Origin of the sequence: Desulfohalovibrio reitneri, assembly GCF_000711295.1 — a bacterium.
GTDB lineage: Bacteria > Desulfobacterota > Desulfovibrionia > Desulfovibrionales > Desulfovibrionaceae > Desulfohalovibrio > Desulfohalovibrio reitneri.
Genome location: NZ_JOMJ01000004.1, coordinates 172283 through 228095 on the forward strand (window position 1 = coordinate 172283; position 55813 = coordinate 228095).

Annotated in this window: 53 protein-coding genes, 2 tRNA genes and 1 pseudogene (2 of these 56 cut by a window edge); 31 read left to right on the forward strand and 25 right to left on the reverse strand. The window is 67.0% G+C overall.

Annotation, left to right across the window (positions count from 1 at the left end; translation table 11 throughout):
• Nucleotides 1-1055: the 3' portion of a DUF2325 domain-containing protein gene (locus tag N911_RS0113285; RefSeq protein WP_029897964.1), read on the forward strand. 178 nt of this gene lie to the left of the window's left edge; 1055 of the gene's 1233 nt are visible here — the last part of the coding sequence; the start codon falls outside the window, past its left edge; it ends in the stop codon at nt 1053-1055.
• Nucleotides 1056-1066: 11 nt separating this feature from the next.
• Here the strand turns inward: N911_RS0113285 and N911_RS0113290 are convergent, their stop codons facing one another.
• Genes N911_RS0113290 through N911_RS0113300 form a run of 3 tightly spaced genes read right to left on the reverse strand, consistent with a single transcriptional unit; the run spans nt 1067 to nt 3475 of the window.
• A complete protein-coding gene (locus N911_RS0113290) occupies nt 1067-1855 on the reverse strand; it encodes an alpha/beta fold hydrolase (RefSeq protein WP_029897966.1) in 789 nt (262 codons plus the stop codon).
• A gap of 11 nt (nt 1856-1866) precedes the next feature.
• Nucleotides 1867-2901 carry a type I glyceraldehyde-3-phosphate dehydrogenase gene (gap, locus tag N911_RS0113295; RefSeq protein ID WP_029897968.1) on the reverse strand — a complete coding sequence of 345 codons (1035 nt, stop codon included), beginning with the start codon at nt 2899-2901 and terminating at the stop codon, nt 1867-1869.
• 13 nt (nt 2902-2914) lie between these two features.
• On the reverse strand, nt 2915-3475 hold the full coding sequence (locus N911_RS0113300; protein WP_029897970.1) for a GAF domain-containing protein: 561 nt from the start codon (nt 3473-3475) through the stop codon (nt 2915-2917).
• Between the two features lie 423 nt (nt 3476-3898).
• Here N911_RS0113300 and N911_RS18520 point away from each other — a divergent pair, with 423 nt between their 5' ends.
• Nucleotides 3899-4042: a hypothetical protein gene (locus tag N911_RS18520; protein ID WP_161781636.1), complete on the forward strand. Its 144-nt coding sequence runs from the start codon at nt 3899-3901 to the stop codon at nt 4040-4042.
• Between the two features lie 434 nt (nt 4043-4476).
• Here N911_RS18520 and N911_RS0113305 read toward each other — a convergent pair.
• A tRNA-Pro gene (locus N911_RS0113305) sits at nt 4477-4553 on the reverse strand.
• A gap of 196 nt (nt 4554-4749) precedes the next feature.
• Here N911_RS0113305 and N911_RS0113310 point away from each other — a divergent pair.
• A complete protein-coding gene (locus tag N911_RS0113310) occupies nt 4750-6426 on the forward strand; it encodes an SDR family oxidoreductase (RefSeq protein ID WP_081859255.1) in 1677 nt (558 codons plus the stop codon).
• Between the two features lie 104 nt (nt 6427-6530).
• On the forward strand, nt 6531-7157 hold the full coding sequence (locus N911_RS0113315) for an HPF/RaiA family ribosome-associated protein (RefSeq protein WP_081859256.1): 627 nt from the start codon (nt 6531-6533) through the stop codon (nt 7155-7157).
• A gap of 65 nt (nt 7158-7222) precedes the next feature.
• On the opposite strand, the gene N911_RS0113320 is transcribed toward N911_RS0113315, so the two are convergent.
• Nucleotides 7223-7462 (reverse strand): hypothetical protein, encoded by a 240-nt coding sequence (locus N911_RS0113320; protein ID WP_029897976.1) that lies wholly within the window; start codon nt 7460-7462, stop codon nt 7223-7225.
• 117 nt (nt 7463-7579) lie between these two features.
• Between N911_RS0113320 and N911_RS0113325 the strand changes: the two genes are divergently transcribed.
• Both N911_RS0113325 and N911_RS0113330 read left to right on the forward strand, forming a co-directional pair.
• Entirely contained in the window at nt 7580-8593 is a 1014-nt protein-coding gene (locus tag N911_RS0113325; protein ID WP_029897978.1) for an ADP-ribosylglycohydrolase family protein, read from the forward strand.
• Nucleotides 8594-10705, forward strand: coding sequence for a SpoIIE family protein phosphatase (locus tag N911_RS0113330; protein ID WP_029897980.1), 2112 nt, complete (start codon nt 8594-8596; stop codon nt 10703-10705).
• Between the two features lie 16 nt (nt 10706-10721).
• Here the strand turns inward: N911_RS0113330 and N911_RS0113335 are convergent, their stop codons facing one another.
• Both N911_RS0113335 and N911_RS0113340 read right to left on the reverse strand, forming a co-directional pair.
• Nucleotides 10722-11180 carry a hypothetical protein gene (locus N911_RS0113335; RefSeq protein WP_029897982.1) on the reverse strand — a complete coding sequence of 153 codons (459 nt, stop codon included), beginning with the start codon at nt 11178-11180 and terminating at the stop codon, nt 10722-10724.
• A gap of 20 nt (nt 11181-11200) precedes the next feature.
• Complete coding sequence (locus tag N911_RS0113340) at nt 11201-13585, reverse strand: PAS domain-containing protein (RefSeq protein ID WP_051694419.1); 2385 nt, start codon at nt 13583-13585, stop codon at nt 11201-11203.
• A gap of 172 nt (nt 13586-13757) precedes the next feature.
• Between N911_RS0113340 and N911_RS0113345 the strand changes: the two genes are divergently transcribed.
• The gene (locus tag N911_RS0113345) at nt 13758-14450 is read left to right on the forward strand and encodes a superoxide dismutase (RefSeq protein ID WP_237559979.1); all 693 of its coding nucleotides are present in this window, start codon (nt 13758-13760) and stop codon (nt 14448-14450) included.
• Nucleotides 14451-14643: 193 nt separating this feature from the next.
• Complete coding sequence (locus N911_RS0113350; RefSeq protein ID WP_051694422.1) at nt 14644-15618, forward strand: HD-GYP domain-containing protein; 975 nt, start codon at nt 14644-14646, stop codon at nt 15616-15618.
• A gap of 6 nt (nt 15619-15624) precedes the next feature.
• Here N911_RS0113350 and N911_RS0113355 read toward each other — a convergent pair whose 3' ends face one another.
• The 3 genes from N911_RS0113355 to N911_RS0113365 all read right to left on the reverse strand — a co-directional run bounded on the left by N911_RS0113355 (nt 15625) and on the right by N911_RS0113365 (nt 17490).
• A complete protein-coding gene (locus N911_RS0113355) occupies nt 15625-16578 on the reverse strand; it encodes a cyclic nucleotide-binding domain-containing protein (protein ID WP_029897990.1) in 954 nt (317 codons plus the stop codon).
• Complete coding sequence (locus N911_RS0113360; protein WP_029897991.1) at nt 16575-16928, reverse strand: hypothetical protein; 354 nt, start codon at nt 16926-16928, stop codon at nt 16575-16577. The genes N911_RS0113355 and N911_RS0113360 overlap by 4 nt, the downstream gene beginning before the upstream one ends.
• Nucleotides 16929-16989: 61 nt before the next feature.
• Entirely contained in the window at nt 16990-17490 is a 501-nt protein-coding gene (locus tag N911_RS0113365; protein WP_029897993.1) for a DUF2867 domain-containing protein, read from the reverse strand.
• 36 nt (nt 17491-17526) lie between these two features.
• Here N911_RS0113365 and N911_RS17695 point away from each other — a divergent pair, with 36 nt between their 5' ends.
• The gene (locus N911_RS17695) at nt 17527-18114 is read left to right on the forward strand and encodes a FliG C-terminal domain-containing protein (protein WP_051694423.1); all 588 of its coding nucleotides are present in this window, start codon (nt 17527-17529) and stop codon (nt 18112-18114) included.
• On the opposite strand, the gene N911_RS0113375 is transcribed toward N911_RS17695, so the two are convergent.
• Nucleotides 18013-18783: a hypothetical protein gene (locus N911_RS0113375; RefSeq protein ID WP_029897997.1), complete on the reverse strand. Its 771-nt coding sequence runs from the start codon at nt 18781-18783 to the stop codon at nt 18013-18015. The genes N911_RS17695 and N911_RS0113375 overlap by 102 nt on opposite strands.
• A gap of 235 nt (nt 18784-19018) precedes the next feature.
• On the opposite strand from N911_RS0113375, the gene N911_RS0113380 reads away from it, so the two are divergent.
• The 3 genes from N911_RS0113380 to N911_RS17080 all read left to right on the forward strand — a co-directional run bounded on the left by N911_RS0113380 (nt 19019) and on the right by N911_RS17080 (nt 21533).
• A tRNA-Sec gene (locus tag N911_RS0113380) sits at nt 19019-19112 on the forward strand.
• A 61-nt stretch (nt 19113-19173) separates the two neighbouring features.
• Nucleotides 19174-19602, forward strand: a complete 429-nt coding sequence (locus N911_RS0113385; RefSeq protein ID WP_029897999.1) for an iron-sulfur cluster assembly scaffold protein — start codon at nt 19174-19176, stop codon at nt 19600-19602.
• 8 nt (nt 19603-19610) lie between these two features.
• On the forward strand, nt 19611-21533 hold the full coding sequence (locus N911_RS17080) for a PAS domain S-box protein (protein WP_051694425.1): 1923 nt from the start codon (nt 19611-19613) through the stop codon (nt 21531-21533).
• Between the two features lie 79 nt (nt 21534-21612).
• Here N911_RS17080 and N911_RS0113395 read toward each other — a convergent pair whose 3' ends face one another.
• Nucleotides 21613-21945: a P-II family nitrogen regulator gene (locus tag N911_RS0113395; RefSeq protein WP_029898002.1), complete on the reverse strand. Its 333-nt coding sequence runs from the start codon at nt 21943-21945 to the stop codon at nt 21613-21615.
• A gap of 26 nt (nt 21946-21971) precedes the next feature.
• A complete protein-coding gene (locus tag N911_RS0113400) occupies nt 21972-23357 on the reverse strand; it encodes an ammonium transporter (protein ID WP_029898004.1) in 1386 nt (461 codons plus the stop codon).
• 574 nt (nt 23358-23931) lie between these two features.
• Between N911_RS0113400 and N911_RS0113410 the strand changes: the two genes are divergently transcribed.
• From N911_RS0113410 to N911_RS18125, 14 genes and pseudogenes are all read left to right on the forward strand, one after another.
• Nucleotides 23932-24753 carry a 2-amino-3,7-dideoxy-D-threo-hept-6-ulosonate synthase gene (locus tag N911_RS0113410; protein WP_138774430.1) on the forward strand — a complete coding sequence of 274 codons (822 nt, stop codon included), beginning with the start codon at nt 23932-23934 and terminating at the stop codon, nt 24751-24753.
• 2 nt (nt 24754-24755) lie between these two features.
• Nucleotides 24756-25742 carry a 3-dehydroquinate synthase II domain-containing protein gene (locus N911_RS0113415; RefSeq protein ID WP_029898010.1) on the forward strand — a complete coding sequence of 329 codons (987 nt, stop codon included), beginning with the start codon at nt 24756-24758 and terminating at the stop codon, nt 25740-25742.
• 1 nt (nt 25743) lies between these two features.
• Complete coding sequence (pheA, locus tag N911_RS0113420; RefSeq protein ID WP_035105548.1) at nt 25744-26865, forward strand: prephenate dehydratase; 1122 nt, start codon at nt 25744-25746, stop codon at nt 26863-26865.
• Nucleotides 26862-28199, forward strand: coding sequence for a 3-phosphoshikimate 1-carboxyvinyltransferase (locus tag N911_RS0113425; RefSeq protein WP_029898014.1), 1338 nt, complete (start codon nt 26862-26864; stop codon nt 28197-28199). The genes pheA and N911_RS0113425 overlap by 4 nt, the downstream gene beginning before the upstream one ends.
• Nucleotides 28196-28978 carry a prephenate dehydrogenase gene (locus N911_RS0113430; protein ID WP_035105549.1) on the forward strand — a complete coding sequence of 261 codons (783 nt, stop codon included), beginning with the start codon at nt 28196-28198 and terminating at the stop codon, nt 28976-28978. Before N911_RS0113425 ends, N911_RS0113430 begins: the two co-directional genes overlap by 4 nt.
• Complete coding sequence (locus tag N911_RS0113435; RefSeq protein WP_029898019.1) at nt 28959-30371, forward strand: anthranilate synthase component I family protein; 1413 nt, start codon at nt 28959-28961, stop codon at nt 30369-30371. Before N911_RS0113430 ends, N911_RS0113435 begins: the two co-directional genes overlap by 20 nt.
• Nucleotides 30355-30948: an anthranilate synthase component II gene (locus N911_RS0113440; RefSeq protein WP_029898020.1), complete on the forward strand. Its 594-nt coding sequence runs from the start codon at nt 30355-30357 to the stop codon at nt 30946-30948. The genes N911_RS0113435 and N911_RS0113440 overlap by 17 nt, the downstream gene beginning before the upstream one ends.
• A complete protein-coding gene (trpD, locus tag N911_RS0113445; RefSeq protein WP_029898023.1) occupies nt 30945-31943 on the forward strand; it encodes an anthranilate phosphoribosyltransferase in 999 nt (332 codons plus the stop codon). The genes N911_RS0113440 and trpD overlap by 4 nt, the downstream gene beginning before the upstream one ends.
• Complete coding sequence (locus N911_RS0113450; protein ID WP_341860310.1) at nt 31940-32755, forward strand: indole-3-glycerol-phosphate synthase; 816 nt, start codon at nt 31940-31942, stop codon at nt 32753-32755. The genes trpD and N911_RS0113450 overlap by 4 nt, the downstream gene beginning before the upstream one ends.
• Nucleotides 32752-33366 carry a phosphoribosylanthranilate isomerase gene (locus N911_RS0113455; RefSeq protein ID WP_029898027.1) on the forward strand — a complete coding sequence of 205 codons (615 nt, stop codon included), beginning with the start codon at nt 32752-32754 and terminating at the stop codon, nt 33364-33366. The genes N911_RS0113450 and N911_RS0113455 overlap by 4 nt, the downstream gene beginning before the upstream one ends.
• 17 nt (nt 33367-33383) lie before the next feature.
• Nucleotides 33384-34580: a tryptophan synthase subunit beta gene (trpB, locus tag N911_RS0113460; RefSeq protein WP_029898028.1), complete on the forward strand. Its 1197-nt coding sequence runs from the start codon at nt 33384-33386 to the stop codon at nt 34578-34580.
• On the forward strand, nt 34580-35344 hold the full coding sequence (gene trpA / locus N911_RS0113465; protein WP_029898031.1) for a tryptophan synthase subunit alpha: 765 nt from the start codon (nt 34580-34582) through the stop codon (nt 35342-35344). Before trpB ends, trpA begins: the two co-directional genes overlap by 1 nt.
• Before the next feature lie 57 nt (nt 35345-35401).
• Nucleotides 35402-36685, forward strand: coding sequence for a phenylacetate--CoA ligase family protein (locus tag N911_RS0113470; RefSeq protein WP_029898033.1), 1284 nt, complete (start codon nt 35402-35404; stop codon nt 36683-36685).
• Between the two features lie 151 nt (nt 36686-36836).
• Nucleotides 36837-37684: pseudogene (locus tag N911_RS18125) on the forward strand (IS5 family transposase).
• Nucleotides 37685-38019: 335 nt separating this feature from the next.
• Here the strand turns inward: N911_RS18125 and N911_RS0113480 are convergent.
• Nucleotides 38020-39288 carry a deoxyguanosinetriphosphate triphosphohydrolase gene (locus N911_RS0113480; RefSeq protein ID WP_029898035.1) on the reverse strand — a complete coding sequence of 423 codons (1269 nt, stop codon included), beginning with the start codon at nt 39286-39288 and terminating at the stop codon, nt 38020-38022.
• Between the two features lie 85 nt (nt 39289-39373).
• On the opposite strand from N911_RS0113480, the gene N911_RS0113485 reads away from it, so the two are divergent.
• The gene (locus N911_RS0113485; RefSeq protein ID WP_202593877.1) at nt 39374-40435 is read left to right on the forward strand and encodes an SO_0444 family Cu/Zn efflux transporter; all 1062 of its coding nucleotides are present in this window, start codon (nt 39374-39376) and stop codon (nt 40433-40435) included.
• A 95-nt stretch (nt 40436-40530) separates the two neighbouring features.
• On the opposite strand, the gene N911_RS0113490 is transcribed toward N911_RS0113485, so the two are convergent.
• The 4 genes from N911_RS0113490 to N911_RS0113505 are packed head-to-tail and all read right to left on the reverse strand — an operon-like array spanning nt 40531 to nt 45859.
• Nucleotides 40531-41553, reverse strand: coding sequence for a histone deacetylase family protein (locus N911_RS0113490; RefSeq protein WP_029898039.1), 1023 nt, complete (start codon nt 41551-41553; stop codon nt 40531-40533).
• Between the two features lie 40 nt (nt 41554-41593).
• Nucleotides 41594-42439 (reverse strand): hypothetical protein, encoded by an 846-nt coding sequence (locus N911_RS0113495; protein ID WP_029898041.1) that lies wholly within the window; start codon nt 42437-42439, stop codon nt 41594-41596.
• Entirely contained in the window at nt 42436-43644 is a 1209-nt protein-coding gene (locus N911_RS0113500) for a hypothetical protein (protein WP_029898042.1), read from the reverse strand. Before N911_RS0113500 ends, N911_RS0113495 begins: the two co-directional genes overlap by 4 nt.
• Nucleotides 43637-45859 (reverse strand): hypothetical protein, encoded by a 2223-nt coding sequence (locus N911_RS0113505; RefSeq protein WP_029898044.1) that lies wholly within the window; start codon nt 45857-45859, stop codon nt 43637-43639. The genes N911_RS0113500 and N911_RS0113505 overlap by 8 nt, the downstream gene beginning before the upstream one ends.
• 198 nt (nt 45860-46057) lie before the next feature.
• On the opposite strand from N911_RS0113505, the gene N911_RS0113510 reads away from it, so the two are divergent.
• The 3 genes from N911_RS0113510 (at nt 46058) to N911_RS0113520 (ending at nt 48830) form a co-directional block, all read left to right on the forward strand.
• On the forward strand, nt 46058-46336 hold the full coding sequence (locus N911_RS0113510) for a DUF1844 domain-containing protein (protein ID WP_029898045.1): 279 nt from the start codon (nt 46058-46060) through the stop codon (nt 46334-46336).
• 9 nt (nt 46337-46345) lie between these two features.
• A complete protein-coding gene (argC, locus tag N911_RS0113515) occupies nt 46346-47401 on the forward strand; it encodes an N-acetyl-gamma-glutamyl-phosphate reductase (protein ID WP_029898047.1) in 1056 nt (351 codons plus the stop codon).
• Nucleotides 47402-47483: 82 nt separating this feature from the next.
• Nucleotides 47484-48830, forward strand: a complete 1347-nt coding sequence (locus N911_RS0113520; RefSeq protein WP_029898049.1) for a tetratricopeptide repeat protein — start codon at nt 47484-47486, stop codon at nt 48828-48830.
• Nucleotides 48831-48845: 15 nt separating this feature from the next.
• On the opposite strand, the gene N911_RS0113525 is transcribed toward N911_RS0113520, so the two are convergent.
• From N911_RS0113525 to cbiR, 6 genes are all read right to left on the reverse strand, one after another.
• On the reverse strand, nt 48846-49274 hold the full coding sequence (locus N911_RS0113525) for an arsenate reductase ArsC (protein ID WP_029898051.1): 429 nt from the start codon (nt 49272-49274) through the stop codon (nt 48846-48848).
• A gap of 120 nt (nt 49275-49394) precedes the next feature.
• Nucleotides 49395-51998 carry a DNA polymerase I gene (gene polA / locus N911_RS0113530; protein WP_029898053.1) on the reverse strand — a complete coding sequence of 868 codons (2604 nt, stop codon included), beginning with the start codon at nt 51996-51998 and terminating at the stop codon, nt 49395-49397.
• A 3-nt stretch (nt 51999-52001) separates the two neighbouring features.
• Nucleotides 52002-53030: a DHH family phosphoesterase gene (locus N911_RS0113535; RefSeq protein WP_029898056.1), complete on the reverse strand. Its 1029-nt coding sequence runs from the start codon at nt 53028-53030 to the stop codon at nt 52002-52004.
• Nucleotides 53031-53039: 9 nt separating this feature from the next.
• Nucleotides 53040-53162, reverse strand: a complete 123-nt coding sequence (locus N911_RS19045; RefSeq protein ID WP_272913358.1) for a bifunctional adenosylcobinamide kinase/adenosylcobinamide-phosphate guanylyltransferase — start codon at nt 53160-53162, stop codon at nt 53040-53042.
• Nucleotides 53111-53554: a bifunctional adenosylcobinamide kinase/adenosylcobinamide-phosphate guanylyltransferase gene (locus tag N911_RS17085; protein ID WP_272913359.1), complete on the reverse strand. Its 444-nt coding sequence runs from the start codon at nt 53552-53554 to the stop codon at nt 53111-53113. Before N911_RS17085 ends, N911_RS19045 begins: the two co-directional genes overlap by 52 nt.
• Nucleotides 53551-54318, reverse strand: a complete 768-nt coding sequence (cbiR, locus tag N911_RS0113545) for a cobamide remodeling phosphodiesterase CbiR (protein ID WP_051694429.1) — start codon at nt 54316-54318, stop codon at nt 53551-53553. The genes N911_RS17085 and cbiR overlap by 4 nt, the downstream gene beginning before the upstream one ends.
• A 156-nt stretch (nt 54319-54474) precedes the next feature.
• Between cbiR and N911_RS18645 the strand changes: the two genes are divergently transcribed.
• The gene (locus tag N911_RS18645) at nt 54475-54618 is read left to right on the forward strand and encodes a hypothetical protein (RefSeq protein WP_202593878.1); all 144 of its coding nucleotides are present in this window, start codon (nt 54475-54477) and stop codon (nt 54616-54618) included.
• A 17-nt stretch (nt 54619-54635) separates the two neighbouring features.
• Here N911_RS18645 and N911_RS0113555 read toward each other — a convergent pair whose 3' ends face one another.
• A protein-coding gene (locus N911_RS0113555) for a UvrD-helicase domain-containing protein (protein ID WP_029898059.1) crosses the window boundary here: on the reverse strand, nt 54636-55813 show its final stretch. Its footprint extends 1936 nt past the window's final position; 1178 of the gene's 3114 nt are visible here — the last part of the coding sequence; its start codon lies off the right edge, out of view; the stop codon is at nt 54636-54638.

A 55813-nucleotide genomic window follows, 5' to 3' on the forward strand; every position in this document is an offset into this window, starting at 1 on the left:
TGATGGTGTCCGTCTGCAAGCGGCGCGACCATGCCTCCCGCCTTGTGAGCAAGCACCTGGACCGCAAGTACGCCGCCGCGGTCCGCCGCTACGGCAAGTGCAAGGACACCGGGGCCGTGCGCGAACAGTGGCGCGCGGACAAGGAGGCCGGGGACATTCCCGGTCCCTTCTGGGCCGTGGCCACCCATCCGGCCACCGGCCCGGAGCTGCTTGGCGAGGTGTTCGGCGAGGTGCACATGCTTTCCCACCTGGTTGGCGCGGCAAACCGCGCGGACATCCGCAAGCTGACCGACCTGGAGCGCGAGAACGAGCGGCTGCGGCTGGAGTTGCGCGGGGTCAAGCGGACCATGGCCGACCGCGTGCGGTCCCTGCGCGATGAAAAGAACCGGCTTGCCCGGCGGGTGGGGGAATTGACCCGCGAATTGCGCTGGGAGCGGTGCAAGACCGCCCGGTACGAGACATCGGGCGGTGGCGGGGGAGCGCTGGTGCACGAAATGGAGGCCGAGGCCTTGCGCAGGGAGCTGGATTCCCTGCGGTCCGAATTCGAATCCCTGTCCGGCAGGCTGGACGCGGAAACGCGTCGCACGGAACTGCTGCGGGCGGAAAAGCGCGAACTGGAGAGCGAGAAGCAGGTGCTGGAAGGGGAGGTCGCCAGGCTGCTGGCCCCGGCCGATTGCCCCGCCGGGCGGGACGCGCCGTGCCCGGCGCTGTGCGGGCGGCGCATCCTCTACGTGGGCGGACGCACCGGGTTGCTGCCGCAGTACCGCTCCCTGGTGGAGTCCTACGGGGGCAGCCTCATCCACCACGACGGCGGCCAGGAGGATTCGTCCGGCAAGCTGGAAGGCTGCCTGGCCCGGGCCGATGCCGTGGTCTGCCCTGTGGACTGCGTGAGCCACGAGGCCTGCCAGGCGGTGAAGGCCTTCTGCAAGCGCACCCTCAAGCCGTGCTACATGATGCGCACTTCCGGCGTTTCCTCCCTGGCCAAGACCCTGACCAGCCTGCCGGAGCAAACAGATGGGGAGGGATCCACGTCTGGAGTTGTTCGGGGCGGCTGAGGGGAGGCTGTTCACTCCGCCAGGAAGGCGTCCACCTCGTCGCGGAAGTGGTCGGGGCGTTCCCAGACGCAGAGGTGTCCGCCATCCTCCATCAAGGAAAACCGCGCGTGGGGGAGGGCTTGGGCCAGTTCCCGGCCCAGGCGCGGGCGCAGCAGGATGTCCTCTCCGCCGTGCAGGACCAGGGCGGGGCAGGCGATGCCGCCGAGGCGGTCCAGGGTGTCGTGGTCCAGGCAGGCTTGCGCCTGGTAGGCGAACACCCCGGCGGGCAGTGGATCGCGGAGGAAGGCCTCGCGGGCGTCGTCCAGCGCGTTCAGATTCTTATCGTAGAACGTTGGCCCGAAGGCCAGCCAGTAGATCATGTCCAGGCTGGCCTTGAGCCCGCAGGTGCCGATGAGCCGGGCGCAGCCCTCGATGCCCCGCGCGGCGCGGGCGTCCAGCCGGGCGAAGGTGCCGCACAGCACCAGCCTGTCAACCAAGTCCGGCCGCATGAGGGCCAGCTCCTGGGCCACGGCCCCGCCCATGGACAGACCGGCCACGGCCGCCGACCCGATGCCCAGCCCGTCCAGCAGCCGGGCGATGCGTCCGGCCATGTCGCGGGTGGAGAAGGGCCCGTCCGGCAAGGGCTGCCCCGCCACCCCGGGATGCTCCGGTGCAAGGCAGCGCATGAAGCGGCCGAAATACTCCATGTCCCCCCGCCACTCCGCAGCCGCGCCGCCCCATCCGGAGATGAATACCAGCGGCGGCCCGCTGCCGATCTCCTCGTAAGCGATCCGCTCGCCCTGAACGTCGAGATACTTCACGCGGACCGTCCTTACCCCTTCTCCTTCATCAGCTTGGCCAGGTCGGCCACGCGGCAGGAGTAGCCCCACTCGTTGTCGTACCAGGCCACCAGTTTGGCCAGCTTGCCGCCCTTCACCAGGGTGTGTTCCTCCTCGATGATGGAGGAGCGTGGGTCGCCCTTGAAGTCCATGGAGACGAGCGGCTCGTCACTGTAGCCCAGGATGCCGTGCAGCGGCCCTTCGGACGCCTCGCGCAGCGCCCGGCGCAGCCCTTGGGTGTCGGTCTCGCGGGACAGGGTCAGGGCGCAGTCCACCACGGACACGGTGGGCGTGGGCACGCGCATGGAGTAGCCGTCGATGCGCCCTTCCATCTCCGGAATGACCAGGGCCACGGCCTTGGCCGCGCCGGTAGAGGTGGGGATGATGTTCTGTCCGGCGGCGCGGGCGCGGCGCAGATCCTTGTGGGGCAGGTCCAGGATGCGCTGGTCGTTGGTGTAGGAGTGGATGGTGCACATGAGGCCGTGCTCCACCCCAAAGGCCTGGTGCACCACTTGTATCACCGGGGCCAGGCAGTTGGTGGTGCAGGAGGCGTTGGAAACGATGTGGTGGGAGGCCGGGTCGTAGTCCGCGTCGTTGACGCCGAGCACCACGGTCAGATCCTCCTCCTTGGCCGGGGCGGTGATGATGACCTTGGACGCGCCCGCCTCCAGGTGGGCGGAGGCGGCCGGGCCGGTGCGGAAGATGCCGGTGGCCTCGATGACCACGTCCACGCCCATATCGTCCCAGGGAATCTCCCTGGGGTCGCGGATGGCGTAGCTCTGCACCCGCCAGTCGCCGTAGCGGATGACGCCGGTGGACAGGCTGTCTGTGGTTTCCTCGCTGCCCACTTCCACCCCTGCGGGACCGTAGTTGGTGTCGTGGCGCAGCAGGTGCGCGTTTGTGTTCACGTCGAAGAGGTCGTTGACGGCCACCACTTCCAGTTCATCCGGCCAGCGCTCGTGCATGGCCTTGAGAACTTGGCGGCCGATGCGGCCGAATCCGTTGATGCCGATTTTCCATTTGCTCATGGCGAAGGCTCCGTCAGTCCTCGAAGATTCGGTATTCAAAGGAGGTCAGGGTTTCGTAGTCGCGCTTGAGGGCCTGGTGCAGCCGGGCGTTTTCCAGGGCCACGGTGGAGAGGGCGGCCACGCTTTGGGCGAACTCCACCTCTTCCTCGTCGAACTCGCGGCGGGTGGAGGCGTAGAAGCGCAGCACGCCGATGGCCTCGCTTTCCGCCACCAAGGGGACCACCAGCAGGGAGACGATGCCCTCCTCCTTGGCCTCGCGCTTGTACTGGAACCGTTCGTCCACGGTGACGTCCTCGATGAATACGGTCTTGCCGGAAAGCACCTCGCGATCCACGCCGCTTTTTTCCACCTCCACCGCGCCCTTGCGCATGTAGGTTCCGGAGAGGCCGTGGCTGGTGCCGGGCAGCAGCTGCTTGCCGGTGCGGTCCAATAGCCGGATGGAGCACCCCTTGACGTCCAGGGCCTCGGACGCCTGCCGGGCCACGGTGCGCAGCACCTCGGCGAACTCCAGGCTGGAGTTGATGGCCATGGCCGCGGCGAAGAGCGACCTGTAGTACCGCTTGTATCGTTCCATGCTGTCCTCCCTAGGGCGTTGGCGATTGGCTCCGAATTGGGGATTTGGAACGCATCCTAGCAAGCATGCGACGGGGATGGAACAGGAAAGGGAGTCGAAACAGGGCGGGAAGGGAGGGTGCATCACCCTTTCGCGGCGTGATTCACGAGCAACCACGCCGCCCAGGGGATCGGAATGATAAAATCGCGGAGAGGAAAAGAAACCCCGCCGCCGAAGCGAGAACACCAAAACCATCCCCGCGCGGGCGGGGAACACAACCGTTTTTCGTGACTGCCTTATGTGATCGCTTGTAATGCTCACTTACCCCGTAGCTGGGGTTGCCCTACGCAAAAACAAATAATATACTTAACTATAAAAAATTTTTCATCTCACGCTTGGCTGACGGAGCAGGGCGACCGTTTGAAAGCGAGCAGGGAGGACGACATGGCAGGATTCATGAATCCACTCGGTGGTGGAGCAGGAGGAAGCACCGAATACAACGCTACGCAGGATTTTTTCGCCGGGCGACGGGAAGCGAAACTCAGGAATACGATCGAGGAGCTTAAATCTGAACTGGCAGTGGAGTAGCTTACTTCTCAAGCGAGAGGGCAGATCATTAGAGATCTAATTGACGAAGGCAAGATTTCGAGAGAAGAAGCAAATCTCCTTCAGAATAAATACTTCGACAGGTTCAAAAAAGAGATGCAGAAGTGACTGTTTTGATTCTTCGTCAGAAGCGCACTTTTACAAATCCCTTGGCCTTTTTCCCCAGTAGCTCCACCACCGCTATCCCCTCCCTGCGCAAAGGCGCTCTGCACTCCCTGCGCTCCGAGGGACTCGGTTTTGTGTCCGACCTTTTCGTACATGCCGCTGATCTGCCGCTCCTCGTCCTTTATCGGCCAAGATATTCTGTAGCGGGTATTGCCAACCGCACTATGGTCACTCTGTTGGAGCGGTTTACGGGGTGCAAAAGAATACGGCCGGCCAGCTTTTCGCTGACCGGCCGTTTCGGGAAATTTTCCTGGTCGGGATGGAGTGATTTGAACACTCGACCCCCTGAACCCCATTCAGGTGCGCTCCCAAACTGCGCTACATCCCGACGCAGGGAGGGATTACCTATGCTTTTCGGTATGTGATGTCAACACCGTTTTTCGGTCCCGCATCCATGCCTGGGAGGGGAGGGGGCGGGAAAGGGCGTGGGGAATGCTGCGCGAAGCGGCGTTCCGCCTCGGCCAATGCGGGAAGCGGTGTTACCCGGGGTGGCGGGCGGCAGCGGCGGAAACCCTGGAATGTGAATGAAAATCCCCCAAAGACGACCCGGGGCGTGGTACGCTGCTTCCCGGCCGGGAGATGGAACCGGCCGGAATGCGCGAACACCAAACCAGGAGGAACAGCCCGTGCAGGACAAGGCTCCCGTGCTTCTCACCGGCGGAACCGGCTACGTGGGCGGCCGTTTGGCCCCCATGCTGCTGGAGCGAGGCCATCGCGTGCGGGCGGTGGGCCGCTCGGCGGACAAGCTGCGCTGCCGTGCCTTCGCCTCCCACCCCGGCTGCGAGGTCGCGGAGGCGGACCTCCACGATCCCGAGTCGATCAAGCGGGCGTTGGAAGGCTGCTCCACGGCCTATTACCTGGTGCATTCCATGCATTCCAGACATCACGACTTCGCCTACGCCGACCGGCAGGCCGCCTACAACTTCGTGGAGGCCGCCAACCACACCGGCCTGAAGCGCATCATCTATCTCGGTGGACTGGGGGATGACGACGAGAATCTCTCCGAGCACCTGCGCTCCCGCGCTGAGACCGGGCGTATCCTGCAGCTGGCCAACGCCGATGTCACCATTCTGCGCGCGGCCATGGTCATGGGCTCGGGCAGCGCCTCCTTCGAGATGCTGCGCTACCTCACCGAGAACCTGCCCGCGATGCTGGCCCCGCGCTGGGTGCGCACCAAGAATCAGCCCATCGCCGTGTCCAACGTTCTGGAATATCTCGCTGGCTGCCTGGAGCATCCCGAGACGGCCGGGCGCACGTTCGACATCGGCGGCCCGGAGGTGACCACCTATGCGGACCTGGTGCAGACCTACGCCAAGGAGGCCGGGCTGCGCCGCCGCCTGATCATTCCCGTGCCGTTGCTTTCTCCCTGGCTGTCCTCCTACTGGCTGGGGCTGGTCACGCCGGTGCCCATGGCGCTGGCGCGGCCCCTGGTGGAGGGGCTGCGCAACGAGGTGATCTGCCGCGAGAACGCCATCCGTGAGATCATCCCCCAACGGCTGCTCACGCCCGCGGAGACCTTCTACCGAGCCCTGGAGAAGGTCAGCCAGGAGGCGGTGGACACCTGCTGGTCCGACGCGGGGCGGACCCTGCCCGCAGAGTGGACCCGTTGCGGCGACCCTTCCTACGCCGGGGGGCGCGAGTTGCAGTGCGGCTACCGCTGCCTGCTGTCCGGCCGTCCGGAGGACATCTGGCCCACGGTGGCGGCCATCGGCGGGGAGACCGGCTGGTATGGCGCGGACAGGCTGTGGCGGATGCGCGGCGTCATGGACGACCTCGCGGGCGGGCCGGGGCTTCGGCGCGGACGCCGCCATCCGCGTGAAATCCTCGAGGGCGACGCCCTGGACTTCTTCCGGGTCATCAAGGCGGAGGAAAACGAGCGATTGCTGCTGCTCTCGGAGATGAAGACCCCGGGCGAGGCGCTTCTGGAAATCCACCTGGAGCGGTTCGGCACGGAGAAGACCGAGCTGACCCTGCTGGCCCGTTTCCTGCCGCGCGGGGTGCCCGGGCTTCTCTACTGGTACTCCGTCTACCCCCTGCATCACCTGGTGTTTTCCAAAATGCTGCGCGGCATGGCCGCCGCTTGCGGCGCGGAGGTGCTGGAAGGGCCGTCGCGCTACACACCGGTGTGGCGCAACTCCTGCGCCATGTTCCTGCCCGGCAAGGGCGGCTCCGGCGACGAGGCGGGCAAAGGGGCGGACTAGGCGTCGCGTTTTCCCTGGGCATCCATACCTTCGCGGGGGGCTTGCCATGGCCCCCGCTCTGGGGCATGGTGGAAGCTAGGAAAAAAGCCAAAGGAGAGCGATGCATGCAGATTCCATTGGAAATCACCTTCCGTAACATGGAGACCGACTGGACCACCGAGAACCTCATCAGGGAAAAAGTGGCCAAGTTGGAGAAGGTGGCTCCCCACATGATCGGCTGCCGGGTGGCCGTGGAGAAGGATAACGCCTCCCACGACAGGGGCAGCCCCTACCGGGTGCGGCTGGACATCACCGTGCCTCCTCGCAAGGAGGTGGCCGTCACGCGCGAGACCACCCAGGGACATCTGCACGAAGACCTGACCCAGGTGGTGCGGGACGCCTTCGAGGCCGCCCGCAAGCAGCTTAAGAAGATAACCGAGAAGCAGCAGAAGAAGGTCAAGAGCCATCCCCAGCAGGAGGTCAACGGAATCGTGGTCCGCCTCTTCCCCGAAGAGGACTACGGCTTCATCAAGACCCCGCAGGGGCAGGAGGTCTACTTCCACCGCAACGCCGTGGCCGAGGACGAATACGACCGCATCGTGGAGGGCACGGGGGTCAACTTCACGGCCACCATGGGCACCCAGGGACTGCAGGCCACAACCGTCTCCATCGAGGAGAAGCTGGGCGGCGGCGGTCCGGAAGGCGAGCCCCCGGACGAGGCCACCCCCACCGAGGGATGGCAGCGGACCTGACGAAATGACCGGCCCATCGCATGCACAGGGGCGGCGCGCCTTCGGGCGCGCCGCCCTTTTTCCGTCTAGCCGCCCGGGCGCCGGGCTTTCTTCTCGGCCACCCGCTGGCGGATGTCCTCCTCCACGTCTATGTACTCCCTGCCCCGCGAGAGGGCCCGTTCGGCCGTGTCCCCGGCCAGGGGGACGTTCTTTTCCTCGCCCTCGGGGCCGCGCAGGGTCATGGCGTACTCGGAGCAGAGCCTCCCCTGTCCGGGCCGCAGTTCGATGGTCCAGCCCCTGTACTCCTCGGTGCGCGTCTCGCTCATGATTTCCTCCCTCGGATTATAATGCACCAAGCGGCCTCGGGTGGGAACCGCCTTGAAGCGAGGGGACGGCTGTGCCATTCTATTCCAATGGGAAAAAGCAACCTTGCGGAGGCGGACATGCAAGCCACCGATCACGCCGACAGGGCGGCGGGCGCCGTCATGGGCGCGCTCATCGGCGACGCCCTGGCCGTTGGGCCGCACTGGTACTACGACCTGGACCAGCTGCGGCGGGATTATGGCCCCTGGATCGACGACTACCAGCCGCCCAGGCCGGGCCGCTATCACGAGGGGCTCTCCGCCGGGGACCACTCCCAGACCGGGCAGGTGGCGGCCATGCTGCTGGAGTCCGTGGCTAAGCTGGGAGGGTACGACCGGGACGATTTCACTCGCCGTCTGGACGACTTGCTGGACACCCTGGACGGCACCCCCGAGGGCGGCCGCTACACGGACGAGGCCATGCGCGAGGTCTGGACCGCCCGCAAGGAGCGGGGGGAGCCGTGGTCAAACGCGGGCAGCCTGTCTGACACGGCCGAGGCGGCCATCCGGGCCCCGGTGCTGGCCGCCCGCTACGCGGACGACCTTTCCGCCCTGCGCGAGGCCCTCATCGACAACGTCCGCCTGACCCATGCCGGGGCGGAGACCGCCGGGCAGTCGATGGCCTTCGGCCTGGTCACGGCCGGGCTCATCCGGGGCATGGATCCGGAGGAAGTGTCCGGCTGGCTGCGGGAGGAACTCGCGGACTACGGCCTGCCCGGCCCGTGCGGCGATCCCAGGCGCGGGCAGCTCATCGACGCCGTGCTCCTGCCCGCCTGGACCTGTCGGTCGGCGCGCGGCCCGGCGGGCTGCATCGAGCCCGCCATCGAGGCCTGCCGCCTCTTTGGCCTGGCTTGTTCCATGCGCTACAGCTACCCGGCAGCCCTCTACCTGGCGGCGCGGTTCGAGGGGGATTTCGAGAAGGCGGTGCTCACGGCGGTTAACGGCGGGGGGAACAACATGTCCCGGGCCGCCCTCACCGGCGCGCTGTGCGGGGCCATGACCGGCTTGTCGAACATACCGGAGCGGTTCATCGTCGGCTTGGAGGACGGCGAGCGTCTGCGGGGGCTGGCCCTGGACGTGTCCGGGAGGGAATGAATGTCAATCCGCTGGAAGCTTTTGGCCCTGCTCCTGGCCGTTTCCCTGGTTCCGGTGCTGCTTTTGCGCGTCAACGGCCAGCGCACCATGCGCAAACTGGGCGATGAATTGTCCACACGCGTCTCCGCCGTGCTGGTGGAGCGCGCCCGCTCGGAGCTGAAGCGACTGGTGGAGGACCACGCCCGGGTTCTGGACCGCGAGCGGCAGCTTTTGCGCCTTTCCCTGCTGGCCCAGGCGGGCCGCATGGAATGGGTCCTGTCGGGCGGCGACCCTGTTGACGCGCCGCGATGGGGCATGGGCATGGGGCACATGCGCGGCCAGGGCATGGGCATGATGCGTGAACACATGCGCGACGGCGGCCGGGAATCCGGCGAATGGCGTGACGGCGGCGAGGACGAGTGGATGATGGGCCACATGCGCCTGCCGCCCGGGGCCAGCCAGGAGGAGAGGGAGAGCGCCAGCCGGGCTTTGTCCGAGGTGCAGCCGGAGTTGGCGGCCCTGCGCGAACGGCTGCCCGATCTGGTGGCCTGGCAGTGGACCGTGCTTGGCAGCGGGGCCATGGCCGTCCATCCCGCCCCGGAAAAGGCTCCCTCCGGCTTCCTCCCCCGCCAAAGCCCCTGGTACCGCCGGGCGCTGGAGTCCGAAGGACCGGTCTGGTCCGGCCCGCTGATGGACCCGATCACCGGCAAGGGGCTGGTTTTCGTCATTTCCTCCAGGCTGTCGGAGGGGGACGAGAACGGGGTAACGGCCCTCTCCGTCCCGGCCGAGGCTCTGTTCCACCTGCAGGTGCATCTGGGCGAGATGTCGGAGGACCTGCGCCCTTACCTGGTTGAGCCGGGAGAGGCAGAAGGGGAGGTGCGGGTCATCGCCACGCCGGACGGCGGCGGGGATGGCAGGGACTGGCGGGGGCGCTGGCGTCCGGCCGAGGGCACGCGGAACCTGCGGGCCGGGGAGCGGGGCGCGCTGGAGGCCATGCGGGCGGACCTGCTGGCTGGTCGCTCCGGCGTGGGCCAGGCGGACGTGCCGCGCGGCGCGGTTATCTGGGCCTACGCCCCGGCTGGCGGCACGTCCCTGCTGCTGGAGGTTCCCCGGGAGGACGTCACCCGGGCGGCCGAGTCCCTCTCAGCCACGGTCACCGCCCTGGTGGGCGAGCAGATCCGCTCCACCGGCGTCATTGTGGCCGGTGTGCTGGCGCTCATCATTCTGCTCTCGGTCTTTCTCTCCAGGCGCATGACAGCGGACGTCTCCAGGCTGGACCGTGCGGCCCGCAGGTTGGCCGAAGGCGACTTCGAGGCCCGTTCCGGGGTTTCCGGCGGGGACGAGGTCGGCCGGCTGGGCGAGACCTTCGACCGCATGGTGCCCGCCCTGGAGGAGCGGGTGCGCATCAAGGAGTCCCTGGACGTGGCCCGGGAGGTGCAGGCCAACCTGTTGCCCCACGCCCCGCCCGAGGCCCCGGGCTGGCAGCTGGCCGGTCGCTCCCTGTACTGCGAGGAGACCGGCGGCGACTTTTACGACTACCTGGGGTTCCCGGGCGGACGACGGCTGGCCGTGGTTGGGGACGTGTCCGGCCATGGCCTGTCCGCGGCCCTGCTCATGGCCACCTCCCGCGCCTTCCTGCGCGGCCGCGCCCACACTCCGGACCCCCTGGACACGGTCACGGCCGAGGTCAACCGGCTGCTGGTGGAGGACGCCTTCGAGACGGGGCAGTTCGTGACCATGCTGGCCGTGGAGCTTGGCGGGGAAGGGGAGTTGTACGTGGTGCGGGCCGGGCACGAACCGTGCTGGCTGCTGGACCCGGAGTCGGGCGAGGCGGCCGAGGCGGGGGAGGCGGGGCCCGCCCTGGGCATCATGGAGGACGCCTCCTTCACCCTGGCGCGGGCGCGGCTACAGCCCGGCATGACCGCCGTGGCGGCCACGGACGGAGCCTGGGAGTGCCGTTCTCCGGACGGGGAAATGTACGGCAAGGAGCGGTTCCTGGCCTGCCTGCGGCGCAGCGCCGGCCTCTCCCCGGAGGAACTGGTGGAAGCGGTCATGGCCGAGCTGGAGTCGTTCAGGGGCGGCAAGCCCCCGGAGGACGACATTACCCTGCTGGCGGTGCGGCGGACCGGCTAAGGGAGCGTCCGGCCCGCTAGGGCATGGCGGCGCGGATAAGTCCGGCCATGGGGTCCACGCCGAGTTGCAGGCCGGAGCACCCCTCGCGTTCGCCAATCTCGATGGTTTCCGCGGCCCGCCAGCGCTCGGCCGGGTCGTCCATGGACTCGCCCAGCCCCACGGGCATGCCCCGCACCGGGGTGTCGAAGCGGACCCGGCAGGACTCGCCCAGACGCAGGGTCCAGCGCCTGGGCGTGGCCCCGCCGTCCGGAGCGTACTCCGGCGCGGCCAGGGGCACGGGGATGACGGCCTCCTCGCCGGGCCGCACCTCCCGGCTCTCCTCGTTCGCCAGGCCGGGGCCTTCAAGGGTGGCGGTCATGCCGGAGCCGGATGACACGTTCACCTGCCAGAAGGCGGAGACCGTGTCGGCCGCATGAGCCGGTGCGGAAAGAAGCAGACAGGCCAGCAAGGCTGGGAAAACGATGACGCGCGGCATGGCACCTCCCTCCCGCGGTGTCAGGATAGTCCGAGCACCGAGCGGATGGCCCGGGCCAGGTCGGCGAAGTCCACGGGTTTGGCCACGTAGTCGTCCAGCCCGTGGGAGAGGATGCGCTCGCGGTCGCCGTCCATGGCGTAGGCTGTCAGGGCGATGATGGGCGTGCCGGAGAGGCCCCCGGGCATCTCCCGGATGGCCTTGGCCGCTTCCCGGCCGTTCATGCGCGGCATCTGCACGTCCATGAGCACCACGTCCACGCCGCCCCGGCTTACCGCCTCCACCGCCTCCAAACCGTCCAGGGCTTCCACCACCACGTGTCCCGCGTCCTCCAGGAAGGAGCGCAGGAACATGCGGTTGACGGTGTTGTCCTCGGCCACCAGCACGGTCAGCGGGGGCAGTTGGGCTAGGGCGTCGGCCGGGTGGCCCTCGCCCTTCGCGAAAGTGGATTCCTCGGATTTCTCGACCGGGGGCAGGGGGAGCAGCACGTGGAAGACCGTTCCCTCCCCCTCGGCGGTCTCGAACCAGATGGCGCCGTCCATGAGGGAGGTCAGCTTCTTGCAGATGGCCAGTCCGAGCCCGGTGCCCTGGGTGGACTTGCTGAGGACGTTCTCCACCTGGAAGAACTCCTCGAAGATGCGCGACACCTTGTCCTCGGGAATGCCGCTGCCGGAGTCGGAAACGGTGAAAAGCAGCTCTCCCTCGCCCTCCTCGGCGGGATTGCGCTCCACGCTCAAGCGGATTTCCCCTTCGCGGGTGAACTTGCAGGCGTTGGACAGCAGGTTGCGCAGGATCTGGCCCAGCCGTTGGGGATCGGCCTCCACATCATCGGGCACGTCCTCGTCCACTTCCAGGAAGATGGCGTTGTCCTGCTCCTCGGCCCGCAGCACGAATTCGTCGCGTATCTGTTCCAGAAGCGGCCGCAGCTCCATGGGCCGGGGCTCTATCTCCATGCGCCCGGCCTCGATCTTTGAGATGTCCAGCACCTCTGAGATGAGTTCCAGCAGCACCCGCGCGGAGGAGAGGATGTGGGCGGCGTAGTCCAGGTTCTCCTCTTTTTGCAGCCGCTTGAGCAGCAGCTCGGCCATGCCCATGATGCCGGTCACGGGTGTGCGGAGCTCGTGGCTCATGTTGGCCAAAAAGTCGCTCTTGGCCTTGTTGGCCGCTTCGGCCTCCTCCTTGGCGCGCAGCAGTTCGGAGCGCATCCTGGTCTGCTCGGTGATGTCCCGGGAAACGGCCAGGACGGATCCGGGCCGGCCGTCGGCGTTCAGTTCGGGCAGCAGGGAGGTGAAGAAGATGCGTTCGCCGTCCTCGGTGGGATAGCGGAAGTGGTGCTCCTCGGCGTTACCGGAGATGAACACCCGCCGCACGGCGGCGGCGAAGCGGCGGTCCGTCTCCCGTCCGCTCTCCTCGAAGCGGGCCAGGGGCATGCCGATGTATTCCTGGTGCGGCATCCCGGTGATGTCGGTAATGCGGGGGTTGGCGTATTTAAACAGGCCGTCGCGGCCGATGCGCACGATGAGTTCGGGCAGGTGCTCCACCAGGGTTCGGAAGCGCCGTTCCCGCTGGGCCAGCTGCCGCTGCTCCAGCCTGCGCTCGGTGACATCGAGGTTGACCCCGGACCACTTGACGACGGTTCCCGAGTCATCGCGGATTGGCGCGCCAAGGGAGAGGATGTGCCGCGTCATCCCGTCGCGGTCCTCGATGTCAAGTTCACGGCAAAGGTGGTCATGCCGTGAGGAGGTGCAGTCGCTCCATTCCTCGTCGCTCTCCGTGTCCTGGACGTGATCGCTCCAGCCGAATTCGTGGCAGGAGTCCAGCTCGCGGCCCAGCATGTCCAGAAAGGACTGGGAAAGGAACTCAACCCCGCCCTGTGGGTTGCAGATCCAGAAGCCGTAGGGGATGAGGTCGCCCACCTGCACCAGGATGCTCTCGTGCTCCCGGCTGCGGGCCTCCAGCCTCCGCCATTCGGTGATGTCCTCCACCATGACGATGAGGCCCGTTACCTCGCCGGAGGAATCCGTCATGGGCGTGACTTTGCGGCGGAAGAAGCCCTGCTGGCGGTTGAAGCGGTAGGGCACCTCGATGGTCGCGGCCTCGCCGCGCAGCCCGGCCTCCAGACCTGGCCTGGCCGCCTCGAAGTTCTCTTCCCCAAGAATCTCCCTGGCGTGGCGGCCGATAATTTCGCTGGCGGGACGGCCAAAGAAGCGTTCGTAGTGCCTGTTGGCGAAAAGGAAGCGGAGGCCGGTATCCAGGTGGGCGATGAAAACGGGCAGAGCCTCGGCGATGGCCAGCATTTCTGAAGCCTTGCCGTTGCGGCTGCCGCGCAGCTCCTCGTTTTCCCGCTTTAACCGGTCGTTTTCCCGGCGCAGGCGTTCGAGCTCGGTGGTGGGGTGTTGTACTGCCATGTGTCTCGTAAGCCGTGTATTCGTGCAGGCATAGCAGGAGGGTGGCGGAAAGGAAACAGGGAGATGGAGCGGCCGATTCCTCACCGCTTTATCCCCTCCCGCTCTGGCCCAAAACGGGTGCAATGTGCTAACCTAATCGAGAAAACGACTTTCCGCCCCAAGGAGGAAGACCATGACTGATCGCAGAACCGTTTTGAAAATGGGTGCCGTGGCCTCGGCCGCGCTGCTCTCCGGCGGGCTGGGCCTGGCCGGAACGGCGTGGTCCATGGAAGGGCCCGTCCGCCAGCCCCCGCTGCCGTACCCCATGGACGCGCTGGAGCCGGTGATATCCGAGCGCACTCTCTCCTTCCACTACGGCAAGCACCACGCCGGATACGTTGCCAAGACCAACAAGCTGCTGGAGGAGAACAATATCCCCTTCAACGGCCTGGAGGAACTGGTCATCTTCGCCTACAACCACCCGGGCATGGACGACCTGTTCGACAACGCCTCCCAGGTCTGGAACCATACCTTCTACTGGAATTCCATGAAGCCCGGCGGCTCCCCAGTGCGTGGCCGCCTGAAAGCCCTGGCCGAGGAATCCTTCGGCTCGGTGGGGGGCATGAAGGACGCCCTTAAGCGGGCCGCGTCCACGCGCTTCGGCTCCGGCTACGCTTGGCTCATCTACCAGGACGGCCGCATCAAGGCCATGAACTCCATGAACGCCCTCTCCCCACTGGTGGTTTCCGGCGCCATACCCCTGCTGACCGTGGACGTCTGGGAGCACGCCTACTACCTGGACTACCAGAACCGCAGGGGCGAATACATGGACATGCTTCTGGACAACGCCATCGACTGGGACTTCGCCGACGCCAACCTGCCCTGAACGGTGAGATGATCGCTTTCCTTCCGCCCGCCCCCGCCGTCCCCGACCAGCGGTATGCAGGTCCGGGGCGGCGGGGGCATTCCTTGTATCAATTCGAAATGAATAGTGATTTCTCAAGGGTGTGCGAACACGTGAAATTATGGCATTTCCATATCGGATCGGAGACGGTTTCCTTACGCGGCAGGGGGCGCGCATGGCTGGAACGCTCGGTTCGGAATACCTGGAGATCTCGCCCAATCTGTTGACCTGCCTGCCCCGGGCCAGGCCGCCGGTGAACCTCTACCGCTACGACGAAGGGGTGGACCGGGTTGTGCTTTACCGGGAGCGCGACCGAGTCCTCTCTTCCCGGGTCAAGGCCGAGATGGAGAGCATCTGCCAAGAGGGCAGGCTCTTCCTGGCCCGCGGAGACTTCGCGGCCTTCTCCGAACTGCTCTCGCGCAACCTGGGCGCGGCCCTGTTCGAGGACACCCTGGGTGACGGCGAAAAGGCCGTGGTGGTCGGCGACGCCCTGGCCGCCCGGCTGGGCGACTTTCTCTCCCAGCCCCTGGCCTCCACTGTGGAGCCCCTGGCCCACGACCTGGCCCTGCTGGCCGACTGGCTGTGGGCCGACTCCAACCGCGTCTTTTCCCTCAAGCGGGGCATCCGGGTCCGCCGGGAACTCACCGACCACGGGGTCAACGTCTGCCTGCTGGGCACCGCCCTGTACGTGCTCTCCAGCCACGAGAAGGACATCCGGGAGCATCTCTCCCAGGCCGCCCTGGGGTTTCTGCTGCACGACGTGGGCATGACCAACGTGCCCGACCACATCCGGGGCAAGGAATCCACCCTGCTGCACAAGGAGCGCGTGCGGGTGGAGGAACACCCAGAGGTGGGGCTGAAGATTCTCCGCAGGGTGGGGGGCCTGTCCGAACGGAGCCTGCGAGCCGTGGCCGAGCACCACGAGCGGCTGGACGGCTCCGGCTACCCGCGCCGTCTCAAGGCTGGGGAGATAAGCCGGGAGGGCCGCGTCTGCGCCCTGGCCGACGCCTACGCCGCCATGACCAACGAACGCCTCTACGCCCGCACTCTTTCAGCGGAGGAGGGCGCCAGGACCATTGTCTCGGACAAGGGTTTCGACCCGCTTTTGGCCAAGATGCTGGCCTACTACGCGCTCAGGAACGAGGCCTGACGCGGCTCAGCCGCCCGCGGCCCGAACGGCCAGGGCGGCCAGAAAACCCAGCAGGGTGCAGATGCCGGTCAGCCCGCCGCCCTGCTGGTAGGCCTCCGGCAGCATGGTCTGGGCGATCATGGTCAGCATGGCCCCGGCGGCCATCCCTTCGAAGGCGGCGTACACGGTGTGGGACACTTCCTGCAAAAAGAGGTTCCCGGCCAGTGCGCCCAGGGCGGTGGTCAGGGTTAGCGAACTCCACATGGCCATGATGCGGAAGGCCGGCGCGTTGTGCTGCCGCATGGAGGCCGAGCTGGACAGGGCCTCCGGGAAATTGGCCAGAAAGACTCCGGCCAGCAGCGCCCAGGACAGGGAAGCGTGCAGCAGGGAGGCACCGATGACCGCCGACTCCGGGAGTCCGTCCAGGAAGATGCCCAGCCAGATGGCCAGGGCCGCCCCGCTCCCGGCCTTGCGCCTGGCCTCCTCGATGTCCACCTCGCGCAGGTGCACGGGCAGGTCGTCCACCTCCTCCAGGGCCTCTTCCAAATCCTCCTTGGCCCGCTGCGCCTGCCTGCGCAATTCGCACTGGCGCTCCCGCTTGCGGTTGAGGTCCACCAGGCATTGCTCAATGGACGGGTACCGCTCCACCAGGCGCAGGTAGTCCTCCCTCAGGACCTCCCAGGCCTTGATGGCGGTCAGGGTGCGCGCGGTGGATTGCCTGCGGCCGTCCTCGGACAGAAAGGAGCGGGTGCCGAAGGAGTCACCGTCCGAGAGCACCTGTCGTGGCTCTCCGGGCAGCAGCACCTCCACCTTGCCCGAGTCGATGAGGAAGATGGAGTCGGCCGTATCGCCGTAGGAGAATACCGTCTCTCCCTGGGGCAGCTTGCGCCGCACCATGTACTGCATCAGGTCCACCATCTCGGTGGTGGGCACCCGGCGCAGCACGTCCACTTCCGAAAGGTGGCGGATGCGCGACTTCATCCGTGAGCGCTCGGAGCGGACCATGTGGCGGATGAGGGTGGCCCGCTTGCGCCAGAAGCCGCCGTGCTTGTTGATGGCCCAATCCAGCAGAAGAAAGAGCAGCCCCCGGCCACGGCGCCGATGGCCAGGGGCGTGTAGCCGCCGCGCTCCAGGGCCGGAGCCACCAGTTCCAGGGCCAGGGCGGCCAGCAGGCTGCCCGCGCCGAAGGCCATGATGGCGGATATGGCCCGGGCCGAGGGGCGTTTCCACAGGATGCCCAGGGCCGCCCCCAGGGGCAGGGAGGCGGCGGAAAGGGCGCCGAACCAGAAGGCCTGGGCCGGCATGGTCTGGATCAACGGTTGCAGGTCCATGAGGGAACTCCAGCCCGCATGGTGCGGTATCCCGCCCGGCGAGGCAAGGGCGGAACGGGATTTATCTGGCGGCGCGGTGGGCCAGGGTGCGCATGACGAGGTGGTGGAAGGGGCGCACCAACCCGAAATACAGTTTGCCCCTGGGCGAGCGGTAGCGAACCGCAGTGACCAGGTGGTAGCGGTTGCCGCCGCCGGTGCCGTCGGCCCGCAGAACGGCCAGATCGGCCGACAGGTGGGCCGCCTGGTAGCCGCCCAGCCAGAAGCGGTTCTCCCGCGAGGCGCGCACGGTGAATGGACCGTAGCGGGCTCCGGCGGCGAAGGGCACGTTGTCCGGTGTCACTTTGGGGAATACCAGTTTGTCAGGCGGAACCCGCAGCAGCCGGGCCAGCGGCTGGCGCGCCTTGTACAGCCCCTCCATCCAGGTCGGCGTGGAGGAAAGCCCCGCCAGGAAGGCGCGCAGGTCCTTGCGGCTGTCCGCGGACAAGCCCTCCAGATGGTCGGCTCCATCCACCGCCTCCGCCAGTTCGGGCGCGGCCTTGACCGCGCGAATCGCTTCGTTCATGGCAGGGGTGTACCGCAGACCAGGAGTCCACGCCAGATGCCCGGCAAGCCCAAACCCCGCACCTACTGGATGCCCCGCGCCCACTACTCCGGCGGGACGGAGGCCGTGGCCGCCGTGGTCTCCCGCCTGCCGGGCGTGGAGCGGCGAGAGGCCCTTGACGCCCTGGCCCGCGAGGACCCGGACCTGGCCGGGGAGGTGCGGAGCCGCCTGTTCACTTTCGAGGACCTGGTGCGGCTGGCCCCGCGCGACCTGGCCGTGGTGGCGCGGGAGTCGGACCCCGGCGACCTGCCCCTGGCCCTGCGCGGGACGGACGGGGAGACGGCGCGGGCCCTGCTCTCCGGCTTGAGCCAGCGCGCCTTGTCCATGGTGCTGGAGGAAACCGAGGCCATGGGGCCCCAGCCCGCGGGGGAGGTGGAGGCCGCCCGCTCCCGCCTGGCGGAGCTGGCCCGCAGGCTGGGAGACGAGGGACGAATCAGCCTCGGCGGGGCGGACGGCGAGGAGTGGGTTGGGTGGTCCCGGGTCTCAGAGCTCGTACCCGGGCCGCTCGGGGGCTTCCTCCTCTTCGGACTCGGGAAAGGCCTGGCTGTCCCGGTCGTTCTCCGAGGCGGAGACGTCGTAAAGTAGGCGTTGCCCGTCAGTGCCCCGCAGATGCAGGCGGTAGCGGCCGTATTCCAGGGGAGGGGAGCCGTCCATGGGTATCCGCCGGACCTCGCGCCGCACGCCTTGGCCCAGGTCGCGTCGCAGTTCCTCGAGGACGACATTGCGGCCCTCGACTCCCATGAAGAGGACGGTCAGTTCCAGGTACTTGGAGACCTCGGGTTCGGCGGGGTCCAGAACGGCCCGCTGCTCCTCGCTCCACTCCGGCTGGCGCGGGACAGCGCCGGCGCCCCAGTCGAACCAGGGCCGCTGTGCCAGCCGCTCCTCCTTCTGATCGTAGAGCAGGCCCATGCGCCCCAGACCGTGCGGAGATTCCAGCAGGAGTTTGCCGTCCGCCCGGAAAAAGGCCACCCATCGGTCGTCCGGCGCGAGCGGGGAGGGCTGAAAGCTGTCGGGCGCGGGCGGATTCAGGCGGCGGGACGGGGTGTAGGCCGGGTAGGCGGTTACGCGTTGCACCAGCAGCACCGGCTGGCCGACCTCCGCCATGTGCACCCCGCTGCGCGGGGCGGGGCCGGCCCGCCGTTGGGAGGCGGGCTCCAGGGCGGTCGGCCTGGTGGAGCAGGCGGCCAGGACAAGCAGTACAGCGAGGGCCGAGGCCAGGAGAATGGCCGGGCGAAGTGCGTTGCGCCAGGGCATGACAGCTCCCCTCCCGCGGGGGTTGAAGAACGGGATACAAGCATACCTCCCCTGGCCGGGGAAATCACCCCCAGCTCGGAAAAAAGCCCCATTGAAGGAAAAATAACGCCGAGAGTGCCTCCAGACCACGGCCCGGAGCGCGGATGGTCTTGTCAGTCCCGGCCGGGGTGCGTATTCTACGCCCTCCGGTCGCCCGGAAGCCGCTCCATGCGGCGTGGCAAGGCTTCCGGAACAGGGCGGGCAATCCGGCTCGGTAGCCGGCGCGGTCTTCAAAACCGTTGAATCATTGAGAGATGATTAGCAGGTTCGACTCCTGTTGCCCGCCGCCATCTTTCCCATTTTTGGCGGATTTCATGCGTCCCTCCATCCACCCTTTTCCCGAGGTAGCACATGGCCTCTGATCTCGATTCCTTTGTCGAATCCATGCAGCAGCGCTGCAACGAGCTGGCCGAGGAAAAGTTCGGCCCGGTGGCCGGCGAGCGCTGGCGCAATCCCCGCCACGCGGAGCCGCTCCAGGGGCCGCCCGACGCCGTGGGCACTTCCCGGGGCGGCTGCGGGGACACCATCTCCATCTGCCTCGCCCTGGACGGGGACGGCCGCATCGCCCAGGCCGCCTTCGACACCAACGGCTGCGGTTCTTCGGCCGTGTGCGGCGACGCCGCCTGCGAGCTGGCCGTGGGCAAGACCCCGGCCGAGGCCGCCAAGGTGAGCGGCGCGGACATCCTGGAGCTTCTGGGCGGCCTGCCCGGGGACAAGGAGCACTGCGCCATGCTGGCGGCCAACGCCCTGCACGAGACCCTCAAGACCATCGGGGGTTGACGGGCGCGATGGAAGACGGCCAATGCCCTGACCGCGACCACGAACTGCGCCGTCTGCGCGCCAGGGTGGCCGAGCTGGAGGATCGCCTGGCCTGCGGCGAGAAGGACTGCTACGTTTCCGCCTGCCCCTATTCTCCCGAGGCGGAATGGCCGGGCATTCTCGGCTCCGGCCTCATCGGACTGTTCCAGACCACCCAGGAAGGCGACATCCTGCGCGCCTCGCCCGGTCTGGCCAAGATCCTTGGCTACGACTCCGCCAGGGAGTTCACGGACTCGGTGGGCAACATGTCCCTCGTCTACGCCGACCCATCGGACCGCGAGGCCCACATCCGCGATTCCCTGGACCACGAAGGGCCCATCTCCAGGGAATTGCGCTGGGTGCGCGCGGACGGCCGGATCATCTGGGTGCGCTCGGACAAGGTCTTGGTGCGCGACAACGAGGGCCGGGTGCTCTATCAGGAAGGGGTGGTCACGGACATTACCGACCGCCGCCGCGCCCAGGAGGCCGTGGCCGAGAGCGAGCGGCGCTACCGCCTGCTGGCCGACAACATGATCGACGTCATCTGGACGGCCGACAGCCACGGCAAACTGACCTACGCCTCTCCCTCCGCCCGCGACCTGTTCGGCTACGAGCCCGAGGAATTCCTGACCTCGCCCGTGGCCAGCCTGCTCTCGCCCATGGCCTACCGCATTCTGCGGGAGGCGGGCGACCGGGAGGAAAGCCAGCCCCGGCAGTTCGAGATGCAACTGCACGCCAGCGACGGCTCGCCGGTGTTCACGGCCACCTCCTACACGGTGATGTACGACGAGCTGGACCGGCCCATCGGGGTCATTGGCGTCTGCCGCGACATCAGCCGCCGCCACAAGGCGGAGGAGCGGCTGCGCGCCGCCCTGGCCGAGCACCAGGCCATTTTCGAGAACTCCCAGGTGGGCGTGGTCCTTTTGCGGGGCGACCGGGTCATCTCCCGGGTCAACTCCAGGCTGGCGGAGATTTTCGGCTACCGTCCAGAGGACCTGGTGGGGCGGAACGTGGAGATGCTGCATCTGGACCGCGAGCGCTACGAGGAGTTCGACCGCGATTTCTACCAGGGACTGTCCAGCGAGGACCGGCTGCACGTGGAATTTCCCATGCGGCGGGCGGACGGAACGGAAATGTGGTGCATGCTGTCCGGCAAGGCCATCCAGCCGCCCGACCTGGAAAAGGGAGTCATCTGGGTGGTGGACGATATCACCGAGCGCAAGGAGATGGAGCGGCTGCGCCAGGACGTTGAGCGCATCACCCGCCACGATCTCAAGGCCCCCCTGGGCGCGGTGATCAACTTCCCGGACATCATCCGCGAGGAGGGGCCCCTGACCGATGAGCAGCGGGAGGATCTCAACCACGTGCAGGAGGCGGGCTACCGCATGCTGCGGCTGGTCAACCTCTCCCTGGACCTCTTCAAGATGGAACGGGGCGCCTACGAACTGCAGGCCGGACCAATCAACCTCCTGGAGCTCATCGCCAAGGCGCGACGGGAATTGCGCACCCTGGCCAAGTCGCGCAGGCAAACGGTGAACCTGCGGGTGGACGGCCAACCCCCGGCCGAGGGCGACGTCTTTCTGGTGCGCGGCGAGGAACTGCTCTGCCATTCCATGCTGGACAACCTGCTGCGCAACGCCCTGGAGGCCTCGCCCGAGGGCGGCGCTGTGCGGCTGGAACTGGCCCGCGCCGGGCACACGGCCGTCATGCGCATGGTCAACCAGGGTGTCGTGCCCCGGGAAATCCGCGACCGTTTCTTCGAGAAGTACGCCACCCACGGCAAGCGGGGCGGCACCGGCCTGGGGAACTACTCGGCCCGGCTCATGGCCCGCACCATGGGCGGGGAGGTCTCCATGGAAACCAACGAGGAGGTCGGCTCCACCGCCATCACGGTCCGGCTGCCCCTGGCCTGAGCGACAAGCTTTGCAAAAATGAAAAAAGGCCGGGAAGCGACGCTTCCCGGCCTTTTTTTTTCGGTTCGTGGGAATCGGGCTACAGGATGCCCTCTTCCCCGGTGCGGATGCGCACGGCGCTGGCCACGTCCTGGACCATGATCACGCCGTCGCCCTCCTTGCCGGTGCGTGCGCCGGACTTGATGGCCTCCACCACCTCGTCCGCCTTGTCGTCGTGGATGCCCACCTCCATGCGGACCTTCTTCAGGAGGTTCACCTCCATGACCACGCCGCGGTAGGTCTCCGTGAAGCCCTTCTGCCTGCCCGAACCAAGGACGTTGGTCACGGACATGGAGTAGACTCCCTTGGCGTAGAGCGCCTGCTTCACCGGGTTGAGCATTTCCGGCCTGATGTACGCAATGACGAGTTTCATGATGACTCCCTTTGTCTTGTGGGCGGTTACTCGGTGCGGAAGATCTGGAACCCGGCGTAGGACTCGGAGCCATGCTCCACGATGTCCAGTCCGGCCATCTCTTCCTGTTCGGACACGCGCAGGCCGAAGATCGCCTTGATGATGGAGAAGGCGATGAAGCCGAGGCCGAAGGCCCACACGAAGACGGCGGCCACGCCCACGATCTGGGTGATGGTCTGGCCGATGCCGCCGCCGTATAAGAGCCCGCCCGCTCCGCCGTTGAGGCCGGGAACGGTGAACAGGCCGGTGGCGATGGTGCCCCAGGCGCCGCAGGTGCCGTGCACGGAGACCGCGCCGACCGGGTCGTCCACCTTGAGCACCTTGTCGATGAACTCGATGGACAGGACCACCAGCAGGCCGGCGATGAGGCCGATGACGATGGAGCCGAAGGGGGAGACGGTGTAACAACCCGCGGTGATGCCCACCAGTCCGGCAAGCGCGCCGTTCATGGTCATGGACATATCAGGCTTGCCGTAGCGAATCCAGGATGTGGCCATGGCTCCGATGACTCCGGCGCCGGCGGCCAGGGAGGTGTTCATGGCGATGAGGCCGATGGTGTTGTCCGCGGTGGTGGTGGAACCGGCGTTGAAGCCGAACCAGCCGAACCACAGGATGAACACGCCCAGCGCGCCCAGGGGGATGTTGTGGCCGGGGATGGCGTTGGCCTGGCCGTCGGGGCCGTACTTGCCGAGGCGCGGTCCCAGGACCATGGCGCCCGCCAGGGCCAGCCAGCCGCCGCAGGAGTGGACCACGGTGGAACCGGCGAAGTCCATGAAGCCCATGCTCTCCAGCCAGCCCGCGGATTCGGCGCCGTTGAGGCTGCCCCAGGCCCAGTGGCCGGAGATGGGATAGATGAGGCCGGTGACAACGATGGAGATGAGGATGTAGGAGCTGAACTTGGTGCGCTCGGCGATGCCGCCGGAGACGATGGTGGCGGCGGTGGCCGCGAACACGCTCTGGAAGAACCAGAAGGTGTAGTCGAACCCGGCCAGGGTGTCGTAATCCAGCCCCAGGTTGGAGAGGGCGAAGCCGGAGCCGCCGATGAAGCCGCCCCCGGCGTCGATGCCGAACATCAGGGCGAAGCCGAAGAGGAAGAAGGTGATCTGTCCCACCCCGAAGTCGAGGAAGTTCTTCATGATGATGTTGCCCGCGCTTTTGGCGCGGGTGAAGCCCGCCTCGACGCAGGCGAAGCCCGCCTGCATGAACATGACCAGGATGCCCGCGATGAGCGTCCAGAGGATGTTGGCGTTGCCCTGGGTGAGAAAGTCCTCGGCGTGCGCCTGTTCGGGAAGCATGGTGAAGACGCCCGCCAAAGCGGCGGCCGCCAGAAGCGGCCTTGCCGCGCCTTTGCCGATGATGCGTGAGAAGATCATTTCGAACCTCCAGTTGCTCGTTGGATCGGACCACAGCCTCAGCACTTTCCCTTGAGCAAGGAGCGGGCCAGACGCGTAAAAGGCCGGAATGAATGGATATGGACGAATGGAAATGAGAAACAGCATCACAAAAATGTGCATTTTGCACTTCTGTTAATGTGGCATGATTGGCAATTTTGCGTAATTGTATACTTGCAACCGCAGGAAGGCGGGTGCTTGCATGCTTCGGTCCAAAATTGTAATATCGACGTTCGGGGCCTCGGTCTCGCCGCCCGTGTGGGCGGTAACGAAAAAAACGCTTGACAGGCTCGGCGAGGCGGGGATACCCCTTTTCATCATGAGTTCCCAAAGCCGCGTTCCTTCCTTCCTTTCTTTCGCCACGTACCTGTTTTGGTACTGGTTTTTTTATTTTGGAAGCGCCCGCGGCACGGGGAACGGTAGCGTGTAGGCAGTAGCCTAACCACCAAAACCACCCAAGGGGCCGCGGGCGCAAGCCGGCGGCCCCTTTTTTTGGGCCCGACGGTTCGCGGCTTGCCTGGGCGGTCTCGGTGGGTGCTAAAAAGGAGCATCTGGCATGGACACGGGCAGCATCCACATCGGCAAGGCCATCCGCCTGGAACGAATCTTCAATCGAAAATCGGGCAGAGCCATCGTCGTGCCCATGGACCACGGCGTCACCGTCGGCCCCATCTACGGTCTGGTGGACCTTAGGGCGACGGTCAACGCGGTGGTCGAAGGCGGGGCCAACGCGGTGCTCATGCAAAAAGGCCTCGTCCGATGCGGGCACCGCGGCTCGGGAAAAGACATCGGACTCATCTGCCACCTCTCCGCCTCCACCTCCCTCTCCCCAAGACCCAACGAAAAACGCCTCGTCGGCACCGTGGAAGACGCCATCCAGCTCGGCGCCGACGCCATTAGCGTGCACGTCAACCTGGCCGACGAGGCCGAGGCCTCCATGCTGGAGGACCTGGGCCGGGTCACCTCCACCGCCTCTCGCTGGGGCATCCCGGTGCTGGCCATGATGTACGCCCGGGGCCCGCACATCGAAAATCCCTACGATCCGGAGATCGTGGCCCACTGCGCCCGCGCCGGGGTGGAGCTGGGCGCGGACGTCATCAAGGTGGTCTACACCGGCGACGTGGATTCCTTCGCCCGCGTCTGCGAGTCCTGCTGCGTGCCGGTGCTCATCGCGGGCGGCGACAAGCTGGACGACACACGCGACCTGGTGCAGATGGCCCACGACTCGGTGCTGGCCGGTGGCAAGGGGTTGTCCATCGGTCGCAACATTTTCCAGGCCGACGACCCCTCCCGGCTGGTGCGCGCCTTAAAGGGCGTGGTGCACGAAGATTGGGAAGTGGAACGGGCCATGGACTTTTTGGGCGCGGGGGAGAAGTAGCCGTGGCTTCCCTTCTTTTCATGAGCGACCCCTTCGACAAGGGCGACGTGACCCAGGCCCTGGAGGCCGGGGCGGAAGGACTGCTGGTCCCGGCAGTGGCCGTGGACGAGGCCGCCTCCCTGTCCCGCACCCCGGTGGAGTCCCTGGACGGCGTGGAGCGCGTGGCCCTTCAGTCCAAGGCGGACGAGGAGCGGGCCGCCGAGGCCCTGGCCGCGGGCGGAACCGTGCTGCTGGAGCGCGGCTGGGAGATCATCCCGGTGGAGAATCTGCTGGCCGTGGGCGAGGGGACGCTCTACGCCGCCTGCGAGTCCGCCGAGCGCGCCCGGCTGGCCGCCGAGGTGCTGGAGCGCGGCGTGGACGGGGTGGTCCTTGAGGGAAACGTCCTGGACGACCTCCGCGCAGTGCGCGAGATGCTGCACGCCGGAGCCTTGGGGGTGGAGCTTCTGCCCGCCCGGGTCACGGCCATCAAGCCCTCGGGCATGGGCCACCGCGTCTGCGTGGACACCCTCTCCCGCCTGGATCGCGGGGCGGGGCTGCTTACGGGCAATTCCTCGGGATTCACATTTTTGGTGCATGGCGAGACCGAGTCCAATCCCTACGTCGCCTCGCGTCCTTTCCGGGTCAACGCCGGGGCGGTGCACGCCTACGTCTCCCTGCCCGGCGACCGCACCAAGTACCTGGAAGAACTGGGCGCGGGCGACGAAGTGCTGGTGGTGGGCCACGACGGCGCCACCCGCCCGGCCGTGGTGGGCCGGAGCAAGGTGGAGCAGCGGCCCATGCTGCTCATCGAGGCCGAGGTGCTCTCCGACAGCGGCCGCGCGCAGGGGACGGTCTTTTTGCAGAACGCCGAAACCATCCGGCTGGTGCGGCCGGGCGGCGAGCCGGTGAGCGTGGTGTCGCTCAAGCCGGGCGACGAGGTGCTGGTGCGTGTGGATCAGGCTGGCAGGCATTTCGGCCGCCGGGTGGCCGAGGACATCGAGGAGAAATGACATGAGCGAAGATTCCGTTCTGGCCTCGGTGCGGCGAGAGATCGACGCCATCGACGAGGAGATCGTTGAACTGTTGAACCGGCGCGCCCAGGTCTCCAAGCGGGTGGGGCGCATCAAGTCCGGCGGCTCCGGCCAGGTGTTCAAACCCGGCCGCGAGGAGGATCTGCTGGCCAAGCTGGCCCGCTACAACCAGGGGCCCCTGCCCCTGGAGCACCTGCGAGCCGTCTATCGTGAGATCATCTCCTCCTCCCGCTCCCTGCAGCGGGCCCTGCAGGTGGTCTATCTCGGCCCGGAGGGCACCTTCTCCTATTTCGCCGGACTGTCCTACCTGGGCTCTTCCTGCGAGTACACGCCGCGCCCGCACATCGAGGGGGTCTTCGCCTCCGTGGCCTCGGGCAAGGCCGACCTGGGGGTGGTTCCCCTGGAGAATTCGCGGCAGGGCTCGGTGGGGCAGTCCCTGGACTGCTTCATGGAGTACGACGTCACCGTCCAGGCCGAGGCCTACGCCCGCATCTCCCATGCCCTGCTGGCCAAGGACGGCGATCTTTCGGCAATCAAGCGCGTCCACTCTCACCATCAGCCGCTGGAGCAGTGCGCGGGCTGGCTGCGGGCCAACCTGCCCCACGCCGAGCTCATCCCGGCGGACTCCACGGCCGCGGCCGCCCGCACCGTGGCCCGGGGGAGGGGCACCTCGGCCGCGGTGGGCCACGTCCGTCTGGCCGAGCTGCACGGGCTCAACGTGCTGGCCTCGCCCATCGAGGACGCCCCGGAGAACTGGACCCGCTTCTTCATCATCTCCCGCACGCCCAACCAGGCCGGGGGCAACCACAAAACTTCCATCCTCTTCACCACCCTCAACAAGCCGGGCGCGCTGGCCGGGGTGCTGGATTTGCTGGCCAGCGAGGGAATCAACCTCACCAAGCTGGAATCGCGCCCCATCCGGGGGCGGCAATGGCGCTACGCCTTCTTCGCCGACCTCGAATGCGACCTGCTCGAGGACCGCTACGCCGGAGCGCTGGAGAAGCTGCGCTCCTGCTGCGCCTCACTGAAGCTGCTGGGGGCCTACCCCGCCGGGCCCAGGCTGGAAACCGCCCGCCAGGAGAACGGGGAGGAGGAAGAATGACCATCCATGTGAACGCTCCGGCCTCCAAGTCCTGCTCCCACCGGGCCTGCATCGCCGCGGCCCTGGCCAACGGCGAGAGCCGCCTGACGGGCGTGCTGCGCTCCGACGACCTGGTGGCCACCCGCCGCTGCCTTCAGGCTGGCGGGGTGGGCATCAGCGAGGAAGAGGACGGCTCCCTGCGCGTCACCGGCCGCCCCGGCGGTTTGGTGGGCGGGCCTTCGGAGAACGAACCCGTGCTGCTCGACGTGGGCGAGTCCGGCACCACCGCCCGGCTCATGGCCGGGGTGGCCGCGGCCGGGCAGGGGACCTTCGAGATGCGCGGCGCGGGGCGCATGCACCAGCGGCCCATGGCCGGGGGGGCGGAGCCCCTGCACCGGCTGGGTTGCGATTTCGTCTGGTTGGAGAACACCGGCTACCCGCCGTTCATCATCGTCACCAAGGGGCTGTCCGGCGGCACCGTGGGCGTCTCCCTGGAGGAGTCCAGCCAGTACCTCTCCGGAGTGCTGCTGGCCGCGCCCCTGGCCTCGCGCGGGCTGGTGGTCATCGTCACCGGAAAGAAGGTGGTCTCCTGGCCCTACGTGGCCCTCACCCTGCAAGTCCTGGAGGACTTCGGGGTGGACTTCGAGGTGCAGCGAAAGGACGACGAGGGAATGTGGCGGGCCGTGCCCTGGCGGGAAGTGGAGCGGGCCGAGCCCCGCCGCACCCGCTTCTGCATGGTGCCCATGTCCTACGCCCCGCGCGACTACGCCGTGGAGGGCGACTGGTCCAACGCCTCCTACTTCCTGGCCGCCGGGGCCGTCGGTCCGGCCGTGACCGTCTCCGGCCTGCGCCGGGACTCGGTGCAGGGAGACCGGGCCATTCTGGACATCCTGCGCCGGATGGGCGCGGAGGCCGCCTGGGAGGGCGAAGACGTGACCGTTTCCCCCGGGCCGGACGGCCTGCGCGGCGCGGACCTGGACATGGGCCACTGCCCGGACCTGGTGCCCACGGTCTCCGCCCTGGCCTGCTTCGCCAAGGGGCCGACCACCATCTCCAACGTGGCCCACCTGCGCATCAAGGAGTCGGACAGGCTGGAGGCCTGCGCCGAGAACATCCGCCGCATGGGCTGCGGGGCGGAGGTGCTGGAGGACGGCCTGCGCGTGACCCCGGCGGCCATGCCCGCCTCCGGGGAAGTGGACCTGGCAACCTTCGACGACCACCGCCTGGCCATGTCCGCCTCGCTGTTCGAGCTGGCCGGGGTGGGGGTGCGGCTGGACAATCCCGGCTGCACCGCCAAGTCCTTCCCCGGCTTTTTCGAGGAATGGGCCAAGGTCCGCTCCGGGAGGGAGCCATGAGCTTTTCCAAGGTCGTCATCGTGGGCGCGGGCGGGGAAATGGGCTCGCTGTTCGCCTCCGTTTGCCGCGAGGCGGGCCAGGAGGTGCGCGGCCTGGAGAAGGGTTTCGAGCAAGACGAGGCGGAGGCGGCATTTACCGGGGCGGACCTGGTGTTGCTTTGCGTGCCCATCGGCTGCGTGGAGGCCGCCCTGTCCGCCGTCATCCCCCACCTGGACGGCTCCCAGATCCTGGCCGACGTCTCCTCGGTGAAGGAGAACCCCCTGCGGGCCATGCTGCGGGCCTACGGCGGCCCGGTAGCCGGCACCCATCCCCTTTTCGGCGGCAAGCTGCCCGCGCCTGAGGACAGGCGCGTGGCCGTCTGCACCGGGCGCGGCGAGGCTGCGGTGGAAGTGGTTGAGGACTGGCTGGAGAGCCTGGGCTTCATCCCCTTCCGCTGCACCGCCCGCGAACACGACGAGGCGCAGGCCCTGGTGCAGGGGCTCAATTTCGTGACCACGGTTTCCTATCTGGCCACCGTGGCCAACCATCCGGGTGTGGAGCGGTTCCTCACCCCCAGCTTCGGCCGCCGCGTGGAGGCGGCCCGCAAGATGCTGTCCTCGGACGCTTCCATGTTCGAGGCCATGTTCGAATCTAACCCAGCCAGCCAGGACGCGGTGCGACTCTTCCGCTCCTTCCTCAACGTGGCCGCGGGCGGAGACGTGGACCTGCTGGTGCAGCGCGCCCGCCGCTGGTGGTCGCGCCAAACGGACGGGGAGAGTCATGGAACCGATACGGCTTGAACAGACGGCGCGGTGGATGCCCGCCGACATCCAGACCCCCATAAGCCTCTACCTGGGGCTGGTGGGCAACGAGCGCGGCGTGCTCCTGGAAAGCGCCGAGGTGGACGGACGGCTGGGGAGGTACTCCCTCATCGCCTGGGATTTCCTGCTGACCCTCACCTGCCGCGACGGCAAACTGGAGGTGTTGGCCGGGGACCCGCGCGTGGCCGCGGTCAACCGGCTGCACGGCGAGCCTTTCATGGACGGTGTGCGGGCGGTCATGGAGGCCATCGAAATCGAACCCCCCGAAGGTGCCGACCTGCCGCCCATTACCCGATCCCTGCTGGGCTACCTGGGTTACGGCGCGGCAGCCCTGCACGAGCCCAAGCTGGCCGAAACCATCGACAAGAGCACGGCCGAGGGCACCCTCTGCCTGCCCTCCAAGGTGGTCCTTTTCGACCACACCCGCCACCGCTGCTGCTTCCTCTCCCTGGACCCGGAGGCCGAGCCGGTGCTCAACCGGGCCCGCATTGAGCGGGAGCCGGAGGCCCCGGAAGTGGGGGAGATCACCGTGCGGCCGGGCAAGGAGCGCTTCATGGAGGCGGTCTCCCGCTGCAAGGAGCTCATCACCCAGGGCGAATGCATCCAGGCGGTGCTGTCCAACCAGTTCCAGGCGCCCTTCAAGGGCGATCCCTTCGTGCTCTACCGCCGCCTGCGGCAACTCAACCCCTCGCCCTACATGTTCTACATGAAGCTGCCGGAGATTACCCTGCTTGGTTCCTCTCCGGAGCTGTTGGTCAAGTCCGACGGCGGCGTGCTGGAGGTGCGGCCCATCGCCGGGACGCGCCAGCGCGGCGAGGACCGGGCCGAGGACGAGGCCCTGGCCGAGGATCTGCTGGCCGACCCCAAGGAGCGGGCCGAGCACGTCATGCTGGTGGACCTGGGCCGCAACGACCTCGGCCGGGTGGCCGCGCCCGGCTCGGTGGAGGTATCCCGCTTCATGGACGTGGAGCGGTTCTCCCACGTCATGCACCTCACCTCCTACGTGCGGGCCCGGGTCAAGGAGGGCGTGGACGCCCTGGACGTGCTGGGCTCCGCCTTCCCGGCGGGGACGCTCTCCGGCGCGCCCAAGGTGCGGGCCATGGAGATCATCGCCGAGCTGGAGGAGAACCCGCGCGGACCGTACGGCGGGGCGGTGGGCTGGTTCGGTCTGGACCCCGGCCGGGTGGACCTGGACACGGGCATCCTCATCCGCTCGCTGTGGCTGAAGAACGGCATCATCCAGTGGCAGTCCGGCGCGGGCATCGTCTTCGATTCCGTGCCCGAGACCGAGTGGGAGGAATGCCTGCGCAAGTCGCGGGCCGTGCGGATGGTCCTTGAAGAAGGGGAGCGGGGCGATGTTTTTGCTCATTGATAACTACGACTCCTTCACCTTCAATCTGGTGCAGGGCTTCCAGCAGCTCGGCCTGGACCCGGTGGTGAAGCGCAACAACGAACGCGAAATCCTGGACCTGGCCGGGTCGGAGGACCTGAACATGGTCTGCATCTCCCCCGGCCCCTCCACCCCGGAGAACGCCGGGCTGTGCCTGGCGTTCCTGGAGCGGCTGCCGCGGGAGGTGCCCGTACTGGGCGTCTGCCTGGGGCACCAGATCCTTGGACACTTCGCGGGCGCGCCGGTGTACGTGGCCGAGCGCATCATGCACGGCAAGACCTCCGAGGTGGAGCACGACGGACGGGGCATTTTCACCGGCCTGCAAAGCCCCATGGAGGTCTGCCGCTACCACTCCCTGCTGGTGCCAGCGGAGCGGGCCGAGGGCGTCGAGATCACCGCCCGAACGGACCAGGGCGAGGTCATGGGCCTGCGCTACCTGGACCGCCCCTGGGAGGGAGTGCAGTTCCATCCCGAGTCCATCCTCACGCCGCTGGGCCAGGCCTTGCTGGCTAATTTCCCCAAGCGACTGGCCAGCGCGGCCCATGGGAGGGTGTCATGAAGGAGATTCTGGAAACCCTGGCCAAGGGCGAGAACCTGGCACCCCTGCAGGCGGAACAGGCCTTCAGCCACCTGCTCCACGGCAAGCTCTCCCCGGTACAGGCCGGGGCCCTGCTCATGGGCCTGCGGGCCAAGGGCGAGACCCCGGACGAGGTGGGGGCCGGAGTGCGGGCCTGCCTGCGCGAGGCCAGGAAAGTGGACGGCCTGGACAAGGTGGGACCGCGCATCGACACCTGCGGCACCGGGGGCGACTGCCGGAGCAGCTTCAACTGCTCCACGGCCGTGGCCCTGATGCTGGCTGCCATGGGCTACAAGGTGGCCAAGCACGGCAACCGCTCGGTCTCCAGTTCCTGCGGCAGCGCGGACGTTCTGGAGGCCATGGGAGTGCCCCTGGACTCCGACCCGTCCCAGGCGGCCGGGGAACTTGACCGCAACAACTTCGTCTTTCTCTTCGCTCCGGCCTACCATCCGGCCTTCAAGCACGTGGCTCCCATCCGGGCGGAGATGGGCATCCGCACCCTGTTCAATCTCATGGGGCCGCTGCTCAATCCCGCCCGGCCCACCCACCAGCTACTGGGCGTGGCCGAGCCGCGCTTCCTGCCGCTCATGGCCAGCGTGCTGGCCGACAACGGCGTGGAACGCGGTGCGGTGGTGCACGGCGCTGGCGGCTTCGACGAGCTGACGCCCTTCGGCCCCTCCACCGTGCTCTGGATCCAGGACGGCGAGGTGCGCCCCGACGTGCTGGACCCCGAGCCCTTGGGACTCGGCGGCGGGCGGCCGGACGACGTCTCCGTGATCGGTCCGGTGGAGTCCCTGGACGTGCTGCGGGAACTGCTTGCCGGGCGGGGCCATCCCACCATGGTCCGCATGCTCACTCTCAATCTGGCCGTGGCCCTGCATCTGCTGGAGGGATTCGACATGGCCACGTCCGCCGGGCTGGCGCGCGAGGCCGTGGCCTCGGGCATCGGGGCCGAGCGGTTCGGAGCGGCGGCGTGAGCGCTCTGCTGGAACGCTTCCGCCGGGCCAAGCTGGCCGAGATCGAGACATTGCGGCGGGCGGATGAGGCCGGGACCCTGCCCGGATTCTGGGACGGCGTGCGGCCCTCCTTTTCCCGCGCGTTGACCCAATCCCCCCTTCGCCCGGCCCTCATCGCCGAGCACAAGGCGTCCTCCCCCTCGCGCGGGGTAATCCGGCCGGGCTCCAACCCGGAGGACATCGCCCGGGCCTACGCCCGCGCCGGGGCCGCCGCCCTGTCCGTGCTCACCGAGGAGGAACACTTCCAGGGTGAACTGGGCCACTTGGGCCGCTGCCGTCCCGCCGGGCTGCCCATGCTGCGCAAGGACTTCCTCTTCCATGAGCTGCAAATCCGCCGCACAGCGGCCACCCCGGCCTCGGCGCTGCTGTTCATCGCGCGCATGCTGGAAGGGCCGGAGCAGCTGGCCCGCTTTCTGGCCCTGGCCGGGGCGGCCGGGCTGGAAGGGGTGGTGGAGATCTTTGACGAGGCCGACCTGGAGACCGCCCGGGAGGCCGGGTCGCGGATCATCCAGGTCAACTGCCGCGATCTGGACACCCTGGAACTGGACCCCGGCCGCCACGAGGCGCTGCTGGACAAGGCCGGAGGCAAGTCCGGCGGCGAGGTCTGGATAGCGGCCAGCGGGGTGAACTCGCCCGGCGACATGGCCCGGCTGGCCGATGCGGGCTACGACGCCGCGCTGGTGGGCACCTCGCTCATGGCTGCGGACGATCCCGAAACCGCCGCCCGGGAACTGCTCTCGGGCGCGCGGCGGATGAACAAGGAGGAAGCGTGAAACTGAAGGTATGCGGACTGACCTGCGCACAGGACGTGGGAGCCGCCGTGACCTGCGGAGCCCATTATCTGGGCTTTATTTTCCACCCCGGTTCGCCCAGGCGCGTTGACCACGCCTTCCCGGCCACCTGCTGGACCGGAGGCTCTAAAAAGGTGGGCGTGTTCACCGGCGAGGACCCGGAGGAAGTGCGCGAGGCCATGGACCGGGGCAAGCTGGATTTGGCCCAGCTGCATGGCGGCCAGGACGCGGACTTCTGCCGGACCGTGGGCCCGGATCGGGTCATCAAGGTCTTTTGGCCGGAGAAATACGAGTCCCGCGCCGAGTTGGTGGCGGACATGGAGGCCTTCCGCGAGGCGGCCGCCTATTATCTCTTCGATGCCGGGAGTTCCGGGGGCGGGCACGGCCGTTCCTTCTCCCGCTCCCTGCTGGCCGGGCTGCAAGTGCCCAGGCCCTTCTTCCTGGCCGGGGGCATCGCGCCGGGCTCTGTGCGCGCCGCCGCCGCCCTCGGCCCCTACGGACTGGACGCCAACTCCGGGGTGGAATCCGCCCCCGGAGTCAAGGACACGGACAAGCTGCGAGAGCTGGCCCAGGCCATGGGGCTGGCCGAATGACCCAAAAAGGAGAAACGATGCATCCCGACGCGAGAGGCTATTACGGTCCTTATGGGGGCCGGTTCGTTCCCGAACTGCTCATGCCGCCGCTTCTTGAGCTGGAGAAGGCGGCGCGCGACATCGTGCCCACCGAGGAGTTCCGCAAGGAGTTTGGCGACATCCTGCGCGATTTCGTGGGCCGTCCCACGCCGCTGTACCGCTGCCCGACCCTGTCCAGGGAACTCGGCTTCAATCTCTGGCTCAAGCGGGAGGACCTGGCCCACACCGGCGCGCACAAGATCAACAACACCCTGGGCCAGGCGCTTCTGGCCAAGCACATGGGCAAGACCCGGCTCATCGCCGAGACCGGAGCGGGGCAGCACGGCGTGGCCACGGCCACGGCCGCGGCCATGACCGGGTTGTCCTGCACCGTGTACATGGGCGCGGTGGACGTCCGCCGCCAGGCGCACAACGTCCGCCGCATGGAGCTGCTCGGGGCCAAGGTGGTGGCCGTGGAGAACGGCACACGCACCCTCAAGGACGCCATCAACGTGGCCCTGCGCGCCTGGATCGCCGAACTGGAGGACACCCACTACTGCGTGGGCTCGGTGGTCGGCCCGCACCCCTTCCCCTGGCTGGTGCGCGAGTTCCAGCAGGTCATCGGCCTGGAGGCGCGCGAGGAGTTCATGACCCGCAACATGGGCCGCCTGCCGAACGCCCTGGTGGCCTGCGTGGGCGGCGGCTCCAACGCCATGGGCCTGTTCCATGCCTTTGTGCCCGACGAAGGCGTGCGCATCATCGGCGTGGAGGCTTCCGGCTCCGGCGAGGAGGGCTGCTACCACTCCGCCACCCTGACCAAGGGCACCGCCGGGGTTTTCCAGGGCGCGCTGACCCTGTTGCTGCAGTCCGAGCAAGGGCAGATCGAACCCTCCCACTCCATCGCCCCGGGGCTGGACTACCCCGGCGTTGGACCGGAACACGCCGGGCTGCAGGCCCTTGGCCGGGCGGAGTACGCCTGCGTCAACGACGCCGCCGCCATGCGCGCTTTCAAGAAGCTCTGCCGCACCGAGGGCATCATCCCCGCCCTGGAGTCCTCCCACGCCCTGGCCTGGGTGCTGGACAACGCGGACCAGTTCCCGGCCGGGGGCGACGTGGTGATCAACCTGTCCGGCCGTGGCGACAAGGACCTGGGCATCGTGGAAGAAGTGCTGCAAGCCGAAGAGGAGGGCAAGTAATGTCGGTGCTGCGCGAGAAGATCGAGGCGGCCGGGGCATCTGGCCGCAAGGCGCTCATTCCCTACTTGCCTTTCGGTTTCCCCACCCGGGAGCGCTTCTGGGCCGAGGTCGAGGGTATGGACCGTGCCGGTGCGGACGTCATCGAGATCGGCGTTCCCTTCTCCGACCCCGTGGCCGACGGGCCGGTCATCGAGCGGGCCGTGCTGCAATGCCTGGAGTGCGGCGCCTCCCTCGCCGGGCTGCTGGCCGACCTCAAGGAGCGCGAACTGTCCGCGGGCATCGTGCTCATGGGCTACATGAACCCCTTCTACCAGTATGGCTTCGAACGGCTGGCCAAGGACGCGGCCGAGGCCGGGGTGCACGGCTTCATCATCCCCGACCTGCCACTGGAGGAAGCCGAGGAAACGCGGAACATCCTGGACAAGCACGGACTGGACCTGGTGCCCCTCATCGGGCTAAACACCACCCCCGAGCGCATGCAAGCCTACGCAGAGCACGCCCGTGGCTTCGTCTACATGGTCTCGGTCATGGGAACCACCGGGGCGCGGGAGGATCTGCCTCCGCAGGTGGAGGCCAAGCTGCGCCAGGCCAAGGAGTCCTTCGAGGCCCCCCTGGCCCTGGGCTTCGGCATCACCGGCCCCTCCCAGGTGGCCCACCTGGGCGACCTGGTGGACGCGGTGGTTTTCGGCAGCGGCCTTGTGCGCTACGTGGAGGAGGGCGACGAACCCGGCCGAGCGGCCGAGTTCCTGCGCCGTTTCATCTAGCTGTTGAACACCCGCCGGGGTTCCGCCTGGAACCCCGGCGTTCCGCGAGGAGTACGCATGGGGTGCCGCTTCCTGCCCGAGTTGACCGGTGACGAGCTGGCCGATCGGCAATTGGCCGGGCTGCAATGGACCGTGGCCCACTGCCACGCCAACTCGCCATTCTACCGGGAGCGGTTCAAAGAGGCGGGCGTGGAGCCGGGCGACATAACCAGCCTGGACGACCTGCGCCGCCTGCCCGTGACCACCGCCGACCACCTCAAGGATGGCTACCCCCTCCCCCTGCTGGCCGTGGACGAATCCGAGGTCGTGCGCATCCATTCTTCCTCCGGGACCACCGGCAAGCGCAAGATTCTGGCCTACACCCAGAACGACGTGGACCTGTGGAAGGACATGATGGCCCGCTGCTACGAACTGGCCGGGTGCGACCGCCTGGACCGCGTGCAGATCTGCGTGGGCTACGGCCTGTGGACCGCCGGGGCGGGCTTTCAGCTCGGCTGCGAGCGGTTCGGGGCCATGGCCCTGCCCGTGGGGCCGGGCATGCTGGACATCCAGATCCAGCTCCTCACCGACCTCGGCGCCACCACCCTCTGTTCCACCGCCTCCATGGCACTGCTCATGGCCGAGGAAGTGGAAAAGCGCGGCCTGCGCGACAACCTGCGCCTCAAGCGCGGCATCTTCGGCGCCGAAACCCACACCCCCAAGATGCGCGCCCGCTTCGAGGAACTCCTCGACCTGGAGCACAGCTTCGACATCGTGGGCATGACCGAACTCTACGGCCCCGGCACCGGCCTGGAATGCCAAGCCCACGAGGGCGTCCACTACTGGGCCGACCGCTACATCCTGGAAATCCTCGACCCCGACACCCTCGAACCCGTGGAGCCGGGCGAGATCGGCGAGATGGTGGTCACCACCCTCTCCAAGGAGGCCTCCCCCCTCGTCCGCTACCGCACCCGCGACCTCACCCGCCTTCTCCCCGAGCCCTGCCCCTGCGGCCTGTCCGTGCCGCGCCACGACAAGATACTCGGCCGCTCCGACGACATGATCATCGTCCGCGGGGTCAACATCTACCCCGGCCAGATCGCCGAAATCCTCGGCGGCTTCCCCGAACTCTCCAGCGAATACCAGGTCCACCTCACCCGCGTGACCGGCAAGGACTTCATGACCGTCTCCGTGGAACGCGCCCCGGAAGCCGCCTCCGGCGGCGACGAAGCCATGGCCTCCGCCGTGGCCGCCTCCATGCAGCGCCACCTCCTGGTCTCCGCCAAAGTGGAAATCAAAGACCCCGGCGACCTCCCCCGCACCTTCGCCAAGACCAAGCGGGTCATCGACGACCGGGGGTAGGAAGCGGAGAAGAAGGGGAAGAGGGAAGATTTCGCCCTTTGGGCGACCAGGGCCTACGCGGCCCTGGACCCTGTGGCAAACTAAGAGCTTATCCGTAAATAACTAGACTAAACTGAACAGTTCGAGCATTCTCCTCAAAAGGCGAGGACGCATGGGAAAGCGAGTTCAATCTTGTGAAGTTTCTGATGAATTCTGGGCTATTGTCGAACCGCACATTCCTGTACCTCAACGTGATACCACGAGGAAATACAAGCGAAAACCAGGGGGCGGTAGAAAGCCTCTCCCGCCTCGGAGAGTTTTTGAGGCCATCGTATATGTTTTGCGCACTGGGATTCAATGGAAGGCCTTACCCAAAGAAGTGTTTGGGAGCCCAAGCTCTATCCATGCCTATTTCAGAAAGTGGGAAAAGCAAGGCTTTTTTCTGTCGCTTTGGCAAGCAGGTCTCGCTGAATATGATGAAATGATGGGGATTGCTTGGGAATGGCAAGCCGTTGACGGGGGTGCGCTTAAAGCACCTTTGGCCTGTGAGGCGGGTGGCAGGAATCCGACAGACCGGGGAAAAAAAAGGTTCCAAACGCCACATTCTTGTGGACGAGCGTGGCGTCCCGTTGTCGATCGTCGTAACAGGCGCAAATCGACATGATGTATCCCAGTTGGAGGAATGTGTTGAAAGGCAAAGTCGTGGGCGGGCCTTTCGAGCCAGAGGTGGCAGATAACCTCTGGCTCGATGCAGGCTACACCGGCGACAACGCACGGCAAGTAATTGAGAACGCAGGGTATCTCCCCCATGTTCGGCCGCGTGGTGAAGAGATCGCAGAGAAGGAACGCAACCCTGAATTCAAGCCACGAAGGTGGGTTGTAGAAGTGAGCCTGTCTTGGCTTAATCGCTTCAGGAAGCTTCTGGTCAGGTTTGAAAAGCTGCATTCAACTCATTTGGCATTAACCCATCTGGCGGCCGCCATCATCGCTCTGAGAAAGACAGGAATTATTTACGGATAAGTTCTTAGTTTGCATGTGTTTCGCGGGTTGGCGCGCGCCAGGGAGAGGGCGGGGAGTGCCCCGGCGAATCCGCGATTGTTAGCTTCGTTTACTTGGTGGAATTCCAGCCCTGGCCGTTTGGCATCAGATGCGTTGAACGCGAAATTGGGACGTGATTACCCCGGCTACCAATTCCAGTCCTCCGCCCCGAGCGAAGCGAGCGGCAAAAGGTTTGGCGGAAGGAGGATGAGGGTGTGGGAGAAGGAGGAAACCGCTTTTTTAAAAGGGGTTTCCTCCTTCTCCCACTGCCCTGAAATCCCACCCTCGCCAGCCAACATCCATTCCCTTGCTGCCCACTATCCTATCCGTTCCGCCAGTTGCCTCGCGTAGTGGTCGGTCATGCCGGAGATGTAGTCGAGGGCTTTGAGTAGGGCGTGGTGGTGGGTGTCTCCCGGGGCGGGGGCGTGTTCGCCCAGGATGCGGATGAGGTGTTGGGAGCGGAGGCTGGGTGAGCCGTCGGCCTGTTCCAGGCAGGCGGTGCAGAAGGCGGTGAGCAGTTTGCCCAGCACGGCGTGGGAGCCGATTTCCAGTTCCAGCTTGCGGCGGTGGTAGTAGATGTGCTGCTTGGCCAGGTCCTTGGCTCCGGTGATGGCCGAGCGCACCGGGTCGCCGCATTGCTTGAGCAGGGAGCCCTCCATGCGGCCTTCCAGCATGTCCGGCAGCAGGTCGGCGAAGCGGGAGGTCATTTCCTCCACCGCACCGTGGATGCATCGGGTGCGCATGAGGGAGAGGCGGCGGCGCTCGGAGTCCTCGCCGCGGCCGGTGGTTTCGGCCAACGGCTCCAGAACCTCCGCGATCTCCCCGAAGCGCACCAGCCCCAGTTCGCGGGCGTCCTCCAGGTCCAACAGGGAGTAGCAGAGGTCGTCGGCCGCCTCCACCAGCCAGGCCAGGGGGTGGCGGTGGTAGCCGGGATGGTCCTCGCGGGAAGGCAGGCCCAGTTCCGAGGCCACCTCGTCCAGGGTGTGCCGGTCGGCGTGCAGGGCGCTGCATTTGCCCGCCTCGGCCAGGGGGGAGGCCGCGGTCCAGGGGTATTTGAGCAGCGCGCCCAGCACCGGGTAGGTCAGGCGCATGCCGCCCCGGTCGAGGTTCAGCTCCAGCCGGGTGACCACCCGGAACCCCTGGGCGTTGCCCTCGAAGCGCAGCAGGTCAGCGCGCTCGTCCTCGCTGAGCTTCTCCAGAAAATGTTGGCCGCGCTCCCGGAAGAAGGCCCGCACCGCTTCCTCTCCGGCGTGGCCGAAGGGAGGGTTGCCGATGTCGTGGGCCAGGCAGGCGGCTTGTACTATCTCGCCCACGTCCTCGGGCGTGACGCCGTCGGGCAGGTCGATCTTCCGCCCTGCCTTGCGGCCCAGGGAACGACCCACGCTGGCGGTCTCCAGGGAGTGGGAGAGGCGGGTGTGGATGTGGTCGTTCTCGTTGAGGGGGTGGACCTGTGTTTTGCGGCCCAGGCGCCGGAAAGAGTCGGAGAAGAGCAGCCGGTCGTGGTCGCGGGCGTATTCGCTGCGGCTTTCTTCGGGTTCGTTCCTCTGGCGGGGGCGGCGTGGGGAGAGCAGTCGGGCGAGTTCCATGGCGGCAATCTAGCCGGGGGGAAGGACGGGGGCAACCGGGTTGCCCGCTCTGGTCAAGCGCGACTGCGTGACTAGTATGCGGTCTATGGACCTTTTGTTCGAAATATTCCGACAATCGTGGCTGGTGCTCGTGGAGTCCGCCCCGTGGATGCTGCTGGGTTTTCTGGCGGCGGGGCTGCTGCACGCCTTCCTTCCCGCCGACTTCGCCGCCCGCAGGCTGGGCCGGGGGAGCCGGGGAATCGTCACAGCGGCCATCGTGGGTGCGCCGCTGCCGCTGTGCTCTTGCGGCGTGGTGCCCGCTGCGGCCGGACTCAAGCGGCAGGGGGCCGGGCCCGGCTCCACCGCCTCCTTCCTGGTGGCCACCCCGGAAACGGGGGTGGACTCCATCGCCGTGACCTACGCCCTGCTCGACCCCATGATGACCTTGCTGCGTCCGCTGTCCGCCGTTTTCACGGCCATTGCCGCCGGGTTCGCCGTGGACGCCGTCTCGCCCGAGGAGAAGGCGAAGGAGGAAGCCGGACCCGAGCCGCAGCCCGTGGGTTGCGCCGGAGGGAACTGCGGCTGCGGCGGAGAGGACGAGCCCGAGTGTCCCACCACGCGCTCCAAGCTGTCCAAGGGGCTGGATTTCGCCGCGGGCGAGCTGATGGGCGACGTGGGGCTGTGGTTTCTGGGCGGCGTGCTGCTGGCCGGAGCGCTCTCGGCCCTGCTGCCGCCGGGATTTCTGGGCGGCCTGCTGGGCGGCGGGCCGTGGCAGATTCTGGTGGCCCTGGCCGCCTCGCTGCCCTTCTACGTCTGCGCCACCGCCTCCACCCCGCTGGCGGCGGCGCTGGCGGTGCAGGGCTTCTCGCCGGGGGCGTGCCTGGTCTTTCTGCTGGCCGGACCGGCCTCCAACGCCGCCTCCCTGGCCATGGTGGGCAAGCTGCTGGGGCGGCGCGGGCTGACGGCCTATCTGGCGGCCATCATCGCCTGCACCCTGGGGCTGGGGCTGGCCGCGGACGCGCTGTACCCGGCGCTGGGCCTGTCCACCGGCGACTGGGTGGCCGGACCGGGCGAGGAACCCCCGGGCGTCTGGGCCATGGTTATGGCCGTGGCGCTGCTGCTGCTCATCCTGCGGGCGGTGGTCCCCAAGCTCCGCAAGGCTGGCTGAGAAGGACTATTGCCAGGCTGAGCGCCAACAGGACAATCACCGCCGCCAGCCGCCATTCTTTTTTGCTGCGTTGAAATCGAGGCCAGGGAGAGGGCTTAGCCTTCTCTCCGGCTCTCTTTTATCCACCCGGGCAGCACGCTCTCCAGAAAACCAGCATGCACCCGCCATGTATCCGGTCCGTAGCCCCCGGCCATGAGCCAGCATTGGGGGATGCGGCGTGTGGCGAGGAAGTCGTGGACCATGGTGTCGCGGGTGTGGAGCTGCTCCAGAGTGAGTTTGAGCAGGGAGGCGCTTTCCAGGCGGTCGTGCTCCCAGGGGTCGGCTCCGCCCACCACCATGGCCAGTTCGGGAGGCTCGCGCTCGGACAGGGTGGCCAGCAGGTCCAGGCCGTTTTCCAGGGCGGGGAGGTAGGTGTCCTCCGCGCCTTCGGCGATGGGAATGTCGATGGTGGAGGGGATGAAGGCGGGCTTCAGGCGCCCCCGCTCGTCCAGGGGCGGCTGGTCGAGGGGCCAGCCGTGGGCCATGTGGATGGACAGGGTGCGGGTGAGGGGGGCGTCGATGCAGAGTTCGGCCGTGCCGTCGCCCTTGTGTGCGTCCGTGTCGATGATCCAGGCGCGGTTGATCGCGCCTTCGCGCCGCAGCGCGCGCACGGCCAGGACCACGTCGTTGACCGGGCAGAAGCCCCGGCCCTTGGCCCGTCCCGCGTGGTGCATGCCGCCGGAGAGGAAGAAGCAGAAGCCGTTCTCAAGGGCCAGCCGGGCCGCAGCCATGGAGCCTCCGGCCCGCTGGGCGGCTCGCGCGGCCAGGTCGCGCAGGGGCTGGTCGGCGGTTTCCGGGGTGAAGCGGCCGGGGGTGTCCAACTCGTAGACCTCCCGCATGATGCGGGAGGGGTCGTCGGAAAGGAGTTCGTCCACGTAGGCGGCGTCGTGGACCAGCAGCAGGTCGTCGCGGGTGGCCGGGGGCATGGCTGCGGCGCGCAGCCAGCGGTTTTCGCGTCCCGCCAGTCCGGGGACTTCGCGCAGCGCCTCCACCACCCGTCCCCGGATGGACCCCATGCGGGGCACGTTGATGCCGTAGCCGCCGAAGCCGAGTTCCGCGTCCTGGTCGTGCAGCAGCATGGCCGACAGGCTACCGCAGGCCGCCTGCGCGGGAAAGCCTTCAGTTGAAATGGGTTTGCGGGAAGGAGGTGCGGTAGACCACCGAGTTCAGGTCCGCTCCGGCGTTGGCCAGCACCCGCTCCCAGAAGTCCTTGAGCCGGGCCAGTTCGCCCGGGTCGGTGACGCGGTGGCTGGGCACCCGCATGATGATGATCTTGTCGAACACGTCCAGCTTGGCCATGTAGGCGTCTATCTCGCCCCAGTCCAGCCGGGCGCGCGCCCGCTCCAGCCCCCGCTCCAGGTTCACGGTCCGGTCCTCGGCCCCCCACTCGTCGCAGGCCTCCAGCATGTCCGAGACCACCACCAGGGTGTTGCTGCGCCCCGGCGGCACGTCGCCGGAATGCAGCCGGTTGGCCGCTTCGTGCAGGGAGGTGATTAGGCAGGACACGGGGTCTGTCCATTTTTCCCGGGAATGCTGCGTGTCCCAGGCGGACATGAGATCCGGCTCCAGTTCCGCGAAGAGGCTGGACAGCTTATCCCGGTGCTGCTCCGCGCCGCCTATGGAGCGGTCGAAGCCGAGTTCCGCCCGGCAGGCTGGCCTAGCGTTGCACAGGGCCTGGTCCACGGTCCAGACCACCACCCGGCTGCGTTCCGGCAGCCCCAGGAAGAACTTTTCGAACCGTTCCACCAGTCCGGCGAATCGCTCCTTCTCCCCGGGGTGGTAGACCGAGGCGTCGAACAGGACGAGGAGGTTGGAGGTCTCTCCGCCATTTTGCCCGGCGGATGCCACGGCCATGGATTCGCGGGCCGCGCCGGGGTCTTGGCCGTCGTCCCCGCCTCCCATGAAAAGGGAGACTATTCCGGCCAGCACCGCGGCCGCGAACAGATAGATGATGGTCTTGGTCATCGCTCCTCGCGCTCCGGGGCCGATCCCTGGGCGTCACCGTCCTCCTCGCCGGAAACGGGGCGGGGCAGGGGCAGGAAGTCCGATTCGTTCAGTGACTCCAGGGTGAGCATGTCGAGTTCCCGGTATGTTTTTCCGGCTCGGGAGTTCAGGCTTTGTCGCAAGCCCTCCTGGAACCCCTCCAGGAAAGACTGCAGGCTGACGTTGTAGGCCATGCTGAAGCACTCCGGACTGCGGAGCCACCGCGCCTGCCGCAGCCGGGTCCGCATGGCGGTGTCGTTCTTGGCGATCTTCTTTTCGGAGGACTGTTTATCCTCGAAGGTGACGCGCTTCAAGAGCCACAGGTACAGAATGCTCAGGCTGTTGCCCAAGCAGTCCAGCCCGCGCATGAAGAAGCCCACGCTGACGTAGGGCAGGGCGAATCCCATCACCGTGAGCACGATATTGCCGTACCCGAAGCTGGACGCGGCCCCGGTGTCGCCGGGGATGGCCGCGATCTCCGGGATGAGCCGAGCCCCGGCCATGAGGGCCACGGACACGGCGGAGAGGATGAAGAAGGTGGTGTAGATAACGTACACCAGCCTGCCCTTGCCCGCGAAGCGTTTGTTCCGGTCCGGCATGAGCACGATGTCCAGCCAGACCTTGATGAAGAAGCCGATGCCCAGCACGGACAGGGTGAAGAAGAGCACCTCGGGGAAGGCCTGGTAGGCCGCCAGCGGGTTGTTGAAAAGCAGTTCCAGGAAGTTGCGGCCCGAGGCCTCGTCGCGGAAGGGCAGCCCCATGAGGTTGGCCGAGACAATGGCCAGGATGGAGATGTCCGCGAAAATGAGCAGGATGGAGAGGCACGTGTAGAACACTCCCCTGAACCACGAGTACTCCGTTGGGCTCTCCCTGCGGTCCTCCCGCATGGTGTCCAGGCGGTACTGGATGTCCTCGATGCGGGATTCCTTGTCGCGCCGTTTTTCCTGAAGCAGGGCGGCTTCGGAGCGCAGGGCGGGCAGGTCCCGCTCCACGTAGGCGGCAGCTTCCTCGTTGCGCTCCAGGATGCGGTTTTTGAGCAGTTCCAGGCCCACGCTCTGCTTCTGCAGGGCCGCCCCCATCTTCCGCCCGATCTCCCCGGCCTCCTCGTTGAATCTCGAGGAACGCACGAATCGGTTCTTGTCATTATCGAAACGCGTCATTTCCCTGCCGAAATCCCTGTCAGCCATTGGCCGCCCCCTCCTTGGCCGCGTGTTGTCCCCCGGTCATCCGCATCCGCAGCCGCAGCCCCGTTCGGAAGGCGGGCATTCCCCGCAGCAGCAGCGCCTGGTGGTCCCGCTCCACGCTTTGGCGGTGCTGGTCGAATTTCCTGACGCAATCCGCCTTCTTATCGCGGACGGTCTCCATCTCCTTTTCCAAGTTGCCGACGTCGTTGCACAGTTCCTCGATCTCCCGCTCTTTCTCGCTTCGTTCCGCCTTCAGGGATTCCACCCGGCGTTGAAGTGTCTCGATCTCGTCGCCGAGTTCCTTGCGGCGCGCGGTTTCCGCCGGAAAGGCCGCCTCCAGAAGGGGATCGCCACCCTCGTCCCCGCCGCCGGAAACGTCCTGCTCGATCCGTCCGGCCGCCAAGGCGGTCATGCCCGTGGGGTGCCAGATGCGGTCGATGGTGTCCTTCAACCATCCGGGCCAGGAATGGACGCTCAAGGTGCCGCCCTGGTTCCGTTCCTTGTACCGCTCCAGGTCAAGCTCCTTGGCCCGTTTCTCCTGCAGGCGGTAGACGCGCTCAATTTCATTGTCCAAATCCCCGGCCTGCCGCACGATGCCCCGGAACAGCAGGCCGTGGGACATGGCCATGCCCCAGGCAAGGGCCGCGAAGACCGCCAGGTAGAGGCTTTTGAGATCCCCGCTTCCTCTGTCCACCCCCATGACCGCCAGCAGGACGAACAGGGCCAGGCAGAAGGCGACCAGCTCGAAGTTGAGGCAGAGGAACCGGCTGGCCCTGCCCAGCTCCGATTGGGCGAACCGCTCCTCTTCGATGGCCCGCCACAGTCTGGGGCGGACCACGTTGACGTTGTAGGCTAGGAAAAGGCTGGAAAGGACGAGGCAGATGGCCACCCCGAGGTAGATGAAGAGCGGGTCGAGCTGCTGGACCAGGGCGGTGAAGACCACATCCTTGCCCGCCGCCTCGGCATGCGCCACGACAACGGCCAGCAGCATGGGGATGAACGTCAGCAGGAATATCCAGGAGAGGTGCCTCGCGTGAAAGGGGGACGTCCCCCCCTTGCCGTACAGCGCGGCGTCAAAGGCGGTTTTCCGGAACTCGTATTCCTCCGGGGAATTCCACTTCTTTCTGAGCCGTTCAAACCAGCCGGGAAGCAGGAGAATCACGGCGCAGAACGTCGTGACGGCCAAAGGCAGCAGAAAGGCCAGCCCCAAGCCGCCGAAGAAGCCGTGCCGCACCAGTAGTTCGCCCAAGCCGTTGCCAAGGTGCCGCGCCGCGTTGGCGTAGTTGAGGTGCTGCTGGTCCACGGCCTGCAACGTTCTGCCGAGATACCAGCCCACCATGGGCAGGGAGGCGTAGCCGAAGGAGACCAGCAGGTTGGCCGTGGTGGTGGTGACTCCGCCCGCCTGCCAGAACTCCATGTGCCGATTGAACTTGTCCCGCAGATCGCCGAGCTGCTCCAGACGCTTGCCGAGCCGTCCGGCCTGCAGCCGAATGCATTCCCTTTCCGCCTCCGAACGTTCCCGGCCGTTTTCCCGTTCCTCCACCGGAACCAGGACATTATGTTTCTTCTGTATTTCCTCGAACTCATCCAGGAATTCCCTGTGGGCGGTGAACCGCTCCCGTTCTTCCTCGCGGGCCAGTCGCCTCACACGGGCAACCGCCTCGCTCCGCCTGCTCCGCAAATCGGCTTCCAGCCGGGTCTTCTCCCCCCGGGCGTCGGACAGCCTGCGATCGGCCGAGGCCAGCTTGCGCCCGACGATCCGCCATTCGCCACGAGCCTTGCGCAGCCGGCCGGCCAAGTCGTCCCGGCGGCGTTCAATGCGTCGCAGCGCTTCGTCCAGATGTTCACTTTCCCGTCTTTCCGCCTCGCCGTACTCGGCGAGCAGCCCCTCCTTGGTCCGTTCCACCCTGGTCAGCAGGTCGTCCTCTTCCGCCCAGTTGGCCAGCCCCAGGCGGAACAAGGAGTCCTCCATGGAGGTGCCGGAGGCATCAACGCCCAGAATCCGGCAAAGGGAACCCCGCGAGGGCCTGTGCCTGAGCGTTCCCAGTGATTCCGGGCCCCGCCGGTCCCCGGAGGCTTCTGTCGTGTCCTCTTCCACTGAACCCTCCTCCAGACTGGACTGTTCGCCCTCGGTCCGCATCCCGCAGGTGCCGCCGGAGTCTTTGGCATCCGACCCGTAGTCCAGCAATCTGTCCAGAAAATCTGGCTTGTCGCTCACAGTCCCCCCTGGCAATAGAATCGCTTCCTCGAAAGAAGGTTGTCCTTTCAAGAGAAACGACTCGTACTCCATATGAAAGCACAAATCAATATTAGTGCATATCGCCTTTCCAATTTAGTTCTCGCCCGGGAGCGGCTTGCCAAGGCCCATGGCCGTCTTATAGGGATTGCTTACGAAAACCCGCTTACGGAGCAAGGTATGAGCGCGCATGACTACACCGGCGGCTGCACGATGCCGGAAGTGACTTTTTCAACCTTCGTCCTTTCCCTGGCCTCGTCCTGCCTGGTCCACCTGGGCGAGGTGCCCGAACCCTCCACTGGCGCAACCGAGGAGAACCTTCCCCTGGCCAAGCACACCATCGACGTGCTGGCCATGCTCAAGGAGAAGACCGACGGCTGTCTGGAGGACGATGAACGCAAACTGCTGGACGACCTTCTCTATGAAATGCGCATGAAGTACTGCGCCAAGGGCAACTAGGAGCCCCGCATGCCCTCTCCCCGCACCGCCGGCCTGGTCGGCGTCACCGGCTACACCGGCCTGGAACTGGCGCGGCTTCTGGCCGCCCATCCTCATCTGGAGTTGACCCGCGTCACCTCCCGCTCCGAGGCGGGCAAGAGCCTCGGCGAACTTTTTCCCCACCTGCGCGCTACCCGCCCCGGCGGGCTGACTGTCACCGAACCGGACCCCAAACTGTTGGCCCGCGAATGCGACGTGGTTTTCCTGGCCGTGCCCCACGGGGCGGCCATGGACCTGGCCGGGGAACTGGTGGACGCCGGGGCCAAGGTGGTTGACCTTTCCGCCGACTTCCGCCTGCGCGACCCTGAAGTCTACAAGCAGTGGTACGGGCTTGAGCACCGCCGCCCGGACCTGCTGGAGGAGGCCGCCTTCGGCCTGGTGGAGTTCTACCGCGACGACGTGCGTTCCGCGCGGCTGGTGGCCAATCCCGGCTGCTATCCCTCCTCGGCCATCCTGGCGCTGACTCCGGCCCTGGAGGCTGGCCTGGTGGACCGCGAGGGGCTGGTGGTGGACTCCAAGTCCGGCGCCACGGGCGCGGGCCGGGGGGCCAAGGTGGCCACCCTGTACTGCGAGGTGGCCGACACCTTCAGGGGCTACTCCATCGGCAGCCACCGCCACACGCCGGAGATCGAGCAGGAGTTGTCTGTGGCCACGGGCTCGGCGCTGACCCTGTCCTTCAACCCGCACCTGTTGCCCATGAACAGGGGCATCCTGACCACGGCCTACGCCTTCCTGGCCGAGGACGCCGATCCGAACGATCTGCGCAAAATCTACGAACGCCGCTACGCTGGCGAGCACTGGGTGCGGGTGCTGCCCGAAGGCGAGCTGCCCCAGACACGCTACGTGCGCGGCACCATGTTCTGCGACATCGGCCTGGTCATCGACCCCCGCACACGGCGGCTGGTGGTCCTGGCGGCCATCGACAACCTCTGCCGGGGGGCCTCCGGGCAGGCCCTGGCCAACGCCAACCTCATGCTGGGGCTGGACGAGGCGGCCGGGCTGGACCTGGCCCCCCTGGTTCCCTGACCCGCGGGGTTTGCGGGCGGGAGCGTTTTCAGCCATACTTTTCCCGGACCTCCCGGGGGGAACAAACCGGCAGGGAGCGCTCGTGACCATTCCCGAATGCATCAAGGTCATCCGCAGCCACCTGGGCGGCCCCAGCGGCGCCCTGGTGGCTGTTTCCGCCGACCGCAAATTCCTCAGCCTGCTCAAGGGCGTTTCCAGAAAATACCTTGAACTGCCCCCGGAGCGACGGCACGATTTCAAGGACACGGCCGAGGTGGCCCGCTTTCTCCGCCGCCAAAACGATGGCGGGTCCGGCGAGGGCGTGGTCCTGCTCATGGAGCGTGTTCTCTTCAACAAGCTGACCACAGAGACCCTGGCATTCATCCGCGAGACCTACCCCGAGGCCGTCCTCATCGTGCTCACCAGCGAGGCGCGCAAAGACGATCTGGTCCTGCTGCGTGAAATCGGCGCGGGCAACATCATCGTCAAGCCGGTGGGGGCCAAAAGCCTCATCGAGAAGCTGGCCAACTCCATTAGGCCCCAGGGCAAGCTGGACCAGCTCATGGGCCAGTGCCGCCGCCTCATTGAAAACGGCGAAGCGGAGAGCGCCCTGGAGCTGGCCGAGAACGTGCTGGGCATGAAGCCCGGCAGTTCCGCCGCCCTCATGGCCAAGGGCGACGCCCTGCTGCAGCTGGACCGGGTGGCCGAGGCCATGACCGCCTACGAGCACGCCCACCAGAACTCCAAGCTCTTTCTTGAGCCGGTCAAGCGGCTTGTGGACCTCTACGAGAAGCTGGGGGACGAGGAAAAGCAGCTCAAGTACATGCGCTACCTGGACAAGCTCTCCCCGGCCAACGCGGAGCGCAAGTACCGCATCGGCCGCATCTTCGCCGGGCAGGGACGCTCGGGCATCGCAGAGCAGTACTTCGAAATGGCCCAGGACAGCGCCACCCGCGAGGCCCTGGACCTGGTCAGCCATGTGGCCCTGGAGATCGCCGAGGAGGTCATGGAGACCAACCCCAAGGCGGCACAGAAGCACATCGAGCGGCTTTTGGAGGTCAAGGGGGACTATCTTTCCGAGAGCGACGTCAAGGCCTTCAACACCCTGGGGCTCTCCCTGCGCAAGCAGGGCCGCTGGCGCGACGCCCTGGTGCACTACCGCGCCGCCCTGGAGCTGTCGCCCGGCAACGAACACCTGCTCTACAACGCGGCCATGGCGCTGGCCGAGGGGGACGAGTTCGAGGAGGCCCTGCCCTACCTGGAGGAAGCGGCCCACAAGTGCCCGGCCTTTTTGGAACGCAGCGACAACGTGGCCTACAACTTCGGGCGCATCCACCACCAGGCGGGACGTAACTCCGAGGCCTGCTTCTACCTGGAAAAGGCGCTGGCCTTGAACCCGCGCCACCAAGCCGCCCGCAAGCTGCTGGACCGGCTGAAGAGCGGGGCGTGATTTCCGGCCGCCGGGCTAGCCCAGGTTGCCCGGCATCCCCGCCACAAATGTCCTGATCTCGTCGCGCACGCGGCGGTAGACGGCCAGCGCCTCATCCTCGTCCATTCCCGCCGCCAGGCGCGGCGGATCGTCGAATCCCTTGTGCAGACGCAGGGCCGCGCCGTTCACCACCGGACACGCTTCGTGGGCGTGGCCGCAGAGAGTGACGATGCAGTCGAACGCCACGCCAGGCAACTCGTCCACCGTCTTGGACCGCGCCGGAGACATGTCCACCCCGGCCTCCTCCATGACCCGCACGGCCAGGGGATTCAGGCCGTGCCTCTCCACACCGGCGGAGTAGGGTTCCAGGACGCCGGACTTGAGGTGGCGCGCCCAGCCCTCGGCCATCTGGGAGCGGCAGGAGTTCCCCGTGCAAAGAAAGAGAATGCGTAGTGGCGCGCTCACGCGTGGTGCTCCGTGGTTTCCGTGTGGTGTGCGGGACGACCGGTGCGGTCAAGTCGGACGACAAGCCCGGGACGCCTGACCCGCCGCACCCCTGCACACCCTGTGGCGAAATCGTTTTCCTCAGTGCGCCTCGGCCCAGGTATGGCCGGTGCCCGCTTCCACGGCCAGGGGGACGGTGAGGCCGAGGTCGTGTGTGATGTTTTCCATGACCCGTTTGAGGCGGTCGGCGGCTTGTTCCGCGTTGTCCTCGGGGGTTTCCAGGAGGAGTTCGTCATGGACCTGGAGGATGAGGCGGGCGGAGAGGGTACGGAGGTCGTCGTCGCGGTGGGTGCGGATCATGGCCAGTTTGATAGCGTCGGCGGCGGAGCCCTGGACGCGGGTGTTGATGGCTTGGCGCACGGCCTGGGAGTATTGCTGCTGGTTGCGGGAGTGGATGTCGGGGAGGATGCGGCGGCGTCCCAGGAGGGTGGTGACATAGCCTTCGGATTTGGCCTCTTCCTCGATCTGCTCGTAGAAGGCTTTGACCTTGGGCATGGCCTCGAAATAGCGGGCGATGAACTCCTTGGCGCGGGGCATGGTGATCTTGAGTTCGCGGGAGAGGCGCTGGGGGCCCATGCCGTAGAGCAGGCCGAAGTTGATGGTCTTGGCGGAGCGGCGCTCGTCGGGCTCCACGTCCCCGGGTGATTTGTCGAAGAGCAGGGCGGCGGTGCGGGCGTGGATGTCCTCGTCGCGCAGGAAGGCGTCCTTGAGGCCGGGGTCGTCGGAGAGGTGGGCCAGCAGGCGCAGCTCGATCTGGGAGTAGTCGGCGGCCACCAGCTCTCGCCCGGGGCCGGAGGTGAAGCAGGCGCGCATGCGCATGCCCATGGGGCCGCGAATGGGGATGTTCTGGAGGTTGGGGCCGGAGGAGGAGAGGCGGCCGGTTGCGGTGGCGGTCTGGTTGAAGGTGGTGTGGATGCGGCCCATCTCGTCGACCAGCTTGGGCAGCGGCTCCAGGTAGGTGCCGCGCATTTTTTCCAGGCCGCGGAACTCCAGGATGAGGGAGACGATCTCGTGGTCGTTCTCCATTTTCTCCAGCACGGCCTGGGAGGTGGAGGGCGCGCCGCCGGGGGTCTTGCCGCGCGGCTTGAGGCCCAGGCGGTCGAAGAGGATGACGGCCAGCTGCTGGGAGGAGCGGATGTTGAATTCCTCTCCGGCCAGCTCGGTGATGCGGGCGGAGAGGGAGCCGAGCTTGTCGTTGACCTCGTCCAGGAAGGCGGCGAGGGCGTCCAGGTCCACGGCCACCCCGGCGCGCTCCATGTCCGCCAGGACCGGGCGAAGGGGCATCTCAAGGTCGCGGAAGAGGGCGGTCATGCCGGCGTTTTCCAGCTTGCGGGCCAGGCAGGTGGCCAGGGCGTCGGCTTCCAGGCCGTGGGCGCCCTGGGGGACGGCGGGCATGTCCGGGTCGTTCAGAAAGGAGCGCAGCAGCCGCTCCTGGGAGTAGTCGCGCTCCTCGGGGTTGAGGAGGTAGGCGGCCAGGGCCAGGTCGAACCAGGCGGCCTGGGGGACATCGTTCCAGGCGGGATTGGCCCGCAGCAGGGGCTTGGTTTCCGGCGCGGCCAACCGGGCGGCCGTTGAGAGGTGTCCGGCCAGGGCGGACGGGTCGCCTTTGAAGAGGTACTCGCGTCCGTCCAGGCCCACGGCGAAGCCGGTTTCCAGGGGGACGAGGCCGATTTCCCTGTTTTTGGCCTCGGGAATCTCGGAGAGGGAGGCCACGCGCACGGATTTTACTGGCTCGGGCTTGTCCGGAGCGGCCTGGGGGAAAAGGCTGCCCTGGCTGGCGGCGGCCTTGGGTTTTTCAGCCGAAGCGGGGCCGGGGAGTTCGGCCAGCAGGGAGCGGAACTCGAACCGTTTGAGAAAGCCGCGCAGTCCGTCCAGATCCGGTTCGGCCACGCGCAGGGCCTCAAGGTCGAGGTCCTGGCAGAAGTCGGTGCGCAGGCGGGTGAGGTCGCGGTAGAGGTAGCTGGCCTCCTGGTGGCCGTCGAGCTTCTTGACGAACTTGGGCGGAATGTCGTCCAGCCCGGCCCAGACCTCCTCCAGGGTGGTGCGCCCCTCCATGATTTGCCGGGCGGACTTGTCGCCGATGCCGGGCACGCCGGGTATGTTGTCCGACGAGTCGCCTATGAGGGCCTGGAAATCCGGCCAGGAGGCGGGCTCCAGCCCGGTGTCCTCGCGGAAGTCGTCCAGGGAGGTGATCTTTTCCTGCTTGGCGCCGGGGTCCCACATCCACACGGAGCGGTCCAGGCACTGCTTGAGATCCTTGTCCGCCCCCACGATGGCCACGGCGCGATCGCCCTTGAGGCGCTGGGCCAGGGAGGCGATGCAGTCGTCCGCCTCGCCGCCCTCGGCCACGTGGACGGTGAAGCCCAGAAGTCCGGCCGCCTCCTTGATAGGCTCGATCTGCTTGATCATGTCCTCTGGGGTGGCGGCGCGCTTGGCCTTGTATTCGGGATAGAGGTCGGCCCGGAAGCCCCGTTCGCGCGGGTCCAGGAAGAATCCCGCGTAGGCGGGCTTTTCCTCGCGCAGAATTTTCAGGAGCATGCGCAGGGTGACGTACAGGGCGTTGGTGGGGAACCCCGTGGAGGTGCTCATGTCCCGGAAGGCGTAGTACCCCCGGTAGATGAAGGCGGAGCCGTCGATGAGGTAGACGGGGTCGGAATCGGGCCGGACGGTTTCCTTGAAGGGCATGGGCTAGTCGGCTTTGCTTTTGGATTCTTTCTTGGGCTTGGCCCGCTGCAGGCATTCCTTGATGCGCTTGGACTCGAAACGCTCGCAGAGCAGGTCCATGGGCTCGCGGTCTTGCTCTCCGAGATCTATCTCCGCCCGGGCCGCGCCCACGTGGCCGCCCGCGCTGCCCACGTCGGAAAAGAGGTCCTTGGCCATCTCGCCCACGTGCTGCTTGATGCCGTCGCCCCGGAATATGACCGAGAGGGTGTCCTTGCAGGTGCCCGCCACGGCGGTCCAGTTGATCTCGTGCACGTGCAGGAAGAAGTCGGCCAGGATGACCAGGATGTCCGGATTGTCCACTTCCCCGAGATAGACAAAGGCCCCGTGGTCAAGAATTTCCACCTTGTCCAGAGCCTCGCGGAAGTAGTCCAGCCATTCCAGACGGTATTCGCTGCGGACGATCTTCTTAAGGATGAGGTTGTTGGCGAACTTGGAGAGGTAGCGGAAGGCGCGGACGTCTATGTCGATGAAGTCGCGCTCAAAGGATTGTGTATCGGACTTGATTCCGTAGAGCAGGGAGGTGGCCAGGTAGGAAGCGGGCTCGATGTTGAGGTTGTAGAGGTATTCCAGGAGCAGGGTGGAGCAGGCCCCGTATTCGGGCTTGATGTCCACGTAGGCCCCCGCCAGCCCGCCGCCGGAGGCCACGGGGTGGTGGTCGATGACGATGGAGAAGCGGTAGTGCTCGAAGGCCGGGTTGTGGGCGGGCTGGGAGTCCACGATGGCGTAGTGGTCGTACTCCGAGGCCAGCTTCTGGGTGAGCTTGGTGGTGGGGATGCGGAGGTACTTGATCATGGCCAGGTTGTCCGGCCGCTTTACCTCGTTGATCTGGGCGATGCCCACCTCGGCCACCCGCCGCTGCATGATGCGCCGCAACGCCATGGCCGAGGCCAGGGCATCCGGGTCGGCGTTGATGCATATGAGCCACTTCTGGTCCTTGTCGAACAGGCCGAGGAGCTGTTCGAGCTGGTCGTCGAGCTGTCGGAAATAAGCCATGCGATCCCCTTATTTCAGGCGCAGCGGCAATCCGGCCGCCACCAGAACGACCTCGTCGGCGCGCGCCGCCAGGCGTTTGTTTAGCCCGCCGAGCGTACGCACGAAGCGCCGGGTGAGGCCGTCTCCCCCCACAGGGCACAGCCCCGCCTCCTGGCTGACCAGGATGAGCCGCCGGTTCCCGGCCTCGTGCAGGGGCAGCGCCGGGGGGCTCCGGCGTCCGGCCCGCGGGAGTCCCCACATTCCATGATGCAGGAATACACCCAGAAATCAAGGCCCTCCACCAGCACGGCGGCGTGGTCCGCCAGGGCGCGGGAGACCGCTTCGGGCAGGTCGGCCCCGGACGCCTCGATGACCGGCAGGCCGGGGTCGCGGGAGCGCTTGTGGTCGAGGATGCGGCGGCGGAAGGAGTTGTCGCGGGCCAGTCCGGTGGCCACCACGGCGCGGGGGCCGGGCGCGCTTTCCAACAGGTCCAGGGCGTGGTCGGATTTGCCGCTGGCCTGTCCGCCCAGCACCAAGGTTATCACCGGCCGCCCCGCTCGGTCATTATCCCGTAAAGGGCTTCCAGGGAGAGAATGAGGCGCTCGGGGTCGAATACCTCAGCCATGACCACCGTGTCCGGCCCCATCTTGTCCAGGATGAGGCGCACCAGCCGGCGGCCCTCGGCGTCAAGCTCGTTGAGCGCCAGGTGCTCGCCGTCAGGGCCGGGGGCGGAGAGGTGGACCAGCTTGACCCGGTTCCACAGCCTGGGCAGTTCCACCAGCCGCTCCTGGCCGTAGAGGAGCAGGTGCCCCAGGTCCAGGCAGAGGTTCAGTCCCAGGTAGCGGATGTCGCACCAGTATTCCAGCGGGTCGAATTCCTTGGTGTTCTCCAGGAGCACCCGATCGGGTTTGATGCCCTTGTTGATGAAGCGGAAGGCCACCTCGTCCAGCAGCTTGGAGACCGGCGGGGGATGGAGCACGTAGCCCCAGGGCTGCAGATAGGCGGTCTTTTCAACAAGGCAGTCGATGACGTCGCCCACGGCCAGCATGCCCTCGGACCAGGGCAGGTCCAGGGGCATGTGCATGTGGTAGCGAAGGCCCAGCTCCACCAGTTCGGGGGGCAGGTCGTCCGGTCCGTAGTCCATGCAGGCTTGGGATTCGAACATGGTCAGCCCCACCTCGTTGAAGGTGAAGCCCAGGCGGCGGCAGTTGTCCGCCACGGTGCCGGGCCAGACCCAGGAGGGCACGGCCAGGCGGAAGGGAAATTCGTCCGGGCGGCGCATCTCCGCCGGAAGGGTGTCGTAGGCCATAATGGTTTTAACCTCGGGAGCCGATCAAATTAGCAGGGGCCGGCGAGGGCCGCAACGGTGGGTGGTCCGGGAAGTTTAGGCATGCAAATTGCTTGGTCGGTTTGCAGGGAATACAACCCAACAGGCGGGAGGGGAACCCCGCCGGGGGAGGCGGCCATGGGCCACTTTACAGATAGAATCCGGCATCGCTTCAATCCCCTGCACGTGTACTGCAGGCTCAAGGACATGGGCCTGACCAGCGTGCGGGCCAGGAGATGGTGCGCGGTGTACGAGCGCTGGCTCTACAACGTGATGCATTAGGCAGAGGGCTGGCGGCGTCAGAGCAGGCCGATCTGTTTCTCCTTCCTGACACGTCTGGGTGCGAGGGAGATGGAACGCAATTCGGCTTCGGGAAGCGGGGAAAGAAAACGCGAAGGGGCCAGCCGCAGGGTGCGGCCGTAGATGCGCCGCTCCGAGGCGCGGCTGAGGTGCAAAAGCCGCCGCGCCCGGGTGAGACCAACATAGAAAAGCCGCCGTTCCTCGGCCTCGTCCTGGGTTTCCGGCCCGGCCTTGCCAGTGAGGAAGTCCGCTCCCGCGAAGGGAAGCACCCCGTCCTCCAGCCCCGCCAGAAAGACCGCTTCGAACTCCAGCCCCTTGGCCGCGTGCAGGCTCATGATCTGCACCTTCTCGGCCTTCTCGGAAATGTTTTCCAACTCGCTGCGCAGGTTCACCCAGTTGAGCAGGCCGGTCCAACCGCCGTGCTCCTCGAAGGCGCGGGTCAGCTCGCGGAAGTCGCGTCCCTTGAAGAACATGCGGTCGAAGGGCCGCACGTCCTCCAGATAGGCGGAAAGCCCCAACGGGCCCTGGGCCAGCACGCGTTCCGGCACCTCGGGCATGGGGTCGGCTTCCTCGCCCGGATCGGCCGGGACGGGGCCGCCGGTCATGCCCAGGAACCCGGCCGCCGTGCGCAGGATGGCCGCCACCCTCGGCTCCCGCCAGAAGGCCTCGGCCTCGGGCACGGAGGCGGGCACGCCCAGGCGGTCCAGGGTGCGCTTGATGGGCGGGATGAGGGCCTTGAGCCGCACCAGCACGGCCACGTCGCCCGGGGAGAGGGCTTCCTCGTCGCCCTGGTGCAGGGTGGAGGAGGTGGAGCCCAGCAGGGCGCGGATGCGCTCGCCGATCCAGGAGACCTCGCGCTCGGCGTCGGGAGCCGCGAAGAGCAGGGCCTCGCCGCTCTCGGGCAGGGTGGGCTCCAGCGGGTCGCGCCCTGGGGTGAGCGGATGGGCCAGGCGCAGCACCCGCGGCGGGGAGCGGTAGTTGGCCAGCAGCCGGATGACGGTCAGCGAGGGCCACAGGCCGTGCAGATACCCGCGCACGTCGCCTGAAGCGCCCCGGAAGCCGTAGATGGACTGGTCCGGATCGCCGATGGCGAAGAAGCCGCGCCCCCCTGGGCCGGCCAGGGCGGTGGCCACGGCAAGCTGCAATGGGGTCAGGTCCTGCGCCTCGTCCACCAGCA

Coding starts and splice junctions, on each gene's coding strand:
- gap (WP_029897968.1), bottom strand. CDS start 2,901: ATGAGCAAATGGAAAATCGGCATCAACGGATTCGGCCGCATCGGCCGC.
- N911_RS0113300 (WP_029897970.1), bottom strand. CDS start 3,475: ATGGAACGATACAAGCGGTACTACAGGTCGCTCTTCGCCGCGGCCATG.
- N911_RS18520 (WP_161781636.1), top strand. CDS start 3,899: ATGGCAGGATTCATGAATCCACTCGGTGGTGGAGCAGGAGGAAGCACC.
- N911_RS0113310 (WP_081859255.1), top strand. CDS start 4,750: ATGAAAATCCCCCAAAGACGACCCGGGGCGTGGTACGCTGCTTCCCGG.
- N911_RS0113315 (WP_081859256.1), top strand. CDS start 6,531: ATGCAGATTCCATTGGAAATCACCTTCCGTAACATGGAGACCGACTGG.
- N911_RS0113320 (WP_029897976.1), bottom strand. CDS start 7,462: ATGAGCGAGACGCGCACCGAGGAGTACAGGGGCTGGACCATCGAACTG.
- N911_RS0113325 (WP_029897978.1), top strand. CDS start 7,580: ATGCAAGCCACCGATCACGCCGACAGGGCGGCGGGCGCCGTCATGGGC.
- N911_RS0113330 (WP_029897980.1), top strand. CDS start 8,594: ATGTCAATCCGCTGGAAGCTTTTGGCCCTGCTCCTGGCCGTTTCCCTG.
- N911_RS0113335 (WP_029897982.1), bottom strand. CDS start 11,180: ATGCCGCGCGTCATCGTTTTCCCAGCCTTGCTGGCCTGTCTGCTTCTT.
- N911_RS0113340 (WP_051694419.1), bottom strand. CDS start 13,585: ATGGCAGTACAACACCCCACCACCGAGCTCGAACGCCTGCGCCGGGAA.
- N911_RS0113345 (WP_237559979.1), top strand. CDS start 13,758: ATGACTGATCGCAGAACCGTTTTGAAAATGGGTGCCGTGGCCTCGGCC.
- N911_RS0113350 (WP_051694422.1), top strand. CDS start 14,644: ATGGCTGGAACGCTCGGTTCGGAATACCTGGAGATCTCGCCCAATCTG.
- N911_RS0113355 (WP_029897990.1), bottom strand. CDS start 16,578: ATGAAGTCGCGCATCCGCCACCTTTCGGAAGTGGACGTGCTGCGCCGG.
- N911_RS0113360 (WP_029897991.1), bottom strand. CDS start 16,928: ATGGACCTGCAACCGTTGATCCAGACCATGCCGGCCCAGGCCTTCTGG.
- N911_RS0113365 (WP_029897993.1), bottom strand. CDS start 17,490: ATGAACGAAGCGATTCGCGCGGTCAAGGCCGCGCCCGAACTGGCGGAG.
- N911_RS17695 (WP_051694423.1), top strand. CDS start 17,527: ATGCCCGGCAAGCCCAAACCCCGCACCTACTGGATGCCCCGCGCCCAC.
- N911_RS0113375 (WP_029897997.1), bottom strand. CDS start 18,783: ATGCCCTGGCGCAACGCACTTCGCCCGGCCATTCTCCTGGCCTCGGCC.
- N911_RS0113385 (WP_029897999.1), top strand. CDS start 19,174: ATGGCCTCTGATCTCGATTCCTTTGTCGAATCCATGCAGCAGCGCTGC.
- N911_RS17080 (WP_051694425.1), top strand. CDS start 19,611: ATGGAAGACGGCCAATGCCCTGACCGCGACCACGAACTGCGCCGTCTG.
- N911_RS0113395 (WP_029898002.1), bottom strand. CDS start 21,945: ATGAAACTCGTCATTGCGTACATCAGGCCGGAAATGCTCAACCCGGTG.
- N911_RS0113400 (WP_029898004.1), bottom strand. CDS start 23,357: ATGATCTTCTCACGCATCATCGGCAAAGGCGCGGCAAGGCCGCTTCTG.
- N911_RS0113410 (WP_138774430.1), top strand. CDS start 23,932: ATGGACACGGGCAGCATCCACATCGGCAAGGCCATCCGCCTGGAACGA.
- pheA (WP_035105548.1), top strand. CDS start 25,744: ATGAGCGAAGATTCCGTTCTGGCCTCGGTGCGGCGAGAGATCGACGCC.
- N911_RS0113425 (WP_029898014.1), top strand. CDS start 26,862: ATGACCATCCATGTGAACGCTCCGGCCTCCAAGTCCTGCTCCCACCGG.
- N911_RS0113430 (WP_035105549.1), top strand. CDS start 28,196: ATGAGCTTTTCCAAGGTCGTCATCGTGGGCGCGGGCGGGGAAATGGGC.
- N911_RS0113435 (WP_029898019.1), top strand. CDS start 28,959: ATGGAACCGATACGGCTTGAACAGACGGCGCGGTGGATGCCCGCCGAC.
- N911_RS0113440 (WP_029898020.1), top strand. CDS start 30,355: ATGTTTTTGCTCATTGATAACTACGACTCCTTCACCTTCAATCTGGTG.
- trpD (WP_029898023.1), top strand. CDS start 30,945: ATGAAGGAGATTCTGGAAACCCTGGCCAAGGGCGAGAACCTGGCACCC.
- trpB (WP_029898028.1), top strand. CDS start 33,384: ATGCATCCCGACGCGAGAGGCTATTACGGTCCTTATGGGGGCCGGTTC.
- trpA (WP_029898031.1), top strand. CDS start 34,580: ATGTCGGTGCTGCGCGAGAAGATCGAGGCGGCCGGGGCATCTGGCCGC.
- N911_RS0113470 (WP_029898033.1), top strand. CDS start 35,402: ATGGGGTGCCGCTTCCTGCCCGAGTTGACCGGTGACGAGCTGGCCGAT.
- N911_RS0113480 (WP_029898035.1), bottom strand. CDS start 39,288: ATGGAACTCGCCCGACTGCTCTCCCCACGCCGCCCCCGCCAGAGGAAC.
- N911_RS0113485 (WP_202593877.1), top strand. CDS start 39,374: ATGGACCTTTTGTTCGAAATATTCCGACAATCGTGGCTGGTGCTCGTG.
- N911_RS0113490 (WP_029898039.1), bottom strand. CDS start 41,553: ATGCTGCTGCACGACCAGGACGCGGAACTCGGCTTCGGCGGCTACGGC.
- N911_RS0113495 (WP_029898041.1), bottom strand. CDS start 42,439: ATGACCAAGACCATCATCTATCTGTTCGCGGCCGCGGTGCTGGCCGGA.
- N911_RS0113500 (WP_029898042.1), bottom strand. CDS start 43,644: ATGGCTGACAGGGATTTCGGCAGGGAAATGACGCGTTTCGATAATGAC.
- N911_RS0113510 (WP_029898045.1), top strand. CDS start 46,058: ATGAGCGCGCATGACTACACCGGCGGCTGCACGATGCCGGAAGTGACT.
- argC (WP_029898047.1), top strand. CDS start 46,346: ATGCCCTCTCCCCGCACCGCCGGCCTGGTCGGCGTCACCGGCTACACC.
- polA (WP_029898053.1), bottom strand. CDS start 51,998: ATGCCCTTCAAGGAAACCGTCCGGCCCGATTCCGACCCCGTCTACCTC.
- N911_RS0113535 (WP_029898056.1), bottom strand. CDS start 53,030: ATGGCTTATTTCCGACAGCTCGACGACCAGCTCGAACAGCTCCTCGGC.
- cbiR (WP_051694429.1), bottom strand. CDS start 54,318: ATGGCCTACGACACCCTTCCGGCGGAGATGCGCCGCCCGGACGAATTT.
- N911_RS18645 (WP_202593878.1), top strand. CDS start 54,475: ATGGGCCACTTTACAGATAGAATCCGGCATCGCTTCAATCCCCTGCAC.